The 52083-nt window shown below is 54.4% G+C and carries 43 protein-coding genes; 23 read left to right on the top strand and 20 right to left on the bottom strand.

Annotated features, from left to right (window positions below; translation table 11 throughout):
- The first annotated feature begins 268 nt into the window (after positions 1-268).
- From L1D47_RS06345 to L1D47_RS06300, 10 genes are all read left to right on the top strand, one after another.
- A complete protein-coding gene (locus L1D47_RS06345; protein WP_239883161.1) occupies positions 269-1237 on the top strand; it encodes a DmsE family decaheme c-type cytochrome in 969 nt (322 codons plus the stop codon).
- 15 nt (positions 1238-1252) lie between these two features.
- Positions 1253-3364, top strand: a complete 2112-nt coding sequence (locus tag L1D47_RS06340) for an MtrB/PioB family decaheme-associated outer membrane protein (protein ID WP_239883159.1) — start codon at positions 1253-1255, stop codon at positions 3362-3364.
- Between the two features lie 35 nt (positions 3365-3399).
- Positions 3400-5310 (top strand): OmcA/MtrC family decaheme c-type cytochrome, encoded by a 1911-nt coding sequence (locus L1D47_RS06335; RefSeq protein ID WP_239883175.1) that lies wholly within the window; start codon positions 3400-3402, stop codon positions 5308-5310.
- Between the two features lie 72 nt (positions 5311-5382).
- The gene (locus L1D47_RS06330) at positions 5383-7530 is read left to right on the top strand and encodes an OmcA/MtrC family decaheme c-type cytochrome (RefSeq protein ID WP_239883151.1); all 2148 of its coding nucleotides are present in this window, start codon (positions 5383-5385) and stop codon (positions 7528-7530) included.
- A 518-nt stretch (positions 7531-8048) separates the two neighbouring features.
- Positions 8049-10319 carry a hypothetical protein gene (locus L1D47_RS06325; RefSeq protein WP_239883140.1) on the top strand — a complete coding sequence of 757 codons (2271 nt, stop codon included), beginning with the start codon at positions 8049-8051 and terminating at the stop codon, positions 10317-10319.
- 475 nt (positions 10320-10794) lie between these two features.
- A complete protein-coding gene (locus tag L1D47_RS06320; protein WP_239883139.1) occupies positions 10795-12963 on the top strand; it encodes an OmcA/MtrC family decaheme c-type cytochrome in 2169 nt (722 codons plus the stop codon).
- Between the two features lie 375 nt (positions 12964-13338).
- The gene (locus L1D47_RS06315) at positions 13339-15348 is read left to right on the top strand and encodes an OmcA/MtrC family decaheme c-type cytochrome (protein WP_345778756.1); all 2010 of its coding nucleotides are present in this window, start codon (positions 13339-13341) and stop codon (positions 15346-15348) included.
- Positions 15349-15429: 81 nt separating this feature from the next.
- Positions 15430-16419 carry a DmsE family decaheme c-type cytochrome gene (locus tag L1D47_RS06310; protein WP_239883135.1) on the top strand — a complete coding sequence of 330 codons (990 nt, stop codon included), beginning with the start codon at positions 15430-15432 and terminating at the stop codon, positions 16417-16419.
- Positions 16420-16431: 12 nt separating this feature from the next.
- A complete protein-coding gene (locus L1D47_RS06305) occupies positions 16432-18531 on the top strand; it encodes an MtrB/PioB family decaheme-associated outer membrane protein (RefSeq protein WP_239883133.1) in 2100 nt (699 codons plus the stop codon).
- Between the two features lie 356 nt (positions 18532-18887).
- A complete protein-coding gene (locus tag L1D47_RS06300) occupies positions 18888-20051 on the top strand; it encodes a sugar diacid recognition domain-containing protein (protein WP_239883123.1) in 1164 nt (387 codons plus the stop codon).
- A gap of 332 nt (positions 20052-20383) precedes the next feature.
- On the opposite strand, the gene L1D47_RS06295 is transcribed toward L1D47_RS06300, so the two are convergent.
- Positions 20384-22063, bottom strand: coding sequence for an RluA family pseudouridine synthase (locus L1D47_RS06295; protein WP_239883121.1), 1680 nt, complete (start codon positions 22061-22063; stop codon positions 20384-20386).
- Between the two features lie 343 nt (positions 22064-22406).
- Positions 22407-23378 carry a TDT family transporter gene (locus L1D47_RS06290; RefSeq protein ID WP_239883118.1) on the bottom strand — a complete coding sequence of 324 codons (972 nt, stop codon included), beginning with the start codon at positions 23376-23378 and terminating at the stop codon, positions 22407-22409.
- 199 nt (positions 23379-23577) lie between these two features.
- On the opposite strand from L1D47_RS06290, the gene L1D47_RS06285 reads away from it, so the two are divergent.
- A complete protein-coding gene (locus L1D47_RS06285) occupies positions 23578-24474 on the top strand; it encodes a LysR family transcriptional regulator (protein WP_239883117.1) in 897 nt (298 codons plus the stop codon).
- A 463-nt stretch (positions 24475-24937) separates the two neighbouring features.
- On the opposite strand, the gene L1D47_RS06280 is transcribed toward L1D47_RS06285, so the two are convergent.
- Positions 24938-25327 (bottom strand): universal stress protein, encoded by a 390-nt coding sequence (locus L1D47_RS06280; RefSeq protein ID WP_239883115.1) that lies wholly within the window; start codon positions 25325-25327, stop codon positions 24938-24940.
- 162 nt (positions 25328-25489) lie between these two features.
- Here L1D47_RS06280 and L1D47_RS06275 point away from each other — a divergent pair, with 162 nt between their 5' ends.
- The 5 genes from L1D47_RS06275 to panP all read left to right on the top strand — a co-directional run bounded on the left by L1D47_RS06275 (position 25490) and on the right by panP (position 31988).
- Positions 25490-25861 (top strand): cation transporter, encoded by a 372-nt coding sequence (locus L1D47_RS06275; RefSeq protein ID WP_239883107.1) that lies wholly within the window; start codon positions 25490-25492, stop codon positions 25859-25861.
- A 458-nt stretch (positions 25862-26319) separates the two neighbouring features.
- Positions 26320-27123, top strand: coding sequence for a gamma-glutamyl-gamma-aminobutyrate hydrolase family protein (locus tag L1D47_RS06270; protein WP_239883105.1), 804 nt, complete (start codon positions 26320-26322; stop codon positions 27121-27123).
- A gap of 263 nt (positions 27124-27386) precedes the next feature.
- A complete protein-coding gene (locus L1D47_RS06265) occupies positions 27387-28745 on the top strand; it encodes a GntP family permease (protein ID WP_239883102.1) in 1359 nt (452 codons plus the stop codon).
- Between the two features lie 104 nt (positions 28746-28849).
- Positions 28850-29995: a glycerate kinase gene (locus L1D47_RS06260; protein WP_239883100.1), complete on the top strand. Its 1146-nt coding sequence runs from the start codon at positions 28850-28852 to the stop codon at positions 29993-29995.
- Between the two features lie 352 nt (positions 29996-30347).
- On the top strand, positions 30348-31988 hold the full coding sequence (gene panP / locus L1D47_RS06255) for a pyridoxal-dependent aspartate 1-decarboxylase PanP (protein WP_239883098.1): 1641 nt from the start codon (positions 30348-30350) through the stop codon (positions 31986-31988).
- 39 nt (positions 31989-32027) lie between these two features.
- Here panP and L1D47_RS06250 read toward each other — a convergent pair whose 3' ends face one another.
- Positions 32028-32435 (bottom strand): DCC1-like thiol-disulfide oxidoreductase family protein, encoded by a 408-nt coding sequence (locus tag L1D47_RS06250; protein WP_239883096.1) that lies wholly within the window; start codon positions 32433-32435, stop codon positions 32028-32030.
- A gap of 155 nt (positions 32436-32590) precedes the next feature.
- On the opposite strand from L1D47_RS06250, the gene L1D47_RS06245 reads away from it, so the two are divergent.
- The 4 genes from L1D47_RS06245 to L1D47_RS06230 all read left to right on the top strand — a co-directional run bounded on the left by L1D47_RS06245 (position 32591) and on the right by L1D47_RS06230 (position 34985).
- A complete protein-coding gene (locus L1D47_RS06245) occupies positions 32591-33460 on the top strand; it encodes an AraC family transcriptional regulator (RefSeq protein ID WP_239883095.1) in 870 nt (289 codons plus the stop codon).
- Between the two features lie 134 nt (positions 33461-33594).
- Positions 33595-34359, top strand: a complete 765-nt coding sequence (locus L1D47_RS06240) for an AzlC family ABC transporter permease (protein ID WP_239883094.1) — start codon at positions 33595-33597, stop codon at positions 34357-34359.
- Positions 34359-34661, top strand: a complete 303-nt coding sequence (locus tag L1D47_RS06235) for an AzlD domain-containing protein (protein ID WP_239883173.1) — start codon at positions 34359-34361, stop codon at positions 34659-34661. Before L1D47_RS06240 ends, L1D47_RS06235 begins: the two co-directional genes overlap by 1 nt.
- A gap of 12 nt (positions 34662-34673) precedes the next feature.
- Positions 34674-34985, top strand: coding sequence for an NIPSNAP family protein (locus L1D47_RS06230; protein WP_041509357.1), 312 nt, complete (start codon positions 34674-34676; stop codon positions 34983-34985).
- Between the two features lie 56 nt (positions 34986-35041).
- On the opposite strand, the gene L1D47_RS06225 is transcribed toward L1D47_RS06230, so the two are convergent.
- The 6 genes from L1D47_RS06225 to L1D47_RS06200 form a co-directional block, all read right to left on the bottom strand.
- Positions 35042-35728 carry a YafY family protein gene (locus tag L1D47_RS06225; protein ID WP_239883093.1) on the bottom strand — a complete coding sequence of 229 codons (687 nt, stop codon included), beginning with the start codon at positions 35726-35728 and terminating at the stop codon, positions 35042-35044.
- Between the two features lie 54 nt (positions 35729-35782).
- Positions 35783-36244 carry a GyrI-like domain-containing protein gene (locus L1D47_RS06220; protein WP_239883092.1) on the bottom strand — a complete coding sequence of 154 codons (462 nt, stop codon included), beginning with the start codon at positions 36242-36244 and terminating at the stop codon, positions 35783-35785.
- Positions 36245-36361: 117 nt separating this feature from the next.
- Positions 36362-36766 carry a VOC family protein gene (locus L1D47_RS06215; protein WP_239883091.1) on the bottom strand — a complete coding sequence of 135 codons (405 nt, stop codon included), beginning with the start codon at positions 36764-36766 and terminating at the stop codon, positions 36362-36364.
- A gap of 162 nt (positions 36767-36928) precedes the next feature.
- Positions 36929-38683, bottom strand: a complete 1755-nt coding sequence (locus tag L1D47_RS06210) for a phospho-sugar mutase (protein ID WP_239883090.1) — start codon at positions 38681-38683, stop codon at positions 36929-36931.
- Between the two features lie 248 nt (positions 38684-38931).
- On the bottom strand, positions 38932-39837 hold the full coding sequence (locus tag L1D47_RS06205; protein WP_239883089.1) for a GGDEF domain-containing protein: 906 nt from the start codon (positions 39835-39837) through the stop codon (positions 38932-38934).
- A gap of 90 nt (positions 39838-39927) precedes the next feature.
- A complete protein-coding gene (locus L1D47_RS06200; RefSeq protein WP_239883088.1) occupies positions 39928-40806 on the bottom strand; it encodes a transporter substrate-binding domain-containing protein in 879 nt (292 codons plus the stop codon).
- Between the two features lie 174 nt (positions 40807-40980).
- Between L1D47_RS06200 and L1D47_RS06195 the strand changes: the two genes are divergently transcribed.
- Positions 40981-41844, top strand: coding sequence for an RluA family pseudouridine synthase (locus L1D47_RS06195; protein WP_239883087.1), 864 nt, complete (start codon positions 40981-40983; stop codon positions 41842-41844).
- Here the strand turns inward: L1D47_RS06195 and L1D47_RS06190 are convergent.
- From L1D47_RS06190 to L1D47_RS06170, 5 genes are all read right to left on the bottom strand, one after another.
- The gene (locus L1D47_RS06190; RefSeq protein ID WP_239883086.1) at positions 41834-43795 is read right to left on the bottom strand and encodes a monovalent cation:proton antiporter-2 (CPA2) family protein; all 1962 of its coding nucleotides are present in this window, start codon (positions 43793-43795) and stop codon (positions 41834-41836) included. The genes L1D47_RS06195 and L1D47_RS06190 overlap by 11 nt on opposite strands.
- A 5-nt stretch (positions 43796-43800) precedes the next feature.
- Complete coding sequence (locus L1D47_RS06185) at positions 43801-44418, bottom strand: NAD(P)H-dependent oxidoreductase (protein WP_239883084.1); 618 nt, start codon at positions 44416-44418, stop codon at positions 43801-43803.
- A gap of 239 nt (positions 44419-44657) precedes the next feature.
- Positions 44658-45185, bottom strand: coding sequence for a GNAT family N-acetyltransferase (locus tag L1D47_RS06180; protein ID WP_239883083.1), 528 nt, complete (start codon positions 45183-45185; stop codon positions 44658-44660).
- Entirely contained in the window at positions 45178-46143 is a 966-nt protein-coding gene (gene metA / locus L1D47_RS06175; protein WP_239883082.1) for a homoserine O-succinyltransferase, read from the bottom strand. The genes L1D47_RS06180 and metA overlap by 8 nt, the downstream gene beginning before the upstream one ends.
- Positions 46144-46216: 73 nt before the next feature.
- The gene (locus L1D47_RS06170) at positions 46217-46618 is read right to left on the bottom strand and encodes a YbaY family lipoprotein (RefSeq protein ID WP_239883080.1); all 402 of its coding nucleotides are present in this window, start codon (positions 46616-46618) and stop codon (positions 46217-46219) included.
- Between the two features lie 118 nt (positions 46619-46736).
- Here L1D47_RS06170 and L1D47_RS06165 point away from each other — a divergent pair, with 118 nt between their 5' ends.
- Complete coding sequence (locus L1D47_RS06165) at positions 46737-47507, top strand: SDR family NAD(P)-dependent oxidoreductase (RefSeq protein WP_239883077.1); 771 nt, start codon at positions 46737-46739, stop codon at positions 47505-47507.
- 99 nt (positions 47508-47606) lie between these two features.
- Here the strand turns inward: L1D47_RS06165 and ompW are convergent, their stop codons facing one another.
- Positions 47607-48287 (bottom strand): outer membrane protein OmpW, encoded by a 681-nt coding sequence (gene ompW, locus L1D47_RS06160; protein WP_239883075.1) that lies wholly within the window; start codon positions 48285-48287, stop codon positions 47607-47609.
- A gap of 412 nt (positions 48288-48699) precedes the next feature.
- On the opposite strand from ompW, the gene L1D47_RS06155 reads away from it, so the two are divergent.
- Complete coding sequence (locus L1D47_RS06155) at positions 48700-48909, top strand: hypothetical protein (protein WP_239883073.1); 210 nt, start codon at positions 48700-48702, stop codon at positions 48907-48909.
- Between the two features lie 28 nt (positions 48910-48937).
- On the opposite strand, the gene L1D47_RS06150 is transcribed toward L1D47_RS06155, so the two are convergent.
- From L1D47_RS06150 to L1D47_RS06135, 4 genes are all read right to left on the bottom strand, one after another.
- Complete coding sequence (locus tag L1D47_RS06150) at positions 48938-49237, bottom strand: hypothetical protein (RefSeq protein ID WP_239883071.1); 300 nt, start codon at positions 49235-49237, stop codon at positions 48938-48940.
- Between the two features lie 472 nt (positions 49238-49709).
- Positions 49710-50102: a YbaY family lipoprotein gene (locus tag L1D47_RS06145; RefSeq protein WP_041509552.1), complete on the bottom strand. Its 393-nt coding sequence runs from the start codon at positions 50100-50102 to the stop codon at positions 49710-49712.
- Positions 50103-50131: 29 nt separating this feature from the next.
- A complete protein-coding gene (gene tesB / locus L1D47_RS06140) occupies positions 50132-50995 on the bottom strand; it encodes an acyl-CoA thioesterase II (RefSeq protein WP_239883070.1) in 864 nt (287 codons plus the stop codon).
- 114 nt (positions 50996-51109) lie between these two features.
- Positions 51110-52027 carry an SDR family NAD(P)-dependent oxidoreductase gene (locus L1D47_RS06135; RefSeq protein ID WP_239883171.1) on the bottom strand — a complete coding sequence of 306 codons (918 nt, stop codon included), beginning with the start codon at positions 52025-52027 and terminating at the stop codon, positions 51110-51112.
- Positions 52028-52083: the final 56 nt, after the last annotated feature.

Here is a 52083-nt window from a genome sequence, read left to right as displayed (position 1 = left end):
ATTTTATATTATGTGACAGATATCTCAATCAGTAAACGAGATTGTCAAATGAGAACCATTTTCATTAGCGGCCAATTCTACGTCCCAGCTCTCGCGCTTAGCGTGATCCAGATCACACAAAGTGCTAATTCGCTCAAATACTTCATTTTTAACCGCGATTTATCGGCACAAAATTTACACATTCGTCACAAATCCCACCTATTATTTAGCTTTGGTAAATTAGTAATTCATAAAGATAACAACTAAAAACCTCACTGTGCTTGGATGGATGATGATGAAAAAGGAATCTAATTGGCAGTCAGCCCTCTGGCTAACGGCCCTACTCGCGCTAACTCCCCTTTTTAGCTTGTTCGCTCAGGCGACTCCCTGGGACAAGATGCCAGCTGAAGAGGTAGAGAAGATCCTCGATAACAAATTTGCACAGGGGCAGTACTCCCCCAAGGGCGCCGATAGCTGCCTCATGTGCCATCGCAAGAACCAAACCGTCATGGCACTATTTGACGGTGTACATGGCAATCCCCAGGTAAAAGGCTCTCCCATGGCCGACCTGCAGTGCGAAGCCTGCCACGGCCCCATGGGGAAACATAACCGCGGGGGGAAGGAACCTATGATCACCTTCGGCGCCAATTCCCCTGTTCCCGCCGAGAAGCAAAATAGTGTCTGCATGAGCTGCCACAACGATGACCAGCGCATGGCCTGGAGTGGCAATCATCACGACAACGCCGATGTCGCCTGTAGCGACTGTCATCAGGTACACACGGGTCATGACCCTATCAGCGACAAGACCCAGGAAGTCGCCGTCTGCACCAGTTGTCATGCCCAGCAAAAGGCCGACCTACATAAGCGCAGCAGCCACCCAATGAAGTGGCAGCAGATGGTCTGCAGCGACTGTCACAATCCCCACGGCGGTTTGGGCGAGGCCAGCCTGAAGCAGATGAGCGTCAATGACAACTGCTACGCCTGTCACAGCGAGAAGCGTGGGCCTAAACTGTGGGAGCATGCGCCCGTCACCGACAACTGCGCCAACTGTCATAACCCCCACGGCAGCGTCAACGAGGCGATGTTGATCGCCAAGCCCCCTCAGCTTTGTCAGCAATGCCACGCCAGCGACGGTCACGCCGCCAATACGGTATTTGCCAACAGCCCCAATGCCTTTAACGGCGGCCGAAGCTGCCTGAACTGCCATAACCAGGTGCATGGCTCCAACCATCCATCGGGCAAATTACTGCAACGTTAATGAGGGAGCATAGCGATGAACAGACAAGACCGCACTCAAACACGCGCTTGGCCACTCAGCCTGCTGGCCCTCTCTATTATCAGCAGCCTAGCGACGGCACAGGGCTACGATCTGGCGTCGGCCAACCGCAGTCAGGTGAAGATGGACGCCTGGAAATGCCAGCGCTGTGAGATCAAGGATGCAACCACAGGCGAGATAGGCGTCGGCGTCGCCTACAACGACGGCAGCGACAGCCGTTTCGGCAACACCACAGGCACAGATACCGATGGCGCCGTGGCGAGTCTGGAGGCAGATCTGACCCACAATAAGGCCTCTGGCTATCAGACCCAATTCAAAGCCGACCGTCTAGGCTATGATGCAGGCTCAGCCAGCTTAACGACCGGCCGTAAGGGCCAATACCAGATAGCCGCAAGCTATCGAGGTTTTGCCCACTTCGATAATAATGATGCGCTCAGCCCCTATCGGCTGAGTGACGGCAGCTGGCAACTCCCCAGCCAATGGCAGAGCGCGGCCACAACCGATCAGATGAATAGCCTGAATGATAGTCTGATGGCGACTGAGCTGAAGCTCACCCGAGATCGCTATCGTCTCGACGCCGCCTATAGCGGCAGCTTCTATGAGGCCAGTCTCGGCTACCAATATGAGAAGCGCCAGGGCAATCGCAGCGCCAGTGCCAATCTGCTCACCAACAGCACCATGTTGGCCGAGCGGGTCGATGATAACAGCAAGCACATCGAGGGTAAGCTCTACTTTCGGGGCGACCAGTGGCTGACCGGCATAGATGCCGAGCTTAGCCATTACCAAAATGATATCAACGCCCTGCATTGGCAATCGGCCTTCAGCCCCACCTTTGGCGCCGCCTACTTTGGCCAGAGCGCCGTCGCCCCCGACAACAAGGCCTACCGGGTGGCGGCTCACAGCCAGTTCTCGGCCCCGGGGCAACTGGTGCTGATGCATCTAGGCTTTAGCCGCATGACCCAAGATCAAACCTATCTACCGGCAACCATCAACGGCCCCTCCCCCATGCTACCCGCCGCTAATTTAGACGGCCAGGTGGATCTGCTGGAGATGAAGCTTAAGTATCTTGGTCGGCTCACGCCAGAGCTCAGCCTCAGGGCCGGCTACGACTATCGCGACAGGGACAACAAGTCTGAGACATTGAGTTATCCGCAGATAGTCACCGACAGCTACTACAGCGGCGATAGGCTCAACCAGGCCTATGACCGTACCCGCCAACAGGCGAGCCTGGGGGCTAAATACCGCTTTACCCGCAGCCTCTATCTGGATCTGCAATATCAGTATGAGCACAACAACTACAACGCCCTCGACCGCGACAGCCTGCAGGCATCCGAGCTTTCTGCCAAGCTCAATTACCGTATTAATTCCCAGTGGCAAACCTGGCTCAAGGCCGAGTATGAGGATCGTGGCGGCAGTGAATATCAGGGCTCGAGTGCCAGCAATCGCCCTAATAATCCGCTGTTACGGCGCAGCTATCTGGCGGACCGTGAACGCCAGCGCTATGGCCTCTATACCAGCTATAACGGCGAGGCACTAAGCACCACCCTTAATCTGCACCTGATGCAGGATGACTACACGGACACCCAGATAGGGCTTACTGGCGTCGACAGCCAGGGCTATGATCTCTCGGCCAGCTATGCCCTGAGTGAGCAAGTTAACCTCAACGCGTTTATCAATCAGGACTGGCGCGACAGCGATCAGACTGGCAGCAACAACTTTGGTAGCGCCAACTGGTATGCCAGCACCGAGGATAAGGCCACCCTTATCGGCGCGGGAGTTGACTATGATGCCCTGCTGGAAAACCGCCTGCGGCTCGGCCTCAACTACAGCTATAGCGACGGCCAGAGTGACACAGAGGTCAGCCAAGGCCTGCACAGCCCCTATGGCAGCTATTATGCCACCAGGCACAATCTCAACGCCTTCGCCGACTTTAACCTCAGCGACAGCCTGGGGCTAAGGCTTGACTGGATCTTCGAGCAGTACCAGGACGCCGACTGGGCTAACGAGAACCTGTCGCCAAGCAGCATACCTAACGTGTTGACCTTCGGCGATCTAAGCCATGATTACAACGCCCACTACTTTGGAGTGACCCTGAATTACCAGCTGTAATTCAGTCCCCCTATGCCAAGGAAGCGATGATGAAGATGAACAAAACTTTCCATTTTGCCGCCCTGTTTGGGCTGCTCACACTCGTCTCCGCCTGTGGCGGCGATGATGGTAAACCCGGTAATCCTGGCGAGCCAGGTGGCCCACCGGCTATGCTAGTCGACACCTTAGTGGTGAATTTCGATCCGGTGCAGATGCAGGCCGGTGTCGCCACGGTGAATTACCGCGTCACCAACCAGGATGATGAGCCTGTGGTGGGGATCCCAAGCGCCACCTTTATTGCCGCTCAGCTGCTACCCCAGGGGTACACCAATGCCGGCGATGCCGCACAGTGGCAATACTTCACCTCGGAAAGCTGTAACGACAGCTGCCCAGGCAGCTATGTGGATCATAAAAATGGCCGCTACAGCTACACCTTCAGCGCCGCCTTCGATGGCATGAACGACATCGGCTATCAGGCGGGTGCCACGCAGCGAGTCGTGGTTAAACTCGGTGGCGATAGCCTGGCCGATGGCACTGCCTTGCCCATCACTAACCAGCACTTCGACTGGCAGGGTGACCAAGACGGTAGCAGTAGCGATCCGGTTTACACACGCAACCTGATCAAGATAGCAACCTGTAACACCTGTCATAACGACCTGGCCTTTCACCGTGGCAACTATAATCAGGTCGAGACCTGTGTGACCTGCCACAACGCCGATCGCGTCAGCAACCCGGACAACATCTTTACACAGATGATCCACGGCAAACACCTGACCGGCTTCCCCGGCTCACTGGCCAACTGCCAGACCTGTCACGCCGAGGATGACACCCTGAGCGAGCAGATGAACTGGGCACGGGTACCCACCATGGAGGCCTGTGGCGCCTGTCATACCTACATCGACTTTAAGAAGGGCGAAGGTCACCCGGCGCAGCTCAATAACGCCAACTGCGTCGCCTGTCACAATCCCGATTGGACCGCCAGCGTCCACAATGATGGCGGCAATGCACAGGCACTGGGGCAGTTTAAGCCGGTGATCACCAAAGCCATGCGCAGCGGCGATACCGTCTCCTTTACCCTCATGTTGCAAAATCCTGCCACTGGTCAGCCCTATCTGGCCAGCGCAGACCAGCTCGATTTCGTCTCAGACCTTCGCGTCTATGCCAACTGGGGCACCAGCTTCGACTACGCCACCCGCTCGGCGCGCTCAACACGTGTTCATGAAACCGCGCCAATCTCTGGCAGCAACGGCAGCTTCGACTATCAGATAACCGGTCTGACCGTGCCTGCCGGTAGTGAGATGAATAAAGGCACACTGGCGATTCAGGGCAAAGTCTGCGCCGCCAATGGCGTGCTGGGCGCCTGCAGTGATGAGGCCAACAGCGAGGTGGTGATTAAATCCAGCCATAGCTTCTTCGCCACAGACGCACTGAGCGATAGCGGCCGCCGCGTCGTGGTCAGCAACGACACCTGCGGCAGTTGCCATGGGGATCAGCAGCTGAACTTCCACGGTTCCCGCAACGATCTCGAAGGCCAGTGCCAAGTGTGTCACAACCCCAACATGCAGGCCGATGCCGCGGATAATCCGTCCCTCACCACGGCGGACTTCAAGCACCTTATCCACGGCATTCACAGCGGCCAACGTGTCGGTTTCGAAGGGATCAACTACCCGGGCGACATAGGTAACTGTGCCCAGTGCCACACAGACAGAGACGGTGTGCTCACCGTCGCCCTACCCCTGGATCCCGGGGTGCAACCGCTGGCCATCGACGATGGCAGCTACACCAGCCCGACGGCCGCCATCTGTAGCGATTGCCACAGCAGCGAAACCAACAGGAACCACATGATCCAGCAAGGCGCGGTGTTCGGCGGCACGCTATCCGATGCCACGGCGGGCACTGAAAGCTGCACCACCTGTCACCGACAAGGGGCCGATGCCGATGTACTCACCGTGCATCCCATTAAATAGACTGGGCAAGGCGCCAGCTCGCTGGCGCCGATAGAACAATGCATTGAGAAATTGACTGAAATGGAAGGCACTATGATGGATATAAAGAAGATGAATCAATGGAGCCTCATCGCCCTTGGTTGCAGCGCGCTGCTACTGGGCTGTGGTAGCGATGGCAAAGACGGTGAAGATGGCCCCGACGGCGTCATAGGCGTTAGCATCGCCGACACCCCCACGGTAATGGCCCAATTTACCCAGGCATCGATAGAAGATGGCGAGGTCAGTGCGACCTTTAAGCTTGAGAACGCCAACGGCGTGGCCGTACTCGGCCTGACCAAAGACTTTGATCTCAGGTTCGGTATCGCCCAGCTGGCCCAGGTCACAGAGACCATAGACGACCAGTCTTTCGACCGCGGCTACCAGTGGCAGGCCTACATCAATACCCTAAGGCAACCCGGTTCGCTGCCAGATGGCGCCGAAGGGCTTAACCCCTCGCCCCAATTTCAAGCCGGTGTCGAGGCGGCCAGCGCCTGCGAAGACTGCCTGACGGATAATCTCGATGGCAGCTACACCTACAGGTTTCAGCAAAATGTTGCCAATGTCACCGAGCCTTTGGCCATCACCTACAATGGCGAAAACACCCACAGGGTCACCCTGGAGCTGAAACTGCCTCAGGCGACCGCCAATGCCCACCATGACTGGCAGCCCTCATCGGGCGCGACCGACGGGATTCAAACCCGCAATGTGGTGAGCAAGCAGACCTGTCTCAACTGCCACCAGGAGGAGAGCCTGGCTCTGCACGGCGGCCGTCGTATCGCCCTGGAAAACTGCGCCAGCTGTCATACCGCGACCTCAGGCGACCCCGAGAGCGGCAACAGCATAGAGTTTCCCTATATGATTCATGCCATCCACAAAGGTCAGGACAGGGTCACCAGCACGCCCGAAGGTTATGTGCCAGCCCCTTATAAGATAGTGGGCTATGGCGGCAGCCTACATGACTATGGCAAGGTGATGTTCCCACAAAAACCGGCGGCCAACTGTGCGGCCTGCCATAAAGAGGGTGACGATGCGCCAAGTGATGCCGCCCTGTTTAAGGCCGATAAATCTAACATCGCCTGCATCGGCTGTCATACCGAGAAACCCTCGCAGAACCATTCCAGCACCAACTGTATCGCCTGCCACAACGCCACCGATACCTACCCAGGAACGGGCAACGGCGAGAAACGCCATGGCGACGTGCTTAAGGCCTATTCACTGGCCCAGGCGATGGGCGTCAGCTTTAGCAACATAGGCCTGGATGGCGACGGCAAGCTCAAATTTGATCTTCAGGTAACCGATACCGCCGGCAACCCGGTTGCCAGCGAATTTATCGAACTGAGCACCCGAGTAGTGGTGGCCTGGGATGTGGACAAGGACTACCCTGCCTACGGTGATGCCTCCTATAGCAATCGTCGATTCAGACTGTCACAAGGTAGCTATGACGAGGCCACGAAGACCTTCTCCATTGTCGCCAACACCTTCGATATGCCATCGGATGCCACAGGCAAGACCTTCGAGCTCTGGTCGGCCATCGAAGTCTGTTTCAACAACGGTGGCTATGGCGTGGCCGAGGTGGTGATGACCGCCTGCAGCGAGGATACCCGTTCGGTGGCGGTAAAAGAGGCGCCCTATCGCTTCGTCTGGTCCGGCACCGGAGTCGCCGAAGATGGCCAGATCGCGATGCGCCGCGCCATCGTCGATACCAGCAAGTGTCAGACCTGCCACAATCAGGAAAATCACCATTACAACAATGGCTATAACTGTCAGACCTGCCATACCTCGGATAAGACGACTCGCGGCGATGACAGCTATCCCGGCGGCCGTAAGTCAACCAGCTTCGCCTTTAAGGCGCACGAGGCCGAGGGGCACTACCTCAAGTATGCCGGCGTACAGTCGGGCACAGTACTTAAGACCGACTGCCTCACCTGTCATACGCAAGACGGCTTTACCCTTGGCCGAGCCAGTGACCGTGTCTGGCGCTATGGTGATACCACCACGGGAGCCGACATCTGGGTCTCTTCCGATGCAGGCGCCTGCCTGAGCTGTCACCAGAAGTACCTGAAAGACTCAGGCGCGGCCCATATACAGGCCAACGGTGGTATTCTGGATGGTATGGATGCGGCCGATGTACGCACGCGGGCGGCAGAGACCTGCGCCACCTGTCATACGCCGGCTAAGCTGTTAGGCATTCATCAGCCCTAACCTGGCTCAGTTGAGCAGCCAACCAGTGACTCCCAAAGTCGAGCGCTAATTAAAAAGGAGGCCCAGGCCTCCTTTTTTATCGCGGTAACGTCATTTCACCGTTAGATTCACATTCGGCTAACTTCCCCCGTACATACAGGGGGAGCTAACAGGCGAAATTGTGCACACCTCCAGCATCGACACTTGCGTTAGATCAAAGCTGAGATAAAAAAACCTAAGCCGCCTTAAGCTTTATTTAAGAAAAGCCGCATTTTCACGCCCCCCTTTTAAAACCCATACCAGAACCGACATTTAACCAATTGAAAATAATGTTATTTAACAAGTTTATCAATTTGATCCAGGCTTAATGGATCCGCTTCACGTTTGCGCCAAACGAGCCAATGCGTCTACCCCCTTTTGAATAAGATGATGATTAAGGTGTCGCCAAGTCATTGAGGCAATAGCAATAACGAAGCCCACCTTATTCATACCAAAAAGAAAAATTGAGATCACTCTCATTCTCATGCAGGGGAAAAATGATGAAACGGTATTCAATCAGTACCGCAGTCAAAGCAGCATTCGGTGTCGGGGCCTTGTCTCTGGCACTGGTCGGGTGTAATGGCAGCGATGGAAAAGATGGTGAAGACGGCAAGCCTGGTGAAATCGCAGTCGATATCAACAGTGCAACTGCGGTCCAAACCAAGATAGAAAGCGCCAGCTATGACGAGGCGGCGAAAACATTAAGCTTCGAGTTTAGCCTGACCAATCCTAATGGCGTCGCCGTCACCGGATTAGCGGCGCTCACCGACCCACTACGCATCGCCTTCGGTCGTATGGGCACGCGTAGCGAGGCCTTCACGCCCTACACCCTAGAAGATGGCACTCAGGTCACTAATCGCGCCGATGGCGACGAGGAGATCTGGCTCTCATACCGCAACGCCAGCAAAAATGGCGTACCTATGACAGGCACCAACAACTGGCGCCCTAATCGTGACTGCCCTGAAGGCGAAACCTGCCTTGCCTACCTGGGTGAAGGCCGTTACAAGGTGACGGCGCCAGAGATCATCGACACCAATGGCCTGGATTACGACTATGACGCCAATCAGATCAATGGCATCTATCTGATCACCTATGGCGTGGGTCAAAACAAGCTTAAGAATGTCGAAGCCTACTACTGGGACCCATTGACACAGCAGTCGGTGGCCTCGCCTAAGAAGGTGTTAGAGATAGACACCTGTACCAACTGTCACGTGGGTCAGGATCATATCCGTCACGGCAATTATGGTAACACCGCCGATGGTTGTGGTTTCTGTCATACCGACTACACCCTATACAGCGGCTCGGGCATCGATGGTGAAGGCAATACCGTCGAGTTCCACTTCGACGGCTCTATCAAAGGGCTGGTTCATGGAGTGCATACAGGTATCACCGAAAAGGATCGCCGCGAACTGGCGAAATTCAACTCGGTTATCGCCAACGCCAACAACCCAGCCTTTGCCCATGAATTTGACGGCGCCGCGCTCGATAGCGAAGGCAATCCAAAAGCCGAGCTTAACTTCCCAGCATCGACTGCCAACTGTCAGAGCTGTCACGTGAGCTATACCACCACAGAAGAGACGCTACCCGAAGGCCTGACGCCCCATGCGCTGGCCTGGTTTGGCGATAAAGATGTGACCAGCTGTCAAAGCTGTCACGGCGAATATCATAAGGGCAGTAGCCTAGTGGCACCGGGTGAAGAAGGCGCGACACTGGTAGGCTGTGTCACCTGTCACACCAGCCAGGACGGTAACACCCGCGGGGGCGCCTTCCGCCACTTCGCAGGCCATGAGCAACAAAGCTATGAAGCCGCATCACAGGCCGGTGTCCTGGTCGATGCCAGCTACAGCCAGATAGCTTGGGATGAAACCGGCGCAACCTTGAGTTTTACCCTAAACCTGACTAAGGGTGAAGAGGCTGTAACGGGCGCCCATGTGCCTCGCGTCAGCGTATATGTTAACGCCGTCGATGCGGTCAAGCCTGACGCCTTCCTGGCGGCGCGCACCAGTGGTAGTGCCAGCACTAACCCCGATGGCAGCTTTACCGTGACCGTCGATGCCTCTAAGCCAAACTATGGCTTACCCTCACTGGCAGAGGTGCTTGCCGATGGGGCAGATCTCGCGATCAGCACAAGCTTTAGCACCTGCTTTAAGAACAAGTCTTCGACCCTGGTTGAGCTAGATGGCGAAGGCAGTTGCGCCGGAGTATTAAGCGCCAATGCGGCCAAGACAGCGTTCGTTAAACTCGATGGTACACCAGGCGCGGTGCGTGCCAGCGCCGTTGACTATGACAACTGCGCAAGCTGTCACAACAACGACATGGTGGCCCGTAAGGGCGCGGCGCACTATCGCAATGCCGACGTACACACCTGTGCCCAGTGTCACGAAGCCGGCGACTATAACAGCCTGATCGTGCGCGTTCACGGCACCTTCGGTAAGGCCCATGGCCGCGCCGATGTGCATCAGCTGGTGAGCAGTGCCAACTGCTCTGCCTGTCACAGCGATCTCGACTTCGGTTTAGAGAATGCTCGTTCTACGCCAATGCGCTGGAACAAGGGTGACGCCAGCTACGCCAGCCCTCAGGCGGGCGTGTGTGCCTCATGCCACGTCTCATCAAGCTATGAGATCGGCGGTGGCAAAGACGCGGCCAAGTCTCACATAGAGAGCATGGGCGGTATCGTCGCAGGCAGCTATGAACAGGCTATGCTAAACAGCGAATCCTGCCTCACCTGCCACAGCGCGGAAAAGGTCGCCGAACTGCACAAGCAGGACTAGAACAAACATCACTGTTTTAGCGATTCATGTAAAATAACCCGAGAGTGTCAGGCCTGCCCTGGCACTCTTTTTCTATCCGGCGGCGCATGTCTCGCCTACCGACAGGGCTTACAATCCTACCTACCAAGCCTGCCTAAACACAGTAACACCTACCCCCTAAAGCGTCCCACTTTCGGTAACACGAAATCAACAAGCTGCCATTTAACTGGCTGACTTTCTTATATGAAAATGAAAATTTCACCAAAAATGCATTTTTTCAACTACCTCTAAAGAAATAGTCAGATCTCAATCACATAAGCAGACTGAAACACCTGCTAAAAAGTTGCCATTTCGATAGCCTTAGAGGTGGAAACTAATTCCACACATTAAGCGAGTGTTTTCAATAGGCGAAACAAATACTGTTCTCAATTTCGGTGCTTGTTTTTATTGATGAACAATCAATTAATGATGATTAAAACTATTGCAGGGAATAATCATGATGAAAAAGTTCAATGTTAATGCAGCGACAAAAGCTGTATTAGGTGCAGGGCTTCTCTCACTCGTCTTATCCGGTTGCGGCAGCGACGGTAAAGATGGTGAAGATGGCAAGCCAGGCCCCGTTGGTAACCCCATTGGCGAGGTCTCACACCTAAAATCAAATATCCAATCAGCCAGCGTAGATGATGCGGGTATCCTAACCATCAACTTCAATCTGACCGACGCCAACGGCGTTGCCGTATTCGGCCTTGGCTATGCCGATATCGGTGCCGTCTCCTTTGGTCGTGTCGGTAACGAAGATGAAGTTGGCAGCACAGATCTCGAGGGTAACCCACGTGATGTCTGGTTAAGCTACTTTAATAAAGACAAAGGAGATGACCATTACACAGGCTCCTCTTATTTCAAAGGAAAGGATTGTGAGACTTGCTTAACCGACAACGGTGACGGCAGCTACACCCTGGTCCTCGATAAGCCTATCGATACCTTAGGTAAGTACGACTACAAGGCAGACGTCACCAACGGTATCTACCTTGGCGTGAAGGCGAGCAATAATGCCGGTTTGAGCATGGTCGACAACAGCTTCTTCTATTGGCAGCCAAGCTCTGATACGGTTCAGGAAAAGCCTAAGGCACTGATTGCCAATGATACTTGTCAAAGCTGTCACCGTCCTGGCCAAGATGGCGAACTGACCATGCATGGCGGTAAGCATGTAACCTTAGAATCTTGCACCTTCTGTCATACCGACTACAACTCGTACATGAAAGACGAGAAGGATGAAGATGGCAAGGTAGTTCGTACCTATGAGTTTGACGGCTCAATCAAAGGTATGGCACACGCTATCCATAGCCACTCAACTTACAATGGTATCTACCCACAAAGTGCGGGTAATTGCCAAACCTGTCACCAGGCAGATGAAAGCCTGACCATGGCCGACGCCTGGAAGGCTGACTTGGATACGGCAACCTGTATGAACTGTCACAACAGCCCATACGCGGTACCAAGCTGGCACTGGGATAGCGAAAACAACCAGATCGCCGAAAGCAAGCAAAACTGTGTGAGCTGTCATAACGATCCAAATGGCGGTGTACGTGGCGCCGAGTCTGGCCACTACCTGAAAAATGACAATGCACAGTCAGCTGCCGCAAAAGTCACTTTCAACAGCATGAGCTATGACGCCGACACTAAAACAGTAACGGCCAACATGACGGTTAGTCTGGGCGACACTAAGGTGACTCTGGCACAGATCGATCCGACTCCGTATAAGTACGGTGGCTTCACCAGTGCGATAGTGTTCAACGGCGTTGTCGACGATGACTTCCTGGTGAACAACCAGAAGGTGGGTTACAACAACTTCACCGCCGGTGAAGATGGCTCAATCAATGTCACCATCGCAGATGGCGACTTTAAAGTTGCGCAAATCATGGAAACGGCAGATGTCACTGTCGCACTAAGCAGCCAACTACACATCTGTTTCGACGGTAAAGGCGCTTTAGCCGACTGTACTGTTGAAGAAGGTGTGGCAACCAATGCTGGCCCTTACGTGCCTTCTGACACAGCCTATTTCGCCGTCGATGGTACACAGGCAGACAAGTCTCCGCGCGTACAACACGCCGACATGACAGCTTGTCAGCAGTGTCACACCACAGCAATCAAGCACCGTTTCAGCAACGATATGGATGGCTGTGCGAGCTGCCACAACGGTACTCGTGACAAGAAAGGCACAGGTTCTTCTAACCTAGCCTATATCGTTCACAGCAAGCACTATGTGTACGATTCTGAAGGCGGCTTGTTCTTCAAGAAGACTGAGTGTCAGGCCTGTCACGGTGACAACGGATTCTCACTTTCTAAGATAGATCCAAAAGCCACTCCTGTAGCCTTCGGCACAACCGATGGACAACGTCTGAGCGACACTAACGAGCAGCTAGTGGTATCACCACAAGCCGCAGCCTGTGTCAGCTGTCACCAGGCACCTTATGGTCTGAGCGAAGCAACTGCTGCGCACATTCAGACTAACGGTGGTCTGCTCAAGCAAGAAGGCGCTCCGCTCACCACCTTAGGTGTACCGGCAAGCGACTATGACAGCCTCAACCCGGCAGAGACCTGCTCGACTTGTCACAAAGACAGCCAGATCCTGGAAGCTCACGCTAACTGGGGCAGCAGTCACTAGTGACTAGGGCTTCACCCTGACCACTTATCGGGGTGAAATCTAATACCCAAAGGGAGGCATTGCCTCCCTTTGTTTTATCTATAGAACAGCGATTACTAAAATAAGAACAAAAATCGCAAAACTGTTTCATTTTGCAACATTTTTTCCCACATTCAGCAGCGTTTTGCCCCCACTAGATTACCCCTTTAGAAATAGAAAGATCTGGGTCACACATTGGACTCAGTCTGGCAGATTTTAGCCGCCTGTTACGTTAGCATTTCCTTGGGGATTTCTATTTCCAGCATTGACTTAGGTCGCACAATCTATAACTGAGAATCGGCACATTCGATGAGCCATGCACCTAAGACGATGCCAAACCTATGCAGGGAAAAAATGATGAACGTACAAAATAATAAATTTAAGCTGCTTCTCGCAGCAGGTGCCGTCTCCATGGCTCTCACAGGTTGTGGTGGCAGCGACGGTAATGACGGCAATCCGGGCAACCCCGGCGGCCCAGCGGCCGACGCCATCGAAGTACTTCACCTGGATGTCACCAAGGTGGAATACGACAACGGTACACCGACTATCACAGTCTTTGCGACCAACGAGGATGATCTTCCCGTGATCGGTCTGAAAGACCTAGGTCTTGTTGCCGCTCAGCTTACTCCAATGGGTGCAACGGGTGCTGGTAACAGTGCACAGTGGACGCGTACCGCCCGTGTTTCTGGTACGCAAAACTACACAGATAACAAAGATGGAAGTTATAGCTTAACTTTTGAAGTTGATGGCCTCGATCAAGAATTAACACAACGCTATAACGTTTATGCGGGCGGAGAAGGCTCTACATTACTTGATGGTGTGACATCTGTGCCTCGCCGCGAAATCGTTAAAGATTTTGACGGCTATGGTTACAAAGCACTGTACACTAAGAACATCGTTTCTCATGAAACCTGTACCAGTTGTCACGCTGAAGGTAAGCCGCTAACAACTCGCCATAGTGGCTACTACACACAAGAGACCTGTGCAACATGCCATAGCAGCTCAATGTCTACCGAGTCTCAGTGGAACCACTTGATCCACAATATTCATAACACTGCTAAGACATTTGAAGACAAATACGGTAAAGAATATACAGGCCAAGCAGCTGAAAAGCTTATCCAAAATAACTGTAAAGCTTGTCACGTAGAATCTGAAGAACTCACCGAATGGGGTAACTGGTCACGTATTCCAACCATGGAAACCTGTACCAGCTGTCACGTCGATATCGACTTCGAGGCGGGCAAAGGTCACTCTCAGCAAAATGACAACAGCAACTGTGTTGCCTGTCATAACGCCAGCTGGACCGAAGAGCTGCATACCCAAGACAGCCTAGCCAAGAAGGCGCTTATCGACCAATACGGTCTTAACGCCGAATCCACGATCGACGAGACCCAGACTGCCACCATCAGCATTCAAGTGGTCGATGCCAGCGGCGCCGCCGTTGATGTCAACAGCATTCTGCCTATGGTACAACGCTTAGAGATAGTTACTAACGTCGGACCAAACAATGTCACACTTGGCTATTCAGGCAAAGATTCAATTAATGCCATCAAGAACGGTGTGTTAGATGCGGCAGCTAAGATCGAAGATGGCAAGCTGGTTTACACCACTAGCAAAGATTTGAAGCTAGGCGCTAACGGCATCGACAGCGAGACCGCCTTCACCTTCGTTGGCTGGGCTATGTGCTCAGACAAGGGTGAGTTCATTAATTGCACTGACGTTGTTATTGATGAAAACATGGATGAAGATGACCGCGGAAATAAATTCTTAAAGGATGAATTTTACACTGGTATGAAAGCCGATTTGGCCTTTGCTGCACTAGATGGTAAGGCGCCAAGCATGCGTCACGTCGACTCGGTCAACTTTACCGCCTGTGCTTCTTGTCACACCACAGAGTTCGAAGTGCACAAGGGTAGTCACCACGCCGGTTTCGTTATGTCTGAGCAACTCTCTCACACCAAAGATGCCAACGACATGCCTATCATAGGTGTCGATGCTTGTGCTGCTTGTCACACGCCTGACGGTACATATGCTGGCGGCGCGAAGAAGGGTGCATTAGAGATGAAACTGCACGTGGTACACGGCGAGCAAGGCATCATCAAAGACTGTGCCCAGTGTCACAACGACTTCAACCTGGATGCCTTCAAGGCTAAAGGTGCCCTGGCAACCGCTGGCGGCCAATACAGCACGCCTATCGCCGCGACATGTACTTCTTGCCACACCAGCGATAGCGTCAAGGCCCACGTCGAAAGCCAAGGTGCCATCATCAATGGCGCTAAAGATGTCGCTAACGATGCGGCGCAGCTAGAAACTTGTTTCTACTGCCACGCACCCGTTATCGAAGATCACACTGCGGTGAAGATGTAATTTGCGCATCTCAAATTGAAAACCGGGGGAGTCTCCTCCCCCACTTTTCACTACTCATTTGTGCAAATTAGGATGCCTATTATGAAAATCACAAATCAATTCAAAAGCCTGATTCCGGCAATGATGGCAGCGGCCCTGCTGTCGCTGGGCATAAGCCTGGGCGCGGTTGCGTCCAAGTGGGATGCCAACATGACCCCGGACGAGGTGGAAGCCACCCTGGACAAGAAGTTTGCCGAAGGCCAATACTCGCCTAAAGGCGCCGACTCTTGCCTCATGTGTCACGGCAAGTCTGAAAAGGTCATGGATCTGTTTAAAGGCGTACACGGCGCTGCCGACTCCAGCAAGAGCCCAATGGCCGGCCTACAATGTGAAGCCTGCCACGGCCCTATGGGTAAGCATAACCGCGGCGGTAAAGAGCCGATGATCGCCTTCGGTCCCGACTCTAGCCTGTCTGCCGAGAAGCAAAACAGCGTCTGTATGAGCTGTCACAAAGATGACAAGCGTATGGCCTGGAATGGTGGTCACCATGACAACGCCGATGTTGCCTGTGCCTCTTGTCACTCTGTGCACACAGATAAAGACCCTGTGCTCTCTAAGAACACCGAGATGGAAGTCTGTACCAGCTGTCACACCAAGCAAAAAGCCGACATGAACAAGCGCTCTTCTCACCCAATGAAGTGGGCGCAGATGGTCTGTAGCGATTGTCACAATCCACACGGTACCCTGTCGGACTCGGACCTGGTCAAGCCCAGCGTTAACGATACCTGCTATTCGTGCCACGCAGAGAAACGCGGCCCAAAGCTATGGGAACATGCGCCCGTAACTGAAAACTGCGTCACCTGCCACAACCCGCACGGCAGTGTTAATGAGGGCATGTTGAAGACCCGCGCCCCACAACTTTGTCAGCAGTGCCACGCTAGCGATGGCCATGCCAGCAATGCTTACCTGGGCAACACTGACCAAGGTTCAAGCGTGGGTGGCAATGCCTTTACCGGTGGCCGCAGCTGCCTGAACTGTCATAACCAGATCCATGGTTCTAACCATCCATCTGGCAAATTGTTCCAGCGCTAAGGAGACGAGAAGATGAAATTCAAACTCAATGTAGTCACCCTCGCCCTTATCGCTAATGTCGGCATCGCGATTCCCGGCATGGCAATGGCCGAAGGCTATGGCATTCAAAACGCCAACACGGAAAAGGTGAAGTTCGACAAGTGGGCCTGTAAGCGCTGTAAGATTGAGACCGGCGTCAACGGCACCGTTGGTATCGGCGTTGGGTACAACGACAGCGACGACATCCGCTCGGCCAATGCCTTTGCCGCCGAGGACGAGTTTGCCGGTAAGCTAGACGCCGATGTGAGCTACATCAGCGAATCAGGCTACCGCGCCAGCATAGAGGCGCAAAACCTCGGCATGGAAAACGGATCCTTAGCTCTCGAGTCAGGCAAGGTGGGACAGCACAAGCTGAGCCTCAACTACCGTCAAATTGCCACCTACAAGACTGACAAGGCGATGAGCCCTTATCAGGGCGTGGGCGGGGATAACCTGACGCTGCCCGACAACTGGCAAACCGCAGGGTCAAGCCAGGAGATGAGCGAGCTATACAGCAGCCTTAACCCACTGGAGCTATCGCTCAAGCGCAAGCGCGCCGGCATTGGCTTCGAGTATCAGGGCGAAGAGCTGTGGAGCACCTACATCAACTACCAGCGCGAAGACAAGACCGGCCTCAAGCAGGCATCGGGCAGCTTCTTCAATCAATCTATGATGCTGGCAGAGCCTGTGGACTACACCACAGACACGGTTGAAGCAGGCATCAAGCTCAAGGGCGATAACTGGTTTACCGCCCTGGCCTACTCAGGCTCGAGCTTTAAGAATGAGTACAGCCAGCTCACCTTCGACAACGCCTTCAATCCAACCTTCGGCGCCCAGACTCAAGGCACCATGGCCTTAGACCCGGACAACGAGGCACACACAGTCTCGCTGATGGGCCAATACACGGCAGGCAGCACCATCATGAGCGGCCGCGTGCATTATGGCCAGATGAGCCAGGATCAGGCGCTGGTGACCTCAGGTTATATTTACACCACGCCGGTTGAGGCCGTGGATGCCAAGGTCGACATGACGGGCGCTAACCTTAAGGTCGTGTCTCGTCTCAACCGCACGGTTCGCCTTAACGCCAGCTATGACTATAGCGACCGCGATAACAAGACCAATGTAGACGAGTGGACCCAGATCAGCATCAACTCCACCACAGGCAAGGTCGCCTACAACACCCCTTATGACTTCACGTCACAACGGGCTAAAGTGGGCGCAGACTTCCGCCTGAGCCGAGGCATGAAGCTGGATGCAGGTTACGACTTCCGCCGCGACGAGCGTAGCTATCAGGACCGCGAAACCACAGATGAAAACACGCTATGGGCCAAGTTCCACCTCAGCGCGTTGGACAACTGGGATATGTGGATCAAGGGTAGCTATGGCGAGCGCGATGGCTCTACGTACCAGGCCTCTGAGTGGACCTCAAGCGAGTCAAACAGCCTGCTGCGCAAGTACAATCTTGCCGATCGTAAGCGCACCATGGTCGAGGCTCGTATCAGCCACACGCCAATCGATGCGCTGACTATCGACTTCGGCGGCCGTTATGCCCTGGACGACTACAACGAGACCCAAATCGGTCTGACCGAGTCGAAAGATATCAGCTACGACATCAATGCCAGCTACCTGATCAACGACGACATGATGGTGAATGCCTTCTACAATCGTCAAAACATCGACTCAGAGCAGGCAGGCAGCACCAACTTCGGCGCGCCTAACTGGTATGGTCTAGTAGAAGATCAGGTCGATGTGATCGGTGCCGGGTTCAGCTACAACAATCTGTTAGAGAAGAAACTGCGCCTGGGCGTGGACTACACCTACTCAGATTCAAGCAGCAACACCCAGGTACAACAGGGTCTCACCGGCGACTATGGTGATTACTACGCCAAGGTCCATAACATCAATGTCTACGGCCAATATCAGGCCAGCGACAAGATGGCACTGCGTCTTGACTACAAGATGGAGAAATATGAGGACAATGACCCAGGTAACAGCATAAACCCAGACGGGATCTGGAACGTGGTCGGCTTTGGTTACAACAGCCATGACTACAATGCCCACCTGATCATGCTGAGCATGAGCTACAAGCTCTAATTGATAATTATCTAGTCGGTAATTATCTAGTCAGTAATAGTCCAGCTAAAAACCCGCGCCTGTCGCGGGTTTTTTTATGCTTCATCGTTATACCAATCGTAATAAATAATTGATTCATGCTAGCTTGTTAAAACACTCGCCAACTGCATTAGTACTAGTATTAGCATTTTCAATTGTAGAATTAATACTTATCTAAAAGTCCAGCTTGGTTATCAAGCGTTTTTCCTGCGCTATTTCTGATCACATACTTACTTTGATTGGTATTCTTCGCCATCTCGCAAAAGCGCCCTCCAAGACTTTTGCCCATCGGCCTTTTGTCGTAAGCTCAAGCCACAACCCTTTGCCGACCCAGCGCCTTGTACTTTCTCGACAATCAACTCGCCCAACAGATAGTGGATCGCACCATGGTGATCATCGGCCACAACATCAATGTGATGAACAGCCAGGGGGTGATCCTCGGCTCCGGCGAGCCTCACCGTATCGGATCCACCCACGAAGGTGCCCTGCTGGCCATCAGCCAGAACCGCACCGTCGCGCTCAACAGCGCCAGTGCAGCCAGCCTGCAGGGGGTCAAGCCCGGCATCAACCTGCCGCTGCACTATCAAGGGGAGATCATCGGTGTTATCGGCATCACGGGTGAGCCTGAACAACTGATGGCCTTCGGTGAGCTGTTGAAGATGACCGCCGAGATGATCGTCGAGCAGGCCAACTCCCTGGATGTGGCCCAGTGGCGTGCCCGTCAGCAGGAGGAGTTTATCCTGCAACTGATAAAACCCGAGGGGCGGGCTCTCAACCACCTTAAGATCTGGGCCAAGCGTCTGGATATCGATCTCGAGCTGCCCAGGGTCGCGGCCGTGCTGCGCATCAACGACGATGGCGGTGACGAGCTGGCCAACTCTCAGCTCAAGACGGTGCTGCACCTGCTGGAGACCCCCTCGCGGGGCAACCTGATCGCCATGACCTCGATGACGGAGCTGGTGATCCTCAAACCCGCCTTCCTCGATGGCAAGGCCTGGAGCGCCGAGGCCGAGAGTCTGCGCATCGACCGCCTGCTAAAGCGTCTGCCTGGTGAGCTAAGCGCTCGACTGAAGATCGCCCTGGGGCACTACTTCCCCAATACCATGGACATCAACCGCTCCTATCAGACGGCACTGGAGACCCTGAATTTCGGCCAGCAGCTGCAACCCGAGCGAAGCAAATACCTCTATGAAGACCATGCCCTGTTGGTGATGCTCTCCGGTCTCAAGCATGACTGGCGCGGCGAGCAGCTTCTCAGACCCTTTCAGCGCCTCATCGACAAGGATAAAAACGCCCTGCTGCGCAGGACACTGGCAAGCTATCTGGGGCATTTTGGCGATCAGCAGGCCTGTGCCAAGGCGCTGTTTATCCATCGCAATACCCTAAGGTATCGCCTGGATAAGATAGCGCAGATCACTCAAGTGGATATTCATAAACTCGATGGCCTGTTACAGCTCTACCTGGGTCAGGTGCTGCTGAGCCGCGGCCAAGAGGAGCCCTAGGGCCTGTTTATCTTTCAAGTTTAATTTTTGTTCAATCTAAACGCGTTTTGCGCGAGGCGAGAGTCATGAAGCATAGTTATTCTATGTGAATGGCGAACAACAAAGAAATCGTCTGGAACGATTTCTAACAGCGTAGCTGACCGCCTGCGGTGAAAGGCAGGAAGCCTTTCATAAAGTGCAGCGCACGTTTAGATGAACCCGTTGGGCAGCGTTTGTAGGCCATGTCTACGGTGTTATCGCCAGTTTGTGTAGAAGACTACACGACACGGGCTCTGCCTTGTATAAATCACCTTCAAACTGCTGCAAAAACAAACGGCAAAGATCAACAGGCCCTAGAAGTCGGGATCGCAGCTAAAGCTCACCCGCTCGCCGCTGATGGGATGGTTAAAGGCCAGATACTGGGCGTGCAGGTGCAGGCGATTCGCCTTAGCCCCGTAGAGATCGTCCCCTATGATGGGCATCCCCAAGCCGTCCTGATGGGCGCAGTGCACCCTGAGCTGATGGGTACGCCCCGTCTTGGGAAACAGGGATAACAGGGTCGTTCCCTCGCCTCGAGAACTCACCTGCCAATAGGTATGGGCATGTTTTCCATGCTCGAAACACACCAGCTGACGCGGCCTGTCATCGAGATCCACCCTAAGCGGTAACTTTATCTCGCCCTCATCCCCCTGAACCTCGCCCGCCACCTTAGCAAGATAACGCTTCTCCACCGTGCGGCCGATAAACTGCTGCACTAGGGCGGTGTTGGCCTCACTGCTCAGGGCTATCACCATCAGGCCAGAGGTAGACATATCCAGCCGGTGCACAATCAGCGGCCCGGTTGCCTTGGGAAAGGCCTGGCGCATACGGCTGTATACGCTATCGCTCACATGCTTGCCCGGTACAGAGAGAAACTCCGCCGGCTTGTTGACCACGGCAATCGCCTCATCCTGGTATATGATGGAGAGCGCTTTACCCTCGGCCGGATTATTAAGCAGTGGGTTGTCATCCAGCGCAATGCCACTCAGCATATGGGCTAAAATCGGCTCACACTTGCCGTGACAGGCACCATAGAACTGCTTGTGTTGTTTCACCTCGGACTTAGGCGAGGCTCCCCACCAGAATTCTGCCATGGCAATGGGTTTAAGGCCGTTTTCGAAGGCAAACTGCAGCAGTTTGGGGGCGGCGCACTCCCCGGCTCCGGCAGGTGGCAACCCCTTGGGGGATGCGCTAAACAGGCTGTTGAGATCCTTAATCTCGCCCGCCTGATTCAAGAACTGATACTGGGCAAACAATCTACGCTGTAACGCGCTCGACTGGCTGGCACGTTGCTGTTTTAGGGCCTCAATCTCATCGCGTAACTCGCTCAGCCGAGTCTCGCGCGCGGCGATCTGGTCATCCCACTCAAGATTTAGCTGCCTGAGTCTATGCTTCTCTGCCACACTCTCACGGCCAAGCTGTTGCTGCAGGGCCTCGAAGGCCAGGGTATCGAGGCCTTGCCCCGCCTGACGTCTGGCCTTGCGCGACTTGCGATTCTCGATAATCTCAGCCCTCAACTCGGCCACGGCCTGGTCTTTGGCGCCGTTGAGCCCCTTAAGCTCAGCCTCTAACGCCGCCAGCGCCGGGGCATTCTGCAAGGCCTCAAGCTTTGTGGTCAGTCGATTGATGGCCAGCTGCTCGCCATGAAAGAAGCTGTCCTGGGTGAGCATGTCGAACACAGGCGGTACGAAGCCCGGCAGTAGATTCTGCTCGGCTAATTTGCCGGAAAAGGCCTTAAGATAGCCAAGCTCGCCTTCGCGGTTTTGCACCACCAGCACACCAAACATCTTACCTATGGCGCCGCCACGCTGCCCCGTCAGGCCGAAGTTGTGTTGCCACTCCCCTTGATGCTCGAGATGCGCATGCAATTCATTCGCCGCCAACACACACAGTTCGTGGGGCTCATAATAGAAAGGAAAGGTAAACCGCTCAGGCAGCGTGATGCCCTCGACCGAGGTACTAAAGGGGGTGAAACATTGCTGGGCTGAATACATGGTGTCTGACATTTTGAGTAAATATGGCTATCGGCTGGCCCAATGAAGATGAAAGGCCCGTTCTGAAAGCGGGGATTTTACGCGCTCACGGCGGTGAAGTCATGCCGCTAAGATCTTTTTTTGCCCTATAAGCCAGTCAAGAGGGCTTAGTTTGTATGCTAAGGCGGTGGAAAATAGATCTGGCGATGGCGTCCTTGCCGGCAAGGCTAACTCAGTATTATCTATCCGTCGTGAGGTGTTACTAAGTTAGGTGTGAGACTAAGTTAGCTGTGAGACTAAGTTAAGTGCAATACTAAGCTAGCCGTGACACTAAACCGGATGTGACGCTAAACAGGTTGTGACCCTAAACTGGATGTGACACTAGGCGCGGCTGAATCACCAGGTGATTGATGTATTTCAGTGCGACATAAGAGACCACCACAGTCGCGACCATGAGCTCGAGTCCCGCCAGGTTTCGCACCTGTTGTACATAATGAGACTGCATTCCCTCGAGTACCATCCAGTTTGCCATCTTAAACAGTGCGGTACTGCCGATCACCATGGGGAAGGTAAAGGCCGCGTAACCAGGGCTAAAGGGCAGTCTCAAGAGTTTATAAAACGCCAGGTAGATAATGGCCGTCATCAACACGGCGATACCAAACAGCAGGGCGATGGTCACAGGCGATGGCGTGGCGGTGACGGTTAGGTAGCCTGCCAGCGAGAGACTGGCCGGCGCCGCCAGAATGGCCATGGTGGGTTTCGCCGCATCCGGCACCTCATGGGTAAACATTAAGCGATAGATCATCAAAGGCAGCATCACCGCATAGGCCAGCATACCGAAGATAAGCGCGCCCTGTGCAATGGGAGCCAGTACAGTCGTGCCCGAAAAAGAGACATCCGCAACAATGATGCCAACAGGTGGCACAAACCAGCTGGGTACCATGTGGTGCAGCTCAAAATCTTTAGCCCTGTGATAAATGAAGCTGACCAAGAAGACTATGTGTAGTACCACGGCCGCTAACCACAGGCCATCGCCGGCTAGCGGATAAAATTGCCCCAGAGAGTTGGATACCACCATGGTCGCCATCGAAAATGTCGGCACGACACTGCCGACCACAGGATGGGCAAGGTCCTGTCTCAGCAGATGATTATGAAAGAAAAACTTAATCGTCAATATGGCGAGTAGGACGCTGGCAATACCTGCGCTAATCCACTGGCCATAACCATTGAGTTCGGCAAAGTTTTCCCAGCACCAGCCTAAGCTGGCGATGCCCAGCGCCAAGCCCGCCATAGGTGTGGGTACGTCCATTACTGCCTTTTTCGTTCTTTGAATCATAACAATCTCAACCAGGTTTGTTTCTCTACAGCAATAATACGCTTGCCTTTTGTTCTGTTATATCTAATTATTTGTAACGAGCGTTCAGAATAACTAAACACAAAGGTACTTATAGCTAAGTGCTAATACCTAAGCGTTAACACCTAGGCGCTAACGCCCAAAAATAAGTACTCAAACATAAGCACCCGAGCAGCAAGCCATGGCCAGTCACATCTCACTCAAACAGCTGAAGGTGTTTAGCACCCTCACTCAACACAAGACCCTAACCGCGGCGGCGGACAGCCTGTTTCTCTCTAAGGCTGCCGTGAGTATGGCGCTGGCTGAGCTGGAGAAGCAGCTCGGCCACCACCTATTCGATCGGGTCAACAACCGCCTAATCCTCAATCAGGAGGGGCACAAGCTACAGCCCCTGGCCGATGAACTTCTTAACAGGGCCAGCGATATCGAGCATCTCTTTAACGATGCACAAGCACTCTCCGGCCAGCTTCGTATCGGCGCCAGCGATACCTTGGGCAATCAGGTGGCCCCTTATCTTCTGAGTGACTTTCGTCGTCACACCGGGCATGAGCGGCAAAGCCTGCTTATCTCCAACTCGGCCGAGATCTGCGACAAGCTTGTCGACTACGAACTGGATATCGCGCTGATCGAAGGAAAGATTCAACACCCAGAACTCGACGCAACCCCTTTCAGCGCAGATGAGATGTGTGTGATCTGTCCACCTAATCATCCCCTGCCGGCTAATGTCGAGATCCCACTAAGGGAACTGGAAACCAGTTCCTGGATCCTGCGCGAGCCTGGCTCGGGCTCACGGGAATTCTTTGTGCGCCTGATTGCCCCTAGGCTTCAGCAATGGCACGAGGCCTTCCAGCTCAATAACACAGAGGCCCTGATCAACTCAGTCTCGGCCGGCCTCGGCCTGGCTTGCCTGTCACGTCTGTCTGCCGAACCGGCGATTCGTGACGGCCGAGTCAAGGTACTCAAACTGCCGCTAAACATGAGCCGCCGCTTCTGGTTGCTGGTCCACAAGGAGAAATACCTCAGTCCGCTGCTGAGAAGCTTCATCGATTTCTGCCATCAATGGGAGCGGGAGCATTAACAGTAGGCTAAGGGAGCATGCCAATATTAAGGGGGAATTGGCGCGGTTGTTTTGATCTATGTCGGTTTGTTGTCTGGCGATGATCAGCCGACGAGGGATTGTGGTGGCGACTATCGGGATTATTTGGTATAGTTTAACTGACTTGGTTCTTTGAAAGCTTCTTAATGCCCCCCTTCAAGGCAACCTAACGCCTGTCCGGCGAGGCTCTTGCAAACACTGTTTTGGCAAGCCACAAAGATCCCTGAGAGCCTCATCAGTACCTGCAAATAAAGCCTGCGGCAGGCACTTGATACACCAGCAAGGTTAGACCTTCTCCCCCTTCAGAGGACAATTCCAGCACAAACTACCATTCAACGCGCCCCTCACAGCGGCTAATAGCCGCGCCCTTAAAGGGCCAGCCTAGCCAATTACCCCAATATAAGAATTAAGCGAACCTAAGACCTTGCTGATTAACAGACCAGGGCTAATGATCCAGATACACCACAAGAAGGTCGGCCTCGACGGCATTGGCCACCTTGGGTAAAGAGGAAAACAGGCTACTTGAGAACTTATGATGGTGGCCGCAAACCAGCAGATCGATATTATGTTCCTTGGTAACCCCCGCCAGTTTCATATGCAGGTCGCCTATCACCACTAAGGTTTCAGCGATGGGGTAATCGCTGAGGGTTGCTAAAATTTGCAACTTCTCCTGCTGTTCAAATTCTTCCTGTGGGGTGATCGCTACGCTGTCGACATCGACGAACACAAATGAAACCTTACTATTGCCAGCTTTAGCCAGTGAAACGGCCTTGTCTATCACGGATTGGCTAGACTCAGACAGATCGACCGCAACCCAGATATGCTTGTAACTCATAACGGCTCTCCTTGTTAAAGGATAAATGATTACCTTAAGTCTAGCAGTGTCTCACCTAGCCAAATCTCCCATATTCCTTAGCCGAAAGTGCTTGACCTGTGTCTTAGACACAGCTCTAAGCTTTAACTGAAACGGTTATTTACTCACCTAAGGAGATAAGTCATGAGCGATTTAGATCATAGAGTTGGCGTAAGAGAACAAAATTTAGTGATCCGAAACCTGAAACTGAGCAATGTTACCCAAGATAACTGCGACGCCTTGATAGCTGAAATTGATGACCTTTTTGGCATTGATGAAGTGAGTTACAACATAAGAACGGGCGAAATACACCTTGCCTATGATGCGACTCATATCGATCTCGATGGTGTTGAGAAAGTGCTCAAGCAACATGGGGCCGACTTGCATAACGACTGGTGGACACATACCAAAGAAAGCTATTACAAATTTGTCGATCAAAATATTAAGGACAATGCTGAGCATAAACCATGGAGTTGCCACCAGGTACCTCCTAGCGCTAATAGAAAACACAAATGAGATATCCGAGTAAAATCTACCCATGCCGAATCTAAGAAGGGTTAGCTCACCGATGTAGAAACGCCGGTGAGCTTCCGAAACGGGGCCAAAAACGTGTTTACACGATCCTCGCCGGAAAGGCGTTAGGCTTTCGACCTTAAATCCCCCTCCGAAGAACAATCTAGGTAGACGCAAACATTTAAAATTCCCCGAAGCAAGCAACGCCAAGTAAATCAAACACAACCTGAGAATGAAATCAGGGATTTCGCCCTCTCCTCCTACCTGTATCAAAGTGTAATTAATTACATCCAACACGTTTAACATAACGAACACCAATAGGCAGACTGGTGGTCAACAAATGTACTTTTTCACATTTTGCTATCCTTAAGAAAGGCGATAGCTAGGGCCAGTAGCGGCCACATGAGGCTACACAGACGTCACGCATCGGGTGACAGACAACGCGACCAAACGGGTGATCTATGCCAATAACACAGACAACAAGTGCTAAGAAATCCAAGCCTCTCATCTTGATGACCATGGGCCAGCAAGACAGAAACCAACATCCATACCAGGTGATGACCCACAAGTATATACAGCCGATTGTGGAGATCGCCGAGGCCGTCCCACTGCTAATGCCCACCTGTTTCGGCGTAGAAGATGTGGACCGCTACCTGGACATGGTCGACGGGGTTTATCTCTCGGGCGCGGGTTCCAATATCGAACCCAGCCTCTATGGTCAGGAAAACCTCACCCCGGAAAAGAGTCAGGACGTGAACCGAGACATAGTCGATCTCGCCGTTATCGAGGGTGCCCTCAAGCGCAAGTTACCCATACTGGGGATCTGCCGTGGCATGCAGGAGCTTAACATCGCCCTGGGCGGCACCCTGTATCAGAAGGTCTACAGCGAACCCGGTTTCGATGATCACCGCGAAGATCCACAAACCCCCAACCATGTTCAATATGGGCCGAGACACGCCATCGAGACGGTACCCGGTAGCTGGCTGGCCAAGCTGATTGGTGACAAGACCATGGTCAACTCCCTCCACGGCCAGGGGATCTGTACCCTTGGCAAGGGGCTAGAGGCCCTCGCCTATGGCGAGGATGGCCTTATCGAGGCGATCCATGGCCCAGACTATGGCCAGTTTATCCTCGGCGTACAATGGCATCCCGAATGGCAAGCCAACAAAAACCCAGATTCCGTCAAGCTATTTCAAGCCTTCGGCAGCGCCTGTCGCGGCGAGGCCTGTTGGCAATCGGCCAACGACGACAAATTAACCGCCTAATCGAACAAGCCCAGTCGGTCATTTTGTGATCTAGACCGACTTTATTCCTCTCCCCCAACCGAAATTGGTGCAAACGCACAAATATCGGTGCTGCATAAGCAAAATATTAGGAGGCTGGCACGAAGCCAGATTGTCCTATTCTCCGGATAATAGTGCCAGCCTGAAAACCCTTTGCTCCCGCGCTAAGAGCGAGTTAACGGGTCATCGCTAGATCAAAGCAACAGATCACAGCCAATAAATATAACCCAATACAGGGACACCCTATGAGCCTAGTACTGATCTTGATCGCCGTGATAGCCTTCATCGTTATCGCGACATCCAAATTTAAGCTTCACCCCTTCCTAACCCTCATTCTCGCCTCCTTCATCGCCGCCTTTGCCTACGGGCTACCCAGCGCCGATGTGGCCAAAACCATCACCTCTGGATTCGGCGGTATCTTAGGCTATATCGGCCTGGTTATCGTGCTGGGTACCATCATAGGTACCATACTGGAAAAGAGCGGCGCGGCCATTACCATGGCCGATGTGGTGATAAAGCTGCTGGGGAAACGCTTCCCAACCCTGACCATGTCGATCATCGGCTACCTGGTTTCTATCCCGGTATTTTGTGATTCTGGCTTCGTGATCCTCAACTCGCTCAAGCAGTCCATGGCCAATCGCATGAAGGTCTCCAGCGTCTCCATGAGTGTCGCCCTGGCTACCGGCCTGTATGCGACCCACACCTTCGTGCCGCCGACGCCAGGGCCTATCGCCGCCGCCGGTAACCTGGGGCTGGAATCTAACCTCGGGCTGGTCATAGGCGTGGGCATCTTCGTCGCCGCCGTGGCCGCCCTCGCGGGTATGTTATGGGCCAACCGCTTTGCTAACGTCGAGCCAGACGGGGAAGGCGCCGAAGCGCTCAAAAGCAATGTGGAAGATTTTGAAAACCTCAAGGCCGCCTATGGCAAGTTACCCAGCCCGGCCAAGGCATTTGCCCCTATCTTCGTGCCAATCTTGCTCATCTGCCTGGGCTCCATTGCCAAGTTCCCCTCACAGCCATTGGGTGACGGCAGCCTATTCGATATCCTGGCCTTCCTGGGTCAACCGGTTAATGCCCTGATGATAGGTCTTCTCCTCTCTCTTAGCCTGCTCAAGAGCCAGGATAAGATTAAGGAGTTCAGCGAGCGCATCAGCCACGGCTTAGTTGTCGCCGCACCGATACTGTTGATCACGGGTGCCGGCGGCGCCTTCGGCGCCGTACTTAAGGCCACAGAGATTGGCAACTTCCTCGGCAGCTCGCTCTCGGCGCTGGGCATAGGTATCTTCATGCCCTTTATCGTCGCCGCGGCGCTGAAATCGGCTCAGGGCTCATCGACCGTTGCCCTGGTAGCTACCTCGGCCCTGGTTGCCCCCATGTTGGGCGATATCGGCCTTGCCAGCGACATGGGCCGAGTGCTGACCGTGATGGCCATTGGTGCCGGCGCCATGACAGTCTCACACGCCAACGACAGCTTCTTCTGGGTAGTGACTCAGTTTAGCCGCATGAGCGTGAAACAGGCCTACAAGGCACAAACCATGGCCACCCTCATCCAAGGTGTGACCGCCATGCTCCTCGTCTACCTGCTGAGTCTCGTTCTACTCTAAGCTAATCAGACCGGCGCCAAGGGGCACAGCCTGGGCGCCGGACAACCCAGCTCGTTTATTTCAGATGTTGTAATGTATTCCCCCTCTTCACACAGGAAGCCTGCATGAAAATAGTCATCGCGCCCGATTCATTTAAAGAAAGCTTGAGCGCCATGGAAGTCGCCACCGAGATAGCCAGGGGCTTTCGTGAGGTGCTTCCCGACGCCGAATATATCAAGCTGCCGGTCGCCGACGGCGGCGAAGGCACGGTGCAATCTATGGTGGATGCCACGGGCGGCAGCCTGGTCGAGCTTAAGGTCACAGGCCCTCTGGGCAGTCAGGTGGATGCCCACTATGGCCTGCTAGGTCAGGAAGCCCCCGGGCAGCGCACCGCCGTGATTGAGATGGCCGCCGCATCTGGCCTGCACCATGTACCATCTATCTTACGCGATCCTTTAGTCACCACCAGCTATGGCACGGGCGAGCTTATCTGCCACGCCCTCAACAGCGGCGTGACCCACCTTATCCTCGGCCTGGGCGGCAGTGCCACTAACGATGGCGGCGCCGGTATGTTACAGGCGCTTGGCGCCCATCTATTGAACGTTGACGGCAAGCCGTTAAGACCCGGCGGCGCAGCACTGCAACACCTTGCCAGCATAGATCTTAGCGGCCTACATCCAAGGCTTAACGCGGTGCAGATTGAGGTCGCCTGCGATGTGGACAACCCCCTGTGTGGCGACAAGGGGGCATCGGCCATCTTCGGGCCACAGAAAGGCGCCGATGAGATCATGGTTGCCAGACTGGATAAGGCGTTGAGTCACTTCGCCGAAGTCACCGCCAAATCAGGACTGAAAGAATGCCGCGACATGCCAGGCGCCGGGGCCGCCGGCGGTATGGGCTTTGCGATGCTGGCCTATCTGCAGGCCAAGCTCAGGCCCGGCATAGATATCGTCATGGAGACGGTGAAACTGAGCGAGCATCTCGAGGGCGCGGATCTGGTGATCACGGGCGAAGGTCGCCTCGACAGCCAGACCCTGCATGGCAAGACCCCCATGGGCGTTACCCGAGAGGCAAACAAGCAGGGAATACCTGTGATCGCCATCGCGGGCTGCGTCAGCGACGATGCTAATGTACTGTTGGAAAACGATATCGAGGCGCTCTTCTCGGTGACGCCTAGGGCCATGGCGCTGGAGGAGGTGCTGGCCAGCGCCAGCCATAACCTTTATAGCTGCGCGGTCAATGTCGCCCGTCTGTATCGCCTGGGACGTTAGCCACCTTAATTAAACCAACCGCCCTGAGGCTCACTCGACTCAGGGCGGTTTACGCTCTTGTTAAAGGCTATATCCCATCTGGCTCAAGGCTGTTCCGATTTTGCTCAAGGCTGTTCCGATTTTGCTCAAGGCCGTTTCAAATTTGGCTCAAGGCTGTTTCCGGTTTTGCTCAAGGCTGTTTCCAATTGGGCTCAAGGCTGTTTCCGTTCGGACTGACGGCTTTACGCCCTGCCCACCAGCCATTTCACTTTTCCCCTTGATGCGGTATAAAGCTTACAGTAAAGTTAGCTCCCTTTTTCGATCGCCTGTTTTTTCTATTTCAAAACAGACATAAGTTAAGCGACGCGCCTCGATGACATCAAAACAGACACGACAAGCGACCGCCTCAGAAGAGGCCTTGATGCGTATTTTCACTCTGCCCGAAGCACCGAATTCGACCCTGGGTAAGATAGAGAAAAACCTGTCGGAAAACCTGATGGGCTTCCTCAAAGAGAATATCGTCGCCGTCGAGAAGCCACTGAGCGAGATCGAAAAAGATTTTCAGGCCTATCAGATCCCAGCGGCTCCCAGCTTCGTCTCCGACTATGCCGAACAGATGATGCAGACGCTTATCGCCCACAGCGTACACACCTCTGCGCCCAGCTTTATCGGTCACATGACCTCGGCGCTGCCCTATTTCGTGCTGCCGCTGTCGAAGATGATGGTGGGACTCAATCAGAACCTGGTGAAGATAGAGACCTCCAAGGCCTTCACGCCGCTGGAGCGTCAGGTGCTAGGGATGATGCACCACATGGTCTATGGCCAAAACGAGCCCTTCTATCAAAGCTGGATGCACAGCGCCAGCCACTCCCTGGGCGCCTTCTGCTCCGGCGGCACAGTAGCTAACATCACGGCGCTGTGGATCGCCCGTAACCGCTTGTTAAAACCCGATGGCGACTTCAAGGGCGTCGCCCAATCTGGCCTGATGCGCGCACTGCGCCACTATGGCTATGATGATCTGGCTATCCTGGTCTCGACGCGCGGCCACTACTCCCTCGGCAAAGCCGCCGATCTGTTAGGCATAGGCCGCGACAACATAGTGAGCGTGCCGTGCGCGAGCGACAACAAGGTGGATGTGGCCAAGATGCGTGAGGCGGCAGAGCGGCTTGAGGCGCAAAACATCAAGGTGATGGCCATCGTCGGTGTGGCCGGGACAACCGAAACCGGTAATATCGACCCGTTGGAAGAACTGGCGGATCTGGCCGAGAGCCTGGGTTGTCACTTCCATGTGGACGCCGCCTGGGGCGGTGCCAGCCTGCTGTCTAACAAGTATCGCCACCTGTTAGCAGGCATAGAGCGCGCCGATTCGGTCACGATCGATGCCCACAAACAGATGTATGTGCCCATGGGCGCCGGCATGGTACTGTTTAAAGATCCGGAATTTGCCAACGCCATCAAACACCACGCCGAATATATTCTGCGCAAGGGCTCTAAGGATCTGGGCAGTCAGACGCTGGAGGGCTCGCGTCCGGGCATGGCCATGTTGGTACATGCCTGCCTGCAGGTCATTGGCCGCGACGGCTACGAGATCTTAATCAACAACAGCCTGGAGAAGGCGCGCTATTTTGGCGAGCTAATCGCCGCCCAGGCCGATTTTCAGCTGGCCTCAAGGCCAGAACTCTGCCTGCTGACCTATCGCTATGTACCGGCCAAAGTACAGTTGCTGCTAGCCGAGGCGATAGCGGCGGATGACGCGGCGCGGGTGAGTGAGATCAATACCCTGCTGGATGGCCTGACCAAATTTATCCAGAAGCGACAACGCGAACAGGGGAAATCCTTCGTCTCCCGTACTCGTATCATTCCGGCAAACAACCTGGAGCAGACCTCTGTGGTATTCAGGGTGGTTCTTGCCAATCCATTGACTAGCAACGAGATATTGCAGCAGGTGCTGGATGAGCAACGCGAAATCGCTAAGCTGGATACCAGCTTCCTGCCTAAGCTGCTGGCCCTCTAGTTTTCAATAACTCAATCTAGAAAGTGCAATCGAGAACGTTCACTCGATAAACCTGTCCCTGTCGATATCCTCTGGCAGGGCGCAGGCTCTTCGGCCAAAGAGGCGATAACGCCGGTTGGCAATCTGGTTGTATACCCAGTCTCTTAAGGAGCGAGGCAACCACCTCAATAGCTTCAACAAGGGCCAGAAGCCATCGAGTCGACTGGCCACCGCCAATGCCGCCTCGCTCTTAGCCGACACGCCTGTCTCATCCAGCAGATAGAAGCTGCTCTGCTCCTCAAGATCCACCAAGATACCCTGCGCGGCCAATAGCCGCTGGGCCGTCTCACTCTGAACCGAGGCAAACTTAAATTGCCGGCGTCTGTCACGCCTAACGATAAATCGCACCGCGCCGTGGCACAGATTACAGCTGCCGTCGAAGATCACCACAGGGGCTTGTCGCGTCATGGGTTGCACTTGTTCTTCACCTCGTAGGAAGCTCGACCATAGCATCGGCGATAGAGGATGACAATTTTGTACAAAAGCCGCTGCGAGTTTTAGGCTAAGATGAGCTTATCGACTCGCCAACATCAGACATATATCGCGCTCACAGCAGCAATCCTATGAACAAGCACAGCAGTAAAGAACAGGCACACTTTAGCCTAGCCGATGAGCTGGGCGGCATAGAGCTACTGAATGCCAGCTATCAGAAACAAAACTTCTCGCGACATAGCCATGAGGGCTATACCGTGGGGGTTATCGACACCGGCGCCCAGCGTTTTTATCGTACCGGCGGCGATCATGTTGCTCCACAAGACAGCATCATTTTGGTCAATGCCGATGAGGTGCATAATGGCCGTTCGGCCACAGACAATGGCTGGTCTTATCGGGCCATGTATCCGCTCCCCGAGCAGTTTGCGGATATCGCAGCAGCCATAGGCACTAAGCGCACAGGAGCCCCCTACTTTCCCGAACCTGTGGTAAAAGATAAGCCCCTGGCCGACCTGCTACGTCTAACCTTCGAGACGCTCACCGGCTCAGATAACGCCCTGCTGCGAGAAAGCCTCATCTATACCAGCATGGTGAAGCTGATGACGCGCCATGGTGCCAGTCGGCCACCTGCCGACACGGCTAAGACAGCTCAACGCCAATTGACGCTAGTTAAGCAGTTTCTCGATGATATGCCCGCCAGCGATGTGTCGCTAACGGCCCTCGCTAACCTGGCCGGAATGAGCCCTTATTACCTAATAAAACAGTTTCAGCAGTGCTTCGGCCTGCCACCCCACGCCTATCAGATCCAGAGTCGCATTCGACTGGCAAAACAGAAGATCCGTGCAGGCGAGCCGCTACTTGATGTCGCCCTCGGCTGCGGCTTTCACGATCAGAGCCACCTCAATCGCCACTTCAAGCGCGCCCTGGGCGTCACCCCCGGGCAATACGCTAAAGAAGTTGAGCGCAACAATGTACAAGCCAGGCAAACCCATTTCTTGTAAGGTCGAGTTATCTCTCTAGCACCATATAGATAAGCACCAAGACATTAGCACCTAGACACACGCCCATAAAAAAACAGGCACCCAGACACAGGCACATAGACACAGGTATATAGACACAGGTATATAGACACAAGATGACTCAGGAAGCTCAGACTGGCGCCAAGGGCCCAACACCTCAAGACACCCAGAGCAGCGCACCAGGCACTAGGCCGATACGCGCCGCCCTTAAGGGAGCCCTGGCCATATCCCCCTTAACCCTGGCGGTCGTCCCCTGGGGCATACTCGCAGGCTCCTTCGCCATCGATGCCGGTTTAAGTCCATTCGAGAGCCAGGCGATGTCAATGCTGGTCTTCGCCGGCGCGGCGCAGTTAGTCGCCCTGGGGATGATCAAGGCAGGCATTGGCCTGGTCAGCATCTTAATCACCACCTTACTGATCACCTCACGCCACCTGCTCTATGGCATGGCGATGCGCCCGCAGATCAGTCCACTGCCCCTAAGATGGCGACTCACATTAGGCTTTCTACTCACCGACGAGCTGTTTGCTATCGCTAACCTTGGCAAACAACGTGTCTTAGATCCCTGGTTTGCCTTCGGCGGCGGTTTCAGCTTCTATCTGGGCTGGAACCTGGCCACGGCTCTGGGAATCACCCTAGGCCATAAGATAGAAAACCTGGATACACTGGGGCTGGATTTTGCCATCGCAGCCACCTTTATCGCCATAGTGGTGCCCGCGGTGAAGAGCCCCTCTGTCCTGGTATCTGTACTGGTGGCCATGGTGACCAGTGTGGTGTGCGCCCTGATGGACCTACAGGCCGGGCTGCTTATCGCCTCGCTTACCGCCATGGCCTGTGGCCAGTTTTATGCTAAGTTCAGTGACGAAAAAGGGAGACAAGTGTGATGATCTGGATAACACTGCTCTCCATGATGGCGGTGATCTTTCTCAGCCGTTATCTGTTTCTCGAACCCAAACTGCCCCTGCGTCTGAATAAGAATACACTGCAGTTTCTCGGGTATTCGGCGCCCGCAGTACTAACGGCCATCGCCGCCCCCATCGTCTTCGTGCGCGACCAGCAGCTGGCTATCGGCCTAGACAACAGCTATCTGGTCTGCGCCCTGGTGGCCGTGCTGCTCGCCTACTTTACCCGCAACACCCTGCTAACGGTGTTACTCAGCATGGCACTGTTTTTCGTCATACATTAAGGAGTGATTAAGATGGCTGTGACCTGTCACGTGAAATATATTATCGATCCGGATCAACTGGATAAGTTTGAGCACTATGCCAAGCTCTGGCTACCTTTAGTCGCCAAATTCGGTGGACAACACCACGGTTACTTCCTACCCAGCGAAGGCGCCAATGATATCGCCCTGGCGCTATTCAGCTTTCCTTCGCTTGCGAGCTACGAGCAATACCGTGACGCCTCACAGCACGACAGGGAGTGTATCGCCGCCTTCGAATACGCCAAGCAGCATAAGTTCATTCGTCGCTACGAGCGCAGCTTCATGCGCCCACTGCTGCCGGAATAACTCGCTACTTAAGCCATAAACTGAGCCTAAACCTAAACCTAAACCAGAGTATCCCTTTAGCCTGCCCCATGCTTCGCCTGCATCATGGCGATATAGTCAGGCATCTCCTGGCCCGGCGCGTGGGGAAAATAGCTGGCGAGCGGCAGCACGCCCGACATTCGATCGATGCGGAAATTACGAAAATCGTCACGCAGCTCGCACCAGGCCAGCAGGGTCCAGACCCCTTGCCAGTAATAGAGTGCCAGGGGGCGTACCCGTCGCTCGCTGCAACTCTGGTTTACATCCTGATAGCTCAGCAGAATATATTCCCGCTCTCTGGCACTCTTGCGCAGCAGGTCGAGAAAGATAAAGCCTTGGTCATGGCGATAAAAATCGGGGGCAAACATCAGCGACTGATAAGCCTTGAGTCGCTCGGGTAACACGGCTTCGACCTTGATCATCGCCTGCTTGGCGGCGCTGGCCAGCTCGTGTCCGCCCTGGGCCTGAACCATACGCATGCCCACCTGTATCGCCTCCAGCTCCTGCTCGTTAAACATCAAGGGCGGCACGCTCACCTCTTGGCGCAGCAAATAGCCGACGCCGGCCTCACCTTCGATGGGGATCCCCGACAGGCAAAGATCCTGAATATCCCGGTAGATGGTACGACTCGAGACCTCGAGACGCTCAGCCAGCTGCTTGGCCGTGGTTAGGCGTCTGTGTCTTAGGATTTGCACAATTTGAAATAAACGATCGGCGCGGCGCATGGATAACCCTAAATGATAAGGCCACTCAGTTAAAGAGTGGCCTGGTAGGCTAAGTTATACCTCGACATGGACGCCGATGTAGATATCGACACTATCTGCCTGAGAGTAACACTCGAAATCGGTCAGATATTGACGACGATAGGGACAATCGGAGCGTTGAAAATAGGCCCAGATCTGCTGCCAGAGTGAGATCACAGCCTGGGGCATCTCGCCTTGGGCACTAAAACAGAGGTAGTTGCCGCCCTCTAGGGTGAGCTCGGTGAGTTCGCCGCCCTCTGGCTCGATGGCGCCAGCCTCGACGGCTGTCATCACGCTATAATCGCCATCCATGTCGCTGGCATAATCATAGTAGACGCCATACACAGGCAGCTTGCCGAAGATCTGCTCGCCATACTGCCCCATAAAGGTCTGCCACAGCGGCGCAATTTTTTGCGTCGACGCCTCAGATTCTGCCCCATTGTTGGTGCGAACACTCATGCCAACCAAGGCCTTAGGCGCGAGGTTTATCGTCTTCATCTCAATTCCTTCTGTTGTTTGCCTTAGCCTATTTAGCTCGCTAGGCGTCGGCGCTCAAACCATCACTGCTTACTGCGCCTTGGCATCCTGACGAGTCGTTCAGGCTAGCCGTTCAAATTAGCCGTTCAAATTAGGTGCCCAGAGGCCGACGCGATTACCTTCACTGTCAACAATGACGCAGCAATAGCCGCACTCCCCCTCCTTGATGGCCATGGCTGGCACCGGGATCTCGACACCGTCTTGCGCTAACTTCGACACCAAGGGCGCGAGATGCTCGCTAAGATGAAGGTAAAGAATGCTGCCCTGCTGACTCGGGCGCATCATATCATGTTTCACCAGTGCGATGCTGGCCGCATCCTTAGCCTCTGTCTCTAAGATGGCCATCTGCATGCCAAACATGTTTTCATCACGAAAACTCACCCCCAAATGAGTCTGGTAGAAGGCCTTAGCCCGCGCCATATCTTCGACGGCGATCTCGCCCCAGACCAAAGGTGCCTGTTGTAGTGCTTGCTGTTGTTGCATCATGTTCTCCTTAATTGGCGAATGCGACGCTCAAGCCTGAACGTCTCCCTCACTCGTCAATAAGAAGAGCTTAACACCCCCCTACTGACAGCCTGGTGTCAGTAGGGTAGCAAGCCGATAAAAACCATTTGGCAGTTGCCAGTTAACCGAGAAAGGTCGCGGTTAAGCTTTCGGCAAGCCCGCCTGATGACGGCTGACGAAGTCCTCCATGGTCGCCTCGGCGCGGCGCTGCACCGCATCCATTCCCTCATCCTCGCCAAAGGCCTCGACCACCTCGTAGTAACACTTCACCTTAGGCTCTGTGCCCGATGGGCGTACGATCACCCTGGCATTGCCCTCGAGTCGATAAATAAGCACGTCGCTGCGTGGCAGGTCGATGGCCTCTTCACGGCCATCGGCAAAGCGGCGTAACCCCAGACTGATATCATCCACAGACACCAGGGCCCGTCCGGCAATCTCACTTGGGCTTAGCGCCCTTAGCTGCTCACCTATGGTCGGGGCACCGGGCTCACCGCTCAGGGCGATACTCACCTGACGGTTGAGGTAATAGCCAAACTGACGATAGATGCTCTCCAGCCTGTCCCATAGGGTCTCCCCCTTGGCCGCCAGCTCGGCGGTCAGCTGCACGAAGGCCACCAGCGCCGATAGGCCATCCTTGTCCCACACCATGCTGCCGACCGTGTAACCCAGCGCCTCTTCATAGGCGAACAGGAAACGGTTTTCCTGAGTCTGTTTGCTCATACCCACGTTGGTCAGCCATTTAAAGCCTGTCAGCGTAGTCTCGCAGCGGGCACCACTGGTCTCGCTGATACGTGTCAGCAGGCTGGAGGAGACGATAGTGCAGCAGAGCAGGCGCTGATCGTCTCCGGCATGAGACAGCAGATAGTGGCCCAGCAAAACGCCCACCTGATCCCCTGTCAGCATCTGATAGGCCTGGCTAGCGGGCATCGCTGGCGTAGCATCGGGTCTGCGCACCGCCACCGCAAAGCGGTCGGCGTCGGGGTCGTTGGCACAGGCCAGCATGGCCCCCTGTTTATGGGCCTCGGCCATCACCAGATCCATGGCGCCCGCCTCTTCGGGGTTAGGGAAGTTGACCGTAGGGAAGTCACCATCGGGCTCGCGCTGGGCCGCTACCGAGTAGACCTGTGTGACGCCGATATCCTTAAGCAGGGTCTCGGCCATCTCGGCGCCGACCCCATGCATGGCGGTATACGCCAGGCTCACCAGCTCGGGACGGGTATGGTTTTGCAGCACCTCGGCCTCTAACACCCCCTGACGATAGGCCTGATAATAATCCGCTTCGAGCATCACCAACTTGCCACTCTCAATCGCGACATCCAAGGGCAGCATATCCACCGGCGAGTTGGCCGCCAGCTCGATACGTGCCGCGATGCCCGTATCATGGGGGGGAATGATCTGCGCGCCATTGCCCCAGTAGACCTTATAGCCATTGTATTGAGGCGGATTATGACTGGCGGTCACCACGATACCGGCCGCCGCCCCCAGATGCAGTACGCAAAAAGCCACCAGCGGCGTAGGTGCTACCTTACTGGTTAAAAACACCTTAAAACCCGCCGCGGTGAGTACGCTGGCGGCATCTTCGGCAAACTGTTTGGAATCGTGGCGACCATCGTAACCTATGATCACCCCGCGGCTGGCGGCATTCTCCACCTGCGCCTTGAGATATTCGGCGACGCCCTTAGAGGTCTGCTGCACCACGAGACGGTTCATCCGCATCGGACCCGCCCCCACCACTCCGCGAATGCCTGCGGTGCCGAATGTGAGGCGTCCGGCAAACCTTGCCGCCAACTCCTCCTGCGCGCCTTGATCTACCAGGGCCTGGATCTCGTCGCGACTCTTGGCGTCGCTATCGAGACTCAACCAATGTTTAATCCGTGCCTGTATCTGTGTTTGCATAATGCCTCCGCTGCACCTGTTTCCCTTAACAGTATGGCTGCCTGTCGGGCTTAACAAGTAAATTTGCATTAAAGATTCATCATATTAACTATAGAAGATAGACGCAGATGCCTCTGCTGGCTTAAAGCTATGGTGATGTATTCATGGTGCGACCATGTGGCTGATTTGCCAATGACAATCGCCATTAAACGACATAGGCGATTCGAGGGCCTGGCTAATGGAAAAGCCAGGCGGAAAAATAGCAGCAACTAGAGGATATAACTTAGCTGGTTCTTGCCTTGCTCCTTCGCCTGATAAAGCGCCTTGTCGGCGCGCTTGAGCGTATCCTGGTAGGAGAAGTCATCGGTCTTGATCCCTGTCATGCCCACGCTGATGGTCGCCAGTAGTCCATCCTCCGCCAGGGCAGATAGTGCACGATTAAAACTTACATGCAGTCCTTCAACCATGGCCATTGCCTGACTCGGCATGAGGCCTGGCAGCACCACCACAAATTCATCGCCACCGAATCGATAGGCATAGTCGGTTCGGCGAAACTCACTGCGGCAGATCTCTGCAACCGCCAGGATGTTCTCATCCCCCTTTTGGTGGCCTTTCGCGTCGTTGACCTGCTTGAGATTATCGATATCTAACATCAGGATAGTGGTCGGTATCCCCTGCTCGCTGAAGTTATCGAAATGCAGGGCGAAGTCACGCTCGAGATGGCGACGATTAAACAACCCGGTGAGCTGATCCGTATCGCTCAGCTCTCTGAGCTTAAGCTCGAGCTCATGACGTTTAGAGATATTGCTGGCGACCCAGAGCACCACCTCCTCGCCGTCGACGCGAAAGTCCAGCGCCTGGATCCGCCCCTCGAACCAGATGGGCTCCACGGGGCCTTCATCGGGGAGCCCCTTCACATCCTTGTTGCTCAGCTCATACTCTTCGATCAGCAGATGGCGGCTCGAAAGTGCCCTGTCTATGGTTTGCAGAAACCAGGCGGCCTTAGCGGGTTTGATCACTTCATGTAGGTAGCTACCAATCAGACCGCGACCATCGTGATAATAGCGGGCATCGCTGCCACCGAAGACGGCCACATACTTGCCGCTACAGGACAGAATAAATGCGGGATCCGGCATTGCCTCAAGCACGGCAACCATCTGCTCATTTGCGATCATACCCCCTCCCCATAGAGGCCGTCAGACTAACGCTACTCTAGACCTTATTTGACGCCAATTTGGTAAAAATTGCCAGATAATTCAACATGCTCAATCGAACCACAATGCCGATTCGCTGAGCAGATTCTTACTTGTCTGTGACAAAAATGGATTATCCAAGCGAAAGACTCGCCGCTCGGCGAGCTTAGCCCGGCCAAGCATACCTTCTGTGATGGCATGATGATAAAAAAGCTCGTCGAAGCTGCCATCGAGCAAGGCCGCGCGCAGGCCATATTCGATCCGCTCCGCGAGTGCCGGATTGTCTGGGCTAACAAAGAAATAGAGTGGCGCGGGATAGATGACAACGAAGTGGGTGTCGACCATGAGCGCAGGCCTGTCGCTGACCTCATCCCAGGGCTCATGCAGTGCCCGCAGGAAGTAATCGAAACGGCGTTTCTCCAGCATGGTCAACAAATTATGGGCCGCGCCGCGAACCAGGGTAAAACCATGACGCTGTAACACATCGCTGTCTGGCCAGTCGCTGCCCTGCCCCACAGGAATCACCTGTAACTGCTCTATGGTGGTGATGTTGGCAAAACGCGCCGCATCCTCTGTGCGTATGATGGCGATACGGTGACCCATTAACCCCTTAAGCAGAGGGAAATAAACCGCCCGCAGCTGGCGCTCACGCTCCATGCTGGTCATGGTCCACACCACATCCAGCTTGGCCTGCTCCACCAGCTTGATGGTGCGCCCCTGGGGCATTTCCATCTCCACCGGCTGCAGGCGGTAGTCACCATATTGGTCTTGGCTCTTCTCCATCGCCAGGCGCAGCAGGTCGATATAATAACTCTGTTTGGGATCGACAAAATGGGTCGACAGGTTGTAGCGTATCTCTGTCACCTCGGCCCGCGCTGCCATGCTGATGCAAAGGATTATCCACAGGCTAATGAGCAGTGTCATCCACCTCATCAGGCTAAATTGCCGCATCTTGCTCCTCCCTGATGCCACCTTGCTTGAGTATAGCAGCCAAGGGGCGGTCAACTATGATGAGATTAATTCCCTTGCCGATTAAGCTGCCGCCGACGACAAGGGGACAAAATAGTGTAAACTGGCGGGGTTTTTCACCCGAGCGCTCTCCAATGCGCAAATGATGAGTTCAGCATGCCTCTAGACCCCACACTACACCCAGTCGAACATCACCTCAAGGTCAGCCAGACGCAGAATGACGCCTGCACCCTATTGGCCGAGGCGAGTGGTCTCTCCAAGCAGGAGATCAAGCAGGCGATGGCCAAGGGAGCGGTGTGGCTCACCCGGGGCAAATACACTCAACGACTGCGCCGAGCCAAGAAGCCGCTAAAGGTCGGGGATCAGCTCCATCTCTACTACAACCCCAAGGTGCTGGCCCAACAGGTGGAAGAAGCCCAGCTTATTCTGGATAAGGGCGAATACAGCATCTGGTATAAGCCCTACGCCATGTTGTGTCAGGGCTCCAAATGGAGCGATCACACCACCATCAACCGCTACGTAGAGACTCACCTCACGCCCCAGCGTCCCGCCTTTATCATACATCGTCTGGACAGGGCCGCTACCGGCCTGGTGATCATTGGCCATAGCAAGACCACCACTGCAGCGCTGGCGGCGCAATTCGAGCAGCGCCAGCTGGATAAACAGTACCGGGTGATCGTCAAGGGCGCGTTTCCCAAACAAACCCAGACCATAGACACTCAGGTGGATGGCAAGGCGGCGCGCTCCCACGCCAGCTTAGTGGCGTATGATGGCGAGCTGGATATGTCGCTGGTCCAGGTCAAGATAGAAACCGGGCGCAAGCATCAGATCCGCATCCATATGGCCAGCATTGGCTTTCCCGTGGTGGGCGACAGACAACATGGCGATGCGCAGGCCGGCGATCCTAACTTGCAGCTCACCGCCTGCTTCCTGGATTTCACCTGCCCCCTAGACAAGCAGCCTGTGCATGTCGAGCTGCCAGAGGCGCTGCAGCCGAGTCTTTCCGCCCTTAAGGCTTAATCTCTTCTTCTGGCGGGCGTAATGGCTGCGGCTCCTCACCATCGAGCAACTCGTCATACCCCTTGGGCGGCGGCGTCCAGCCCCGCTCGCTCATGGCATACTTGTCGTTGCGATCCCGCGCCATGGCGGCCTTGATGGTCTCCTCCAGCTCGATAAACAGCTTGCGATAGTTGTTATCGAACCGCTCGCCACTGCTGTCATCTTTCCAGGCGCCATAGAGCGTGTCGGAGCTGCGCTTCTCTATACGCTTGAAGGTGTTCTTCTGCTGCTCCACATGGAAGGGGTGAAATCCCAAACACTTCATGGCATCGGCGCCCAGCTCCAGCGCCGACAACAGGGTATCCTTCTGGATAAAGTCGGCGCCGGCATCTCGCAGCAGATAGGCATGGCCTCGGTCAAACGCCCGGGCGAGCACCTTCACCTTGGGATAGGTGTGCTTCACATACTTCACCAACTCAACCGCGCTGTCTCGGTTATCCATGGCGACCACCAACAAGGCAGCCTCCTCTATCCCCGCCGTATGCAGCAGATCCGGGCGGGTCGCATCGCCAAAATAGCTCTTCACATTGATGCGGCGCAGCATATCCACCTGGCTAATCTGATGGTCCAGCACGACCGTCTTGATGCCGTTGGCGCTGAGCAGGCGATTGACCACCTGACCGAAACGGCCGACACCGGCGATGATCACGCTGCCGTGCTCGTCGATGTTATCAGCCTCTCGCTCGGCCTCGCTGGTGCAATATCTCGGCTCTATCACACGTTCAAACAGGATAAACAGGCCGGGAGTCAGCATCATACTCAGGGCGACCACCAGTGACAGCAGCTGTGCCAGCTCACCAGGCAACACATGGTTTTGCACAGAGAAACTGAGCAGCACGAAGCCGAACTCCCCGGCCTGGGCCAGGCTCAGGGCAAACAGCCAACGGTCACTCTGCCCTATCTTAAACACAGGGGTGAGCAGCAAGAGTACCAGGGCCTTCAGCACTATGATCCCAAGGGTTAGCCCCAGGATGAGGCCGAGATCCTGCCACAGAATGCCAAAGTCGATGCCGGCACCGACCGTGATAAAGAAGAGCCCCAGCAACAGCCCCTTGAAGGGATCGATATTGGACTCCAGCTCATGGCGAAACTCGCTGTTGGCCAGTACCACGCCCGCGAGAAAGGTTCCCAGCGCAGGTGACAGCGCCACCAGGCTCATCAGCGCCGCGATGCCGATCACCAACATCAGGGCGGTGGCGGTAAAGATCTCCCTCACCCCGGATGAGGCCACGAAACGAAACAAGGGGCGACTAAGATAGTGACCGCCAACGACCAGTATACCTATGGCCGCCACCATCACCATGGCGTAGGCCCAAGGCCGCAGGCCTGCAACCAGGCTCATCTCCTCATGCAGCGCCGCCATCTGGGTGGCCGCCTGCTGCGCCTGTTCCACCAGCTCTGGCAGGGCCAGCAGCGGAATAAAGGCCAGCATGGGGATCACAGCGATATCCTGAAACAGCAGCACCGAGAAGGCGTTGCGGCCGCCATCGGTGCGACCGAGCCCCTTCTCATTAAAGGTCTGTAGTACGATCGCCGTCGACGACAAAGCGAAGATAAGGCCAATGGTGAAGGCAATGCTCAACTGCTGGCCGAAATAGAGGGCGATGGCCATCACCGCGCCCGTAGTCAGCAGTAACTGCAGCCCGCCCAACCCCAGCAGGCGGTGGCGCATGGCCCATAACATCTTAGGCTCCAGCTCCAGCCCCACCACAAACAGCATCATCACCACACCAAACTCGGCGAAATGCTGAATGACCGAGGTCTCCTCGCCCACCAGGCCGATCACCGGCCCTATCACCACCCCGGCGATCAGATAGCCAAGTACCGAGCCCAGACCAAAGCGCCTCGCCAGGGGCACGGCGATCACCGCCGCGACCAGATAGATGAAGGCTTGCAGGAAATAATTGGTCATAGTGCTTACCCCGTGATGATCTGATCCAGATGGCCGTTTAGCTTCTCAAGCCTGGCGGCCAGGCGGCGATTGAGTTTGCCCTCAACCAAGGCGGTCAAGAGCTCACGCCACTCCTCGAGGTGTTGCGCCATCAGGCCATCCTCGACGGCGGTGCGGGCGCCAAACAAGGCAAATGGCGGCAGGTAGCGCATGCCGGAGAGGCTGGCGGTCTGCTCAAGGGGCGCCAGGAGTTGCCTCAGGGTGAAATGATTATAGCCCTCGGCCTGATAGGCCTCCTCCTTGCCCCCTGCCGTGATGGCGCAGAAGAAGCGTTTTCCCTTGAGTGCATTGCCATCTGTGCCATAGGCAAAGCCATATTCCAGCACTAAGTCTTGCCACTCCTTTAGGATGGCGGGCGTGGAATACCAGTAGAGGGGAAATTGAAAGATCACCACATCGTGGGCCAACAGACGCTGCTGTTCACGCTCGATGTCGATATCAAATTCGGGATACTCGCCATAGAGATCCACCGCGGTCACCCCGGGTATCGTCTTGGCCAGTTCAAACAGGGGCAGGTTAACTTCGGATCTATGTTGGGAGGGATGTGCCAATAACAGGAGTACGGCTTGCTGTTGCTCTGACATGAGGATCCTTTCTCTAAGGTGATGCGTCAGGCGAACACCGGGCGCTTGGTTTAGGAGCCGTTGAGCCTCGATGAAGGTATCAACTGTCCTCACTAAAATAGCGCCTAAGACCGTGTGCTTCAAGCGCTGTCACCTAAGGTCCTGGCATTTTACCCTCGATGTCAGTTGCGCGCCCAGACTAGGCGCGTCTGGGCGGTAGGGATAGCCCGGCGTTACTCGCCGAAGCAGCAGAGCTATGACTAGGCCGTGCGGTAGAGATGAAGCTCAGCCCCTTGATCCTCATAACTGTCGATTCGCACCATGCCCGCCTTCTCCAGTACCCGGATGGACGCGACATTTTCCTTCATCACCTCGGCGTATACACAGTTTATGCCTAAGGTCTCCCTGGCGTAACGCAAACAGGCGATAACGGCCTCGGTGGCCAGCCCCTTGCCCCAATACTCGGGCAACATGCGATAGCCTATGTCCACCCCACCCTGACCACGATTGAGCAGCGGCTCATACTTAATGCCGCAAAAGCCAATGAGCTCGTCGTCCTGCTTGCTGACCAAGGCGTAGCGAGCAAAACCATGTTCGCGGTATCCGGCAAGCCAGTAGCTTTCTATGACGCCCCTGGCATCGTCCAGGCTCTTGATCGCATCCTCATCACCGGTATAGCGCACCACCTCAGGATTTGAGGAGAAATGATACACGGCCTCGGCATCCTCCATCACAAACTGACGCATGATGAGCCTTGGCGTCTCGATAAGCGCGGCAAGCTTAGTCATCGTCTTGCCCATCCTTATACTCATGCTCCCAGGGCGTGATGGCGCTCATATCATGGAGATCATAGGGGGTCAGCTGGTAGACATAGTAATTCAGCCAGTTGCTAACCAGCAGGCTGCCGTGACCATGCCAGCGGGCGACGGGCGCCTGGCTGGGATCATCACAGCGAAAATAGTTCTTCGGTATTGCAGGGTTAAGCCCTTCTGCCAGATCCCGCTGATACTCATCCCCCAGGGTCGATTTTTGATATTCCGGATGGCCCATCACGAACAGGTTGCGGTTGTTACGGCTCAACACCAAATAGGCGCCGGCCTCATCGGACTCGGCCAAGACCTGTAGCTCCTTGTGGGCCTTGAGATCCTCGACATTCATCTCGGCGAAGCGGGAATGGGGCGCGAAGAACTCATCATCAAACCCCCGCAACAGAGGAAAATGTTTATGAGTACGCTGGTGATTAAACACGCCGGAACGCTTGGCCGAGAGCAGCTTTCGCTGCAAACCGTAGAGGTGATACAGGGCCGCGTGGGCCGCCCAGCAGAGAAACAGCACTGAGGTCACATGTTGTTGGGACCAGTCGATGATCTCGCGTATATGATCCCAATAGGTCACCTCTTCGAACTCTATCTGCCCTAGCGGCGCGCCGGTGATGATCAGACCATCGTAATTCTTGTGGCGCACCGCCTCGAAATCACGATAGAAATTGTTCATATGGTCGATAGAGGTGTGCTTGGACGCCTTATCGTGAATGCGCAGCAGATCCACATCCACCTGTAAGGGGGTATTGCCGAGTAGCCTAAGCAGCTGGGTTTCTGTCTCTATCTTGTTTGGCATCAGGTTGAGGATCAGCACCTTCATGGGTCTGATATCCTGATTGGCCGCCCGGGTCTCGGACATGACAAAGATATTTTCTGATTCGAGAATTTCCGCCGCTGGCAGATTATCGGGAATTTTTACCGGCATACCGCGCCTCTTTCGACCTGGTTAACAGAGCCCCAGATTAGGCTAGATGTCGCAAGCGGCGCGGTGAATTGCCTTAACCGCCGACGCGCTGTACTAGCACAGAGATAGGCGCACTATCACCTAAATCTATGGGGTAAGATTGAGTATTGATAAACATCAGTTTGCCATCCAGGCTTATCTTGGCGCCCACGCTATAGGTATGGCCCGCCTCGAACTGATCCCTTGGGATGACAAAGGTAAAGGGCGCCGGCGTGGTCACATCATCACGCTCGAAGGCCGCCAACACCACGGCAGGCGCGTCCATCAATGACACGTCCTGGATCTGCACCGACAGCACAGCCGCTGGTGGTAGGGCGATTCGCTCCTTAAACCAAACCTCCCCCTGGATCTCCACGCTGGCATTTGGGGTCGCACAAGCCGTCATCAGGCCCGCACTCATCGCCACTGCCGCTAGGGGTTTCAACCATCTGTTCATACTCTTGCTCCTAATCATACATCAAGACTTCTGGATGTCCACATGTCTATACTATAAATCTTGTTCTCTATCAGAGATCTTCATATCATAGGCGAACCATTTGTTGAGAAATAGCCTCATGTCTCAAGCTACAGCCATAATTGTGGGCGCCAGCTCACTCGTTAGCCGTGAAATTGCCAAACAACTTGCCCAGCAAGGCGTGGAACTGGCACTTCTAGCACAAGATACCGAATCCCTTACCGAATTTGCCCAGTCTCTGCCCACCCAGGTCAGCCTGCATGAGCTGGCGATCGAGAGCCCGAGGGAAATCATCACCACACTGGAGAGCGTCTGGCAGCAACTTGGCGGTGCCCATCTGGTGATCGTCAATACCGGCCTCAATGGCTACGACGCCTCGCTCCCCTGGCCACTGGAGCAGGATATCATTACCGTCAATGTGCAGGGCTATAGCGCCATATGCAATACGGCATTCAGATTATTTGTCGACCAGGGCTATGGACAGCTCGCGGCAATCAACTCCATCGCCGGACTCAGAGGCGGCCCCAGCGTGGCCTACCATGCCTCCAAGGCCTACGCCAGCAGCTATCTCGAGGGGCTGAGCATGCATGCCCAGCGTCTCAAGCTGCCTATCACCATCACAGATCTGCAGCTGGGTCTGCTGGACAAGGCAGCCATGCAGCAGAGTCGCCTCTGGCTGTCTCCTCCCCATGAGGTGGCGCAACAGGCGATCAAGGCGATGCAGAAGGGCAAGCGACGTGCCTATATCACCAAGCGTTGGCGCCTGGTGGCCTGGTTAACCAAGTGTCTACCGGAATTTATCTACAACACACGCCACTGGCGCACCAAGGAAGAACGAAAGGCGGCAAAAGCTGCCAAGAAAGCGCAGTAGTAAAGCGCATTAGTAAAGCCCCAATCACGAGCGAGGGCGAATAGAAACGCACAAAAAAAGGAGCCAATTGGCTCCTTTTTCTATTCGTAATCCAGAGGATTAGAAGGTGTAGCCAACGCTCACCATGTAAACCCAAGGATTGATATCTGTCTCGATAGTCACAGGTACAGTTGTTGCGGTTCCTGCGTTGTCGAAGGTGTAGTTAAACTTGGCGTCAGTGCTGATTTGCGCATACCAAACTGAGGCGTTAACCAACCAGTTGTTGTTCACCTGATAGTCGATACCCACTTGCGCCGCCAGACCCCAAGAGTTTGACAGGCTTAGATCCGATAGGCGTCCGCCTGCATCATTAGTGATCTCGTTATCGAAGAAGTTAGTGAAGTTCACACCGGCACCGATATAAGGACGCAGCTTAGAATCGGCCGAACCGAAGTAGTACTGAGCCACTAAGGTAGGTGGCAGGTGCTTGGTCTCAGCCACTTTACCAACACCTTTTAGCGAGATGTCATGGCTAAAGGGAGTCGCGGCCAACAGTTCAATACCAAAGTTGTCGGTCAGCATGTAACCGAAGTTCAGGCCTAGTTGCGTATTACTGCTAACAGAAAACTCACCTAGGTTACCTAGGTCAGGTGTAACGACATCCTGGCTAGATTCATTTGGCGCAACGGTAACAGCACCGGCGCGAACGATGATGTCACCAGCTTGGTGTGCAGAAGCGGCAAATCCAGTAGACAGTAGGGCGGCAGCGATCAGACCTGAAACGATAGTTTTTTTCATCATACTACTCCATTAATACAACAGTTAACGTTGTTTTTATTATCAAAATCCTTACATTTGCGCGTATCCTGCCAGATGAACACCTAAGAGTTCTTGATCCAAATCAATAAGCTAGAGCAATACCTCTTTTTGCGTAGCTATGCGCGACCCAGATCACACAAAATAAACAAATATTGACAATACCCCTTTAATTTCCGTGACACATATCCGCATCGAGCACTTGTTGATCAGCCGAGCGGAACTCAAATAAATTCAGAAATTAACAAACTAGTAACACCCCAAAAGGCCTGTAATTCGGCGCAGTTGTTAACCATTCTGATAGATTGAAAACAGCGATGAATGCCCATTGAGAGAAAGAGATGCCTGGGCGTTTGCTCATCTTTGCAGCAACGCCTAAGCAGATAAATGGGTATGGATGGAGCTATCAGCTAATGTCGGCAACTCACCGCTATCCCCCACAACAATGCAGGCAAATGGCATGGCAGTGGGCGAGCGGCTGGGGGTAGCTGAGAATGTGGCTTTAGTTTTAGTTTTAGTTTTAGTTTTAGTTTTGGTTTTGGTTTTAGTTTTGGTTTTGGTTTTGGTTTTAGTTTTGGTTTTGGCGAGCGTCGTGGTGCTAGCCTGAGGCGGCAAATGCTCCCGCTAGACTCCTGCTAGGCCCCTATCATTAATAGGCCGGACGCGAGACTCAGCATTGCGAGACTAATCAGAGCCAGGCTGGCAAAGAGCTGCTCTTGGCCGTCTTGGTGCTGCCAGCTTCTATCCTTAAAGGCATTGTGCGGCTCGTCGCTGCTTCGCCAGGCCGAACGCCAGCCATCATTCTCGGCATTGATCTTGTTAGTGTGGGTATTGAGCTGACGCTTGGAATCAGCTTCTCGATAAGACTCAAACGAGCCTGGGGTTTCGGCACCGGGCAGACTGCCGATGAGATGATGACTGCCGATAAACTGCATCTGTTCTTCCTTGATTTGTTATTATTATCAACTCACCCTATTGGATAAAATATATTAAATCAAGGTTCAGGCGGTGTCACTTGACTGAAATTTACTCAAGTTGCCTATTCTTAAATTGCCTATTCTCAAATTACCTTTGTTCAAATTGCCTTTGTTCGAGTTGCCTTTGTTCGAGTTGCCTTTGTTCAAGTTGCCTTTGTTCAAGTTGCCTTTGTTCGAGTTGCCTTTGTTCAAGTTGCCTTTGTTCAAGTTGCCTTTGTTCAAGTTGCCTTTGTTCGAGTTGTCTTGCTCAAATAGCCAGGTGTCCAATTGCTAAGGCCAACGCCGAAGCTCATACGCCAAGGCTAACCGCAAGTTTCATCCACAAAGCCTATCCTCAAAAGCCGAGCCTGAAGGCCACCCTCTAAGGGCTCCCCTGAAAACGCGCCATAAAAAAGGAGCCCTTGGGCTCCCTTCGCTTCATCAAGTAGACCTACTTGACTAGTTTCATCACCACTTCCGTGGTGTACTTGCCGTTATTGATCACCGGAAACCTGTCGTAGGTCTGGAAGATCACCTTGCCCTGATACTGGATCATGGCGACCACGCCATAGTTGACACTCTTGTCTATGGTCTCGCGGGCGAAGGCAAACTTAAAGGGCACCGGGGCTCTGGCGATATCGAAGCTCTTCTGGGCGATGATGGCGCCCGGGGTGTCGAGATCGATCACCGCAATGGTAATGCTGCAACCTTGGGGCAGATTGATCTTCTCCAGATAACCGGCGGCGCCATTAACGAAAATCGGCGGCTCAGGCTCTACCGTCACACAGCCCGCCAACAAAATAAGCAGCAAAGACGCCAATATGGCTTTCATTTTCATCTTCATCACATTCAACCTTTCACTCACTGTTTCATTTATCCCTGTGTTAATCGAATCAAGCCTTCCTGGGTCGCCGAGGCCACCAGCTCACCACTCTGGGTGTAAAACTCGCCGCGCACGAAGCCACGACCGCCACCGGCATTGGGGCTATCTATGCTATAGAGCAACCACTGGCTGAGATCCAGCGGACGGTGGAACCACATGGCATGGTCTATGGTCGCCATACGCATGCCAGGGGTTAAGAAGGAGACGCCATGGGGCTGAGCCGCCGTCACCAGGAAATTAAAGTCTGAGGCATAGGCCAGCAGATATTCGTGCACCGACAGATCGTTAGGCACCTTACCATTGGCACGGATCCATACATGCCTGATGGGCTCGCGTTGGTTAGGTGCCATGGGGTTACAGGGGTTCACCAGACGCATCTCCAGTGGCGAATCCGCCATAAACTTCTCCAGCACCTTACGCGGCACCTTGTCTCTGAGTGTCGAAGCCAGCTCCTGCTGATTAAGCAAGCCCTCTGGCCCAGGCACATCGGGCATCTGACTCTGGTGATTCAGGCCTTGCTCGGGCTTTTGGAAGGAGCAGGTCATGTAGAAGATGGGTCTGCCCTTCTGAATCGCCTTCACTCGGCAGGCACTAAAGCTGCCACCGTCACGCATATTTTCCACGTCATAGACGATGGGCAGTTTCTCATCACCGGCACGCAAGAAATAGGAGTGGAAGGAGTGCACCTGACGCTCACTGTCGACGGTTTGCGCCGCTGCGCTAAGGGCCTGGCCCATGACCTGTCCGCCAAACACATGGCCGAACCCCAGATCTTGGCTCTGACCGCGATAGAGGCCGACCTCTATCTGTTCGAGCGATAACAGGGATAAGAGATCATCTAATACCTGACTCATGCAACCTCACCGAAACTCATCAATATTGGTCGTCAAGCTTACCTTAGATTCCCCTTATCTTGCTAGCGCTGTTGACCTTTCCTGGCGGTTCCTGCAGCAATTTGTCACCGCCGGCTATTCGATGTCGACATGATGTTCGGCTGCGCTGCGCCTTGCCCAGGCGGTCACCTGCTCCTCGCCGCTCTCGTGGTAATGGCAGGGCTGCGCCCGATACAGCTCATCCCAGCGCAGGGCGATCACCTCGGGCTTGCAATCATCTTCGACGATACGCAGCGGCTGAAACTCGACAAACATCCCATGGCTTACGCTACCGGCCGCGGCAAGCAGGTGTTGGCCACTACAGGCATGAGAGGAACAGAGATAGAGTAGCGTGGCATTGACAGACGAGGTGCTAAACAGTGGCTTCACCAAGGGACTGAGGTGATTCTCGGTCATGGCGGTCAGCGCCTGTGGCACTAAGGTATTGACCGAGATATTGTAGTCCCGCCCCTCCTTGGCCAGGCTGTTGACCAGGCCGACCAGCGCCATCTTGCTAGCACTGTAGTGGGTCTCATGCATATCGCCATAGAGGCCGCTGGCCCCTGCCGTCATCACGATGCGGCCATAGTTTTGCCGCTTCATCAAGGGCCACACCAGCTTGGTCAGATGGAAGCTGCCGTTGAGATCCACCTCCAGCTGCCGCTGCCATTGATCAAAACTCAGGGTATCGAAGGATACAGGTGCATGAATACCGGCATTGTTAATGGCGATATCGATTCGCCCCCAGCGCGCCACCACAGTCTCGATCGCTTCGCGAAGCGCCTGACTGTCACACACGTCAATATGGAAACTCAGGCAGTCGGCGCCCAGCTCGGTCAGGGTACGCGCCGTCTTATTGAGGCCGGCACCACTATAGGTCTGACAGCGGCTATCGCCACAACCCGAATCGATAATGGCCAAGCACGCACCGCGCTCGGCTAAGGCGATCGCATAGGCTCGTCCTAAGCCAGCCCCCGCTCCTGTGACGACAGCTACCTGTTCATCAAAACGCATCATCCTGATCCTTGTCTCTCGCCGCCAAAAAGCCTTATTTGACCTAAGTATTAAAT

The organism is Shewanella sp. Isolate7, assembly GCF_022398425.1.
In the GTDB taxonomy this organism is placed as follows: Bacteria; Pseudomonadota; Gammaproteobacteria; order Enterobacterales; family Shewanellaceae; genus Shewanella.
Note: the sequence above shows the minus strand (reverse complement) of the source record. Positions and strands in the feature narration are given on the sequence as shown.

Excerpts from the sequence above, each read along its gene's own strand:
- L1D47_RS06345 (WP_239883161.1), top strand. The coding sequence starts at position 269 with ATGATGATGAAAAAGGAATCTAATTGGCAGTCAGCCCTCTGGCTAACG.
- L1D47_RS06340 (WP_239883159.1), top strand. The coding sequence starts at position 1,253 with ATGAACAGACAAGACCGCACTCAAACACGCGCTTGGCCACTCAGCCTG.
- L1D47_RS06335 (WP_239883175.1), top strand. The coding sequence starts at position 3,400 with ATGAACAAAACTTTCCATTTTGCCGCCCTGTTTGGGCTGCTCACACTC.
- L1D47_RS06330 (WP_239883151.1), top strand. The coding sequence starts at position 5,383 with ATGATGGATATAAAGAAGATGAATCAATGGAGCCTCATCGCCCTTGGT.
- L1D47_RS06325 (WP_239883140.1), top strand. The coding sequence starts at position 8,049 with ATGAAACGGTATTCAATCAGTACCGCAGTCAAAGCAGCATTCGGTGTC.
- L1D47_RS06320 (WP_239883139.1), top strand. The coding sequence starts at position 10,795 with ATGATGAAAAAGTTCAATGTTAATGCAGCGACAAAAGCTGTATTAGGT.
- L1D47_RS06315 (WP_345778756.1), top strand. The coding sequence starts at position 13,339 with ATGAACGTACAAAATAATAAATTTAAGCTGCTTCTCGCAGCAGGTGCC.
- L1D47_RS06310 (WP_239883135.1), top strand. The coding sequence starts at position 15,430 with ATGAAAATCACAAATCAATTCAAAAGCCTGATTCCGGCAATGATGGCA.
- L1D47_RS06305 (WP_239883133.1), top strand. The coding sequence starts at position 16,432 with ATGAAATTCAAACTCAATGTAGTCACCCTCGCCCTTATCGCTAATGTC.
- L1D47_RS06295 (WP_239883121.1), bottom strand. The coding sequence starts at position 22,063 with ATGTATTCAGCCCAGCAATGTTTCACCCCCTTTAGTACCTCGGTCGAG.
- L1D47_RS06290 (WP_239883118.1), bottom strand. The coding sequence starts at position 23,378 with ATGATTCAAAGAACGAAAAAGGCAGTAATGGACGTACCCACACCTATG.
- L1D47_RS06285 (WP_239883117.1), top strand. The coding sequence starts at position 23,578 with ATGGCCAGTCACATCTCACTCAAACAGCTGAAGGTGTTTAGCACCCTC.
- L1D47_RS06280 (WP_239883115.1), bottom strand. The coding sequence starts at position 25,327 with ATGAGTTACAAGCATATCTGGGTTGCGGTCGATCTGTCTGAGTCTAGC.
- L1D47_RS06275 (WP_239883107.1), top strand. The coding sequence starts at position 25,490 with ATGAGCGATTTAGATCATAGAGTTGGCGTAAGAGAACAAAATTTAGTG.
- L1D47_RS06270 (WP_239883105.1), top strand. The coding sequence starts at position 26,320 with ATGCCAATAACACAGACAACAAGTGCTAAGAAATCCAAGCCTCTCATC.
- L1D47_RS06265 (WP_239883102.1), top strand. The coding sequence starts at position 27,387 with ATGAGCCTAGTACTGATCTTGATCGCCGTGATAGCCTTCATCGTTATC.
- L1D47_RS06260 (WP_239883100.1), top strand. The coding sequence starts at position 28,850 with ATGAAAATAGTCATCGCGCCCGATTCATTTAAAGAAAGCTTGAGCGCC.
- panP (WP_239883098.1), top strand. The coding sequence starts at position 30,348 with ATGACATCAAAACAGACACGACAAGCGACCGCCTCAGAAGAGGCCTTG.
- L1D47_RS06250 (WP_239883096.1), bottom strand. The coding sequence starts at position 32,435 with ATGACGCGACAAGCCCCTGTGGTGATCTTCGACGGCAGCTGTAATCTG.
- L1D47_RS06245 (WP_239883095.1), top strand. The coding sequence starts at position 32,591 with ATGAACAAGCACAGCAGTAAAGAACAGGCACACTTTAGCCTAGCCGAT.
- L1D47_RS06240 (WP_239883094.1), top strand. The coding sequence starts at position 33,595 with ATGACTCAGGAAGCTCAGACTGGCGCCAAGGGCCCAACACCTCAAGAC.
- L1D47_RS06235 (WP_239883173.1), top strand. The coding sequence starts at position 34,359 with ATGATCTGGATAACACTGCTCTCCATGATGGCGGTGATCTTTCTCAGC.
- L1D47_RS06230 (WP_041509357.1), top strand. The coding sequence starts at position 34,674 with ATGGCTGTGACCTGTCACGTGAAATATATTATCGATCCGGATCAACTG.
- L1D47_RS06225 (WP_239883093.1), bottom strand. The coding sequence starts at position 35,728 with ATGCGCCGCGCCGATCGTTTATTTCAAATTGTGCAAATCCTAAGACAC.
- L1D47_RS06220 (WP_239883092.1), bottom strand. The coding sequence starts at position 36,244 with ATGAAGACGATAAACCTCGCGCCTAAGGCCTTGGTTGGCATGAGTGTT.
- L1D47_RS06215 (WP_239883091.1), bottom strand. The coding sequence starts at position 36,766 with ATGCAACAACAGCAAGCACTACAACAGGCACCTTTGGTCTGGGGCGAG.
- L1D47_RS06210 (WP_239883090.1), bottom strand. The coding sequence starts at position 38,683 with ATGCAAACACAGATACAGGCACGGATTAAACATTGGTTGAGTCTCGAT.
- L1D47_RS06205 (WP_239883089.1), bottom strand. The coding sequence starts at position 39,837 with ATGATCGCAAATGAGCAGATGGTTGCCGTGCTTGAGGCAATGCCGGAT.
- L1D47_RS06200 (WP_239883088.1), bottom strand. The coding sequence starts at position 40,806 with ATGCGGCAATTTAGCCTGATGAGGTGGATGACACTGCTCATTAGCCTG.
- L1D47_RS06195 (WP_239883087.1), top strand. The coding sequence starts at position 40,981 with ATGCCTCTAGACCCCACACTACACCCAGTCGAACATCACCTCAAGGTC.
- L1D47_RS06190 (WP_239883086.1), bottom strand. The coding sequence starts at position 43,795 with ATGACCAATTATTTCCTGCAAGCCTTCATCTATCTGGTCGCGGCGGTG.
- L1D47_RS06185 (WP_239883084.1), bottom strand. The coding sequence starts at position 44,418 with ATGTCAGAGCAACAGCAAGCCGTACTCCTGTTATTGGCACATCCCTCC.
- L1D47_RS06180 (WP_239883083.1), bottom strand. The coding sequence starts at position 45,185 with ATGACTAAGCTTGCCGCGCTTATCGAGACGCCAAGGCTCATCATGCGT.
- metA (WP_239883082.1), bottom strand. The coding sequence starts at position 46,143 with ATGCCGGTAAAAATTCCCGATAATCTGCCAGCGGCGGAAATTCTCGAA.
- L1D47_RS06170 (WP_239883080.1), bottom strand. The coding sequence starts at position 46,618 with ATGAACAGATGGTTGAAACCCCTAGCGGCAGTGGCGATGAGTGCGGGC.
- L1D47_RS06165 (WP_239883077.1), top strand. The coding sequence starts at position 46,737 with ATGTCTCAAGCTACAGCCATAATTGTGGGCGCCAGCTCACTCGTTAGC.
- ompW (WP_239883075.1), bottom strand. The coding sequence starts at position 48,287 with ATGATGAAAAAAACTATCGTTTCAGGTCTGATCGCTGCCGCCCTACTG.
- L1D47_RS06155 (WP_239883073.1), top strand. The coding sequence starts at position 48,700 with ATGGAGCTATCAGCTAATGTCGGCAACTCACCGCTATCCCCCACAACA.
- L1D47_RS06150 (WP_239883071.1), bottom strand. The coding sequence starts at position 49,237 with ATGCAGTTTATCGGCAGTCATCATCTCATCGGCAGTCTGCCCGGTGCC.
- L1D47_RS06145 (WP_041509552.1), bottom strand. The coding sequence starts at position 50,102 with ATGAAGATGAAAATGAAAGCCATATTGGCGTCTTTGCTGCTTATTTTG.
- tesB (WP_239883070.1), bottom strand. The coding sequence starts at position 50,995 with ATGAGTCAGGTATTAGATGATCTCTTATCCCTGTTATCGCTCGAACAG.
- L1D47_RS06135 (WP_239883171.1), bottom strand. The coding sequence starts at position 52,027 with ATGCGTTTTGATGAACAGGTAGCTGTCGTCACAGGAGCGGGGGCTGGC.